Source organism: Nocardia sp. NPDC058176 (genome assembly GCF_042883805.1).
Lineage (GTDB): Bacteria > Actinomycetota > Actinomycetes > Mycobacteriales > Mycobacteriaceae > Nocardia.
This window is the reverse complement of record NZ_JBHVVA010000001.1, coordinates 966,874-1,022,186: the sequence shown is the minus strand read 5'-3', so window position 1 is coordinate 1,022,186 and position 55,313 is coordinate 966,874. Positions and strand designations below refer to the sequence as shown.

Sequence of the window (55,313 nt, the reverse complement as noted above, 5' to 3'; positions counted from 1 at the left end):
GACATCGGTGACGACCAACCGCTGAACGAACGCGGCCTGCCAACTCTCCCGCTGCGTGCGCAGCATGCCGATACCGTGGACGACGTCGACGTCTCCACCACTGGTGAGCTCGTAGCTCATGAACCCACACCTCCCCCTCGGGAGACGAATCGTTTCCCGATCCCCATCGACCGGAACGCGGCCGCTGCGGCCGTCCTACTTCCGTCGATTCGATACCCGTCCGCTGATTGTTACAGACAGTCCGCCGGTCTTCACACCGAAGAGGCCGCGCCACAACGCGTTCCAGAGATTAGCCAAAAGCCCCGGCAATCGCTCGGCAAGCCTGCCGAATCATCATCGACATTCGGCATGAAACCAGGAAGATTCTCTCGCTCGGTGAGTGACATCACCTCGCACCGAGGAACGGTCGCCATCGCCGGGAAGTTGCTTACCACCTCACGACCTGGCCGAACTTCGAAACATACCACGAATTGGTTTCCGCCCCAGTCGTTCGAGGAGGTCTTCTCGACGCCTGCGCTGTAACGTCTGACCGCGCCGGGCCGACGTTCGGCATGACCGGCGCCTGAGCCGTGATGTTTCTGGGAAGTGTGCAAGAAGGTGGGGCCCGCGTGCAGTGTCGACTCTGTGATTCCGATCGACTCACCAGCGTGCTCGACCTGGGGGCGACGCCGCCGTGTGAGAGCTTCCTCTCCGCCGCCGAACTCGACCTGCCGGAGCCGACCTATCCGCTGCACCTGCGCCTGTGCGAGGACTGCCTGCTGTTGCAGATCCCGGCGCTGATCACCCCCGAGGAGACCTTCACCGAGTACGCGTACTTCTCCTCGTACTCGCAGAGTTGGGTGCGTCACGCCGAACAGTTCGTGGCGACCGCCGCCGAGCGGCTCGCCCTCGGCGCCGAGTCGTTCGTCGTCGAGGTGGCCAGCAACGACGGCTACCTGCTGCGCCACGCGGTGGCCCGCGGGATCCCCTGCCTCGGTATCGAGCCGTCGGTCAACGTGGGCGCGGCGGCGCGGGCGGCGGGAGTGCCCACCGAGACGACGTTCCTGGACGAGGAATCGGCCGCGCGGGTGCGCGCCGCACACGGCCCGGCCGATCTGGTGGTGGCCAACAACGTCTACGCCCACATCCCCGATCTGCGCGGTTTCACCCGTGCGCTGCGGACGCTGCTCGCCGACGACGGCTGGCTCAGCATCGAGGTGCACCACGCGCTGAACCTGGTCCGGCTCGGGCAGTTCGACACCATCTACCACGAGCATTTCCAGTACTACACCGTGTATTCGGCGCAGCGTGCGCTCGCGGTGGCGGGGCTGACGGTGGTGGACGTGGAGCTGCTCGACACCCACGGCGGCTCGATCCGCCTGTGGGCGCGCCCCGACCCGGTCGCGGTGCCGACGCCACGAGTGGCCGAGGTGCTCGAGCTCGAACGCGCGGCCGGACTGCACGATCCCGATGGCTACGGCGAGCTGGGTCCGCGCGCGGAGTCGGTACGACAGGAGCTGTTGCGGTTCCTGCTCGACTGCCGCGCGGCGGGCAAGCGGGTGGTCGGCTACGGCGCGCCCGGCAAGGGCAACACCCTGCTCAACTACTGCGGTATCCGGCCCGACCTGCTCGAGTACACCGTGGACCGCAATCCCTACAAGCACGGCCGCTACACCCCCGGCACCCGGATCCCGATCCATCCGCCGGAACGCATCGATCTCGACCGGCCCGATGTGGTGCTGGTGCTGCCGTGGAATCTCGAAGCCGAGCTCACCGCCCAGCTGCGCCACGTCGGCGAGTGGGGCGGCGAATTGATCTATCCACTGCCGGTGCTGCATCGCGGCGCGCCGGTGGGCGAGCCGGTCGCGGCCGGTCTCGCCGAGACGAAGGTGAACCGATGAAGGTCGTGTTGTTCTGCGGCGGGTACGGCATGCGCATGCGCGGCGGGTCCGATGACGTCGTCCCCAAGCCGATGCAGCTGGTGGGCCCGCGCCCGCTGCTGTGGCACGTGATGCGCTATTACGCGCACTACGGCCACAAGGAGTTCGTGCTGTGCCTCGGCTACGGGGCCGAGCACATCAAGAACTTCTTCCTCACCTACCAGGAGTCGGCGTCCAACGACTTCGTGATCCGCAACGGTCAGGTGGAGTTGCTTGGCACCGACATCAGCGACTGGTCGATCACCTTCGTCGACACCGGGGTCGAGTCGGCCATCGGTGAGCGGTTGCGCCGGGTGCGCGAACACCTCGACGGTGACGAGTACTTCCTGGCCAACTACGCCGACGTGCTCACCGACGCGCCCCTGGACACCATGATCGAGCGCTTCCACGAATCGGGCGCGGCCGCCTCGATGATGGTGGTGCCGCCGCAGTCCTCGTTCCACTGCGTGGACCTGACCCCGGCCGGTGAGGTGAAGGAGATCATGCCGGTGGCGCGGATGCCGCTGTGGGAGAACGGCGGCTACTTCGTCCTCAGCCAGGAGATCTTCGATCTGCTGCCACCCGGTGGCGACCTGGTGGCCGACGCGTGCGGCGCGCTCGCCGGGCAGGGCAGGCTCTTCGGGTACCAGCACCTGGGGTTCTGGAAGCCCGCCGACACGTTCAAGGAGCGTGCCGAGCTCGACGACGCCTACCGCAACGGTTCCCGGCCGTGGATGGTGTGGGAGTCGGCGTGATCGGGCTGTTCACCCGGCCGCCGCGCCGGATCGCGGTGCTCGGGGCGCACTGCGACGACATCGCGATCGGGATGGGCGCCACCCTGCTGGCGCTCACCGGCGCCGACCCCGAGGTCCAGGTGCGCGCCCTGGTGCTCTCCGGTGGCGGCACCGCCCGCGAGGACGAGGAACGCGCGGCGCTCACCGCGTTCTGCTCCGGCACGAAGCCGGAGCTCGAGGTGCTCGACATCCCCGACGGCCGGGCGCCGGCGCACTGGGACCGGATCAAGGACGCGCTGGCCGCGTTCCGGCGTGGTGGCGACGACGAGGTGGTCTTCGCCCCGCAGCGCGGTGACGCGCACCAGGATCACCGGCTGCTCGCCGAGCTGGTGCCGACCGAGTTCCGCGACCATCTCACCCTGGGCTACGAGATCCTCAAGTGGGAGACCGACACCCCGACGCCCACGCTCTACCACCCCCTGAGTGCCGAACTCGCACAGCGGAAGTCGCGGCTGCTGCACGAGCACTACCCGTCGCAGACGGGCCGCGACTGGTTCGACGAGCAGGCCTTCCTCGGGCTGGCCCGGCTGCGTGGCGTGCAGTGCCACGCACCGTATGCCGAGGCGTTCGTGCTCGACAAGGCGATCATCAGATGGGAACAGGCGTGAACATGCGGGTATTGGTCACCGGGCATCAGGGGTATCTCGGCACCGTGATGGTGCCGGTGCTCGAGGCGGCGGGCCACACCGTCACCGGGCTGGACATCGGTTACTTCGCCGACTGCCTGCTGGGCGAATTCGCCGGTGACCCCGAAGGATTGGCGGTGGACCTGCGGGAGGTGACCGTCGAGCAGTTGCGCGGGTTCGACGCGGTGATCCACCTGGCGGCGCTGTCGAACGATCCGCTCGGCGCGCTGGCGCCCGAGATCACCTACGACATCAACCATCACGCCTCGGTGCGGCTGGCTCGCCTGGCCAAGGAGGCCGGGGTGCGCCGGTTCCTCTACGCCTCCACCTGCTCGGTCTATGGCGCGGCGGGCGCCGACCTGGTCACCGAGGACGCGCCGCTGCGGCCCATCACGCCCTACGCGCAGAGCAAGGTGCGCGTCGAGGACGATGTCGCCGCCCTCGCCGACGACGACTTCGTGCCCGTGTTCCTGCGCAACGCAACGGCTTTCGGGTTCTCGCCGCGGCTGCGGGCCGACATCGTGCTCAACAATCTCGTCGGCTACGCGGTGCTGACCGGTGAGGTGAAGGTGCTCTCCGACGGCACGCCGTGGCGACCGCTGGTGCACGCCCATGACATCGCGACCGCATTCGCGACATGCCTCACCGCTCCCGCCGCCGACATCTCGTGCCAGGCGTTCAACATCGGCACCGAGGTCAACAATCTGACCGTCGCCGAGATCGCCGCCGCCGTGGTCGACGCGGTACCGGGTTCGCGGCTGCTGATCACCGGGGAGAGCGGCGCCGATCCGCGCTCGTACCGGGTCGATTTCGCCCGTGCGCGTGAGGTTCTCGGCTTCGAAGCGCAGTGGACGGTGCCCGCGGGGGCGGCGGAGTTGTTCACCGAGTACACCGCGCGTGGGCTCACCTCGGAGGCGTTCTTCCGGCGGTTCACCCGGTTGCCGCACCTCGAGGGGCTGCGCGAGGGCGGGGTGCTCGATGCGCAGTTGCGCAGGGTCAGTGCGTCGAGCGCAGCGTAGCGCGCAGCTGCGCCCAGCTGCCCGCGTTCGCGTCGCGCGGGGAGACGATCCCCGCGGGCAGCGGCCAGTCGATGGCCAGGTCGGGGTCGTCGTAGGCGACGCCGAGGTCCTCGGCCGGGTCGTGCGGTCGGTCGATGCGGTAGCAGACGTCGGCGGTCTCGGTGAGCGCCTGGAAGCCGTGCAGGAAACCCGGCGGAACGTAGAGGTGGTGGAAGTGCTCGTCGTCGAGCCGAAAGGCCTGTCGCGCACCGAAGGTCGGCGAATCGGGGCGGATGTCGACGAGCACGTCGTGCACCGCGCCGTGCGCGCAGCGCACCAGCTTGGCTTCGCCACGTCCGCCGCGCCCGTGCATGCCGCGGATCACCCCGCGTACCGACCGCGACTGCGAGTCCTGCACGAAGGCCGCCGACGCGCCCTCGACGCCGAGGTGGGCGTCGAATTCGATGGCGTCGAAGGTCCGGGTGAACAAGCCGCGGTCATCACGGAACGGTTCAGGAACAAGGACAACCACGTCGGCCAGTTCGGTCCGCTCGATACGCACGAGGTCATCCTGCCATGACCCGCCACTGCCGCGGCTGCGGCGAAACCACACTGCACACGGTGCTCGATCTGGGCACGGTGCCCGCGGCCGATCACTTCCCCCCGGGTGAGTCACCGGTCGACCCGGCCGAGTCCGGACACGGCCTGCGGATGGACCGGTGCGGCGCCTGCGGATTGGCCCAGCTCGCCGACGACGACACCGTCACCGCCGAACCGCACGGCGTGGAACCGCAGGCCCTGCGCGATCAGGCGGCCGAGGCGGTGCGCCAAGTCGGCGGGGCCGGACTGCTGGACGGGTCGACGGTGACCGAGTTCGGCAGCCCGCACGGCGGGACCTGGCTACCGCTGCTCACCGAACGCGGCTTCACCGAGCCCACCGACGGTCCGGCCGATGTGGTCCTCGACTGCTTCGGGATCATGCACGAGCCGGACCAGCGGGCGGCCTTCGCGGGACGTGCGGCCGCCACCGCTCCCGGAGGTGTGCTGCTGATCCAGTACCACTCGCTGGCCGCGATCGTGGCGCAGGGGCAGTGGAATGCGTTGCGGCACGGGCACTTCGCGTACTACTCCCTGGCGACGCTGCGCACCCTTTTGCGGGCGGCGGGAATGAGCGTGGTGTCCGCGTGGGAGTTCGACCTCTACGGCGGCACCGTCCTCATCGCCGCGCGCCACGGCACGCATTCGGCCGATCCGAGCGTCGCGCGGGTGCTGGCCACCGAAGAAGCGGCGTTGAGCCCGGCATCGCTCGGCGCGCTGCAGCAGGTCGTCGATCGCCATGTTCGCGGGCTCCGCGACTGGCTGGAACATACTGCCGCACAAGGCAAACGGGTCTTCGCCTACGGCGCCGCCTCGCGCGCCGTCGCCCTCTTGGCCATGGCAGGCGCCCACCGCGGCGTGCTCGCCGGTGTCGCCGACGCCTCCCCCGGCAAACAGGGCTGCCGCATGCCGGGCACCGACGTACCCATCATCTCCCCCGCCACCCTCACCGCCGCCGACCCCGACCTGGTGCTGCTCACCCTGCCCGACCTGTTCACCGAGGTGAGCGCCGCACTCCCCGCCGTCGCCGGCCGCTGGATGATCGACGATCCCACCGGCCCCCGCCTGCCGTCGGCGAATACCCTGGCGTAGCGCACTTTCCGGCGCATTCGTGTTGATGAGAGACTGAATCGTGCCTGACCGACCTGAGATCGTCTGCCTTTGCGGCTCTGTGCGATTCGCCGAGGAGATGCGGAAGGCGAACCGCGACCTGACCTTCGCAGGAGTCATCGTCGTCGCACCGGGTGAAGCGGACGCGGTCGTCTCAGCCGAGCAGAAGACCTTGCTCGATGCGCTCCACCTGCGCAAGATCGACCTGGCCGATCGGGTGCTGGTCGTCAACCCAGGTGGATACATCGGCGAGTCGACGCGCCGAGAAGTCGTGTATGCGCGCGCCGGCGGCAAACCGGTGTCGTTCACGGAACCGTTCGATCAGTAGCCGAACCGCACCGGGTGCGCTTCGCCGACCAGGAGGTTGAGCATGCGGGGCTCGGTGTGGGATCGGTCGTGGTGGGTGGCGACGTGGGTACGGCCCGCCGCCCTCAGCTGGGCTCGCAGGGCGGGATCGTCCGCGAGGCGGCGTAGGGCAGCGCGCAGAGCGCTCGGGTCGTCGGCGGGGACGCACAGTGCGGTGTCGGCGGTGACGTTGCCACCGTGGTCGGTCGCCACCACCGCGACGCCCAGGCTCATCGCCTCGAGCACCACCAGTGGGCCTGCCTCGGGGAGCACGCTCGCCGACACCAGGATGTCCCAGTCGCGCAGGGTCGTCATGGCGTCCACCCGGCCGAGGAAACGGACCCGACCGGCCAGGTTCGTGCGCTGCGATCGCTCGCGTAGCGCGTCCAGGTACGGTTCGTCGCCGGGGTGCGCGGCGCCCGCTATCTCGAGCGCGATCTCGGGCACCTGGGCCACCGCGTCCAACAGCACATGGTGGCCCTTCCACTCGGTGATCACCCCGAGAATGCCGACGACGACCGGTGCGCGCTCGCGGACGGGTACCGGTTCGACCGGCCACGGCACCCCCTGTCGAGCGACCCGCACGTCGAAGCCCAACTGCCGCACCGGGTCCGCGGCCCGCTCGGACACCGCGACAGCGCGACCGACCGCCCGCCGCCCCGCCTTCGCCACCAGTACCTGACGGCGGCTGGCCAGGATGTCGTGCACCAGCCAGACCGTCGAGCCGCGCCGCGGCCGGGCCAGCGCCACCGCGGGCAGGGCCATGGTCGAGTTGACGATGATCTGGGCGCGATCGCGCCGGGACAGCGCCCGGAACACCCGCGCGGCCCGCACCCAGTGCCGGGCCATCGTCGTCGCGGCCAGCAGCCGCCGACCGCCCCGCTGGCCGGTCAGGCCCAGCTCCGGAATCGGAACGCGCTCGACCGCAGCGGGCAGCAGCGCGCTCAACGGCCCGTCAGGGCACGCCACGCGCACCCGATGCCCCCGGCTCAACGCCAGGTCGACGAGACCGAGCATGACCTTCTCCGCACCCGAGGCCTGACCCGAGTGCGCGACGAACACAAGGTCCCGCGCCGGGCTATCGGCCGACACGCAGGGTCTCCGCTCGCGCGCGCAGCACGGTCACCGAGGGCTTCTCGGTGTAGTCGCGGCGCAGGACGCCGAAGTTGTCCTCGAGATCGCCGAGGTCGTCACCCGCGTCGACCAGCGAGTACACGAACACCGGTCCGACATCGTGGATCTCGGTGATCATGGCGAGCCCCTGATCGATGATCTCGGCCTGCCTGGTCTCGCTCACGGCTCGTGCGCCGGTTCCGGTCGGCGCCCCGAACTCGGTGGGCCACAACAGCATCGACTGGTCGCCTCGCTCGTCCATGAGGCGTCGGATCCGGGCCACGTTCTGGAACGCGTTGTACCAGGCCTCGGAATCCGGCAGCTCCGGATAGGAGTACGGGTGCACGGCGATGCCGTCGAAATCGGTGTCGGCGCCCAGGGCGTAGAGCGATTCGATGAACGAGGTGGGCGCGATGTCGCGGCCGTTGTTGGTCGCGGGCGCCAACCCGCCGACGATGACCTGACCGTGCGGCTGCCGGGTCCGCACCGCCAGCGCGGCCTGCCGCAGCAGGTGCGCGTACAGGCCGACATCGGGGGCCGGTGCGAAGAAGGCGCTGACATTGGGTTCGTTCCAGATCTCCCAGTGCGAGATCTGGTCCTCGTAGTGGTCGACGGCGGCGCCGACGAAGTCCCCGAACAGCACCGGGTGCGGGGCGGCCTTGCTGCCGCCGACCCCGCCGTGCGGACCCGCCCAGGCCGGTGCGTAGGTGAGGATCGCCAGCACCGCAAGCGAGTGCGCCCGTGCCGCGCGCACCACGCGGTCGGTGGCGGTCCAATCCTTCTGTCCGCGAACGGGTTCGATCAACGCCCAGTCGATGTCGAGGCGCACCCAGGTGGCGCCGGTGCCCGCCACGATCGCCATCTGCCGATCCAGCTCGGCGGCGTCGAGCCGGAGCCAGGAGTGTCCGCCGGAGATGCCGAGACCGGCGCGGACCGGCGGTTCACTCATCGGAGTCGGGGCCGGTGCGCAGCCGAGCACTGTCGCGGTGGCGATCATCGCGGTGAACACCGCTCGCGCGATTCGCCACAGTCTCATCAGCTTTCGGACCCCGCAAATTTCGTATCGTCAATCCATCGGTTCTTCGCAGGATGCCTCCGGCGAGAAGAAGATATATCAGGCAGGCGGCGATCGAGGTGAGAATCCACGGAGGATCCCACCGGTGCTGAATCCGGGTGGCCGCGACGATCACCGCCGCGGCCAGACCGCCGACCAGCGCCACCGTGGCGACCGGCACCAATCGGCGCATCCGCAGCGTGAGCACCAGCGCCAGCCACACCGCGACCAGCAGCACCACCTGCGCCAGCAGGCCCGCGATGGCGGCCCCCTCATACGACAGCCGGGAGATCAAGGGCCACGACACCCCGAGATTGACCCCGAGCGCCACCAGGGCAATCCAGGGGATCAAGACGTTGCGTCCGATCGCCATCAGCGCCACCAGGCCCAGGTGCGCCAGCGCCCCGAGCAGCCCGCCCACGATCTGGATCCGGCTGGCGTCGGCCGCTTCGCCGAAGCTCGCGCCGAACAGCAGCTCGACGACCTCGGTGGCCACCGGCCAGAAGCCGACCAGCGCCGCGAGCCCCAGCGCGAGCAGCGCGATGGTGGCCTGCCGGAAACAGCGGCGGAACCGATCCGGCTCGGCGGGCCACAGCGCGATCAGCAGGGTCGTCATCGGGGCCACCACGGCGATCGCCGCGGTGTCGACCAGGTCGGAGAACTTCATGCCGACCGCGAAGAGCCCGACGGACTCGAAGCTGTCGAAGTGGCCGAGCAGCAGCAGCCCCACCTTCTGCAGCACGATGATCAGCCCGAGACCGATGCTCAACGGCAGCGCCTCGCGCAGCATCTCGCCCCACCAGCGCAGTTCGAGGTGCCGGGCGGGAATCGGCCCGCCGAGTCCGCGCCCCACCCCGACGATCTTGACCGCGACCGCGACGACCTCGTACAGCAGGGCGGGTACCACGACCACCAGCAGCGTCGGCGCCCAGAGCACCGCCGCCACGGTCAGTGCCAGCTGCACGGTGCGGGCGAGCGCCTCGGCCGCGGCGACCAGGGTCAACCGCATGGTCGACTGGAACAGGACCGTGAGCGCGTGGCTGGGCGTGGCGATGACCACCACCAACCCGGCGATCGCCGTCGCGGCGATGATCTCGGGCGGACAGCGCAGCACGAACACATACGCCATGGCCAGCCCGTAGCCCAGCAGGCCGAGCACCGTGCGCAGGGCGATGAACGAGGTGGCGATCTCGGCCGATTCGGCGGGCTCGCCGTGCACGAGTTTGCCGATGACCGCGCGTCCGACACCCAGGTCGGTGATGATCGCGAGCATCCCGAGCAGACCGAAGACGAAGGAGAAGTAGCCCCATTCGACCGCGGGCAGCGCGCGGGCGATCAGGGTCGTGCCGAGCAGGCCGAGCACCGCCGCGAAGATCCGGCTCGCCAGCATGGCCGCGGTGTTGTTCGCCGCCGCCCGGCCCGACAGCGCGCGCTTGCGCGGATCCGGCGCGCCGGCGAGCTGATCGGTGGTGGCCTCGGCGGTCACGGTAGCAACCCGGCGCCGCGGTAGGCGGCGACCGTCGCCGCCGCGGTCGACTCCCAGCTCAGGGCGGCGGCCGCGACGAGTCCGCGATCGCGCAGTTCCCGATTGGCCTGCTCGTCGTGCAGCAGTGGCCGCATCGCCCGCACCCAGGCCGACACATTCGTCCGCTCCACCAGCACCGCGCCGTCACCGCAGACCTGTGGCAGGGCGCCGACGGCACTCGCGACCACCGCGCCGCCACACGCCATCGCCTCGACCGGCGGCAGCCCGAATCCCTCGTACTCCGAGCAGTAGGCCACCACGGTCGCGGCCGCGTACAGCGCGGGCAGATCGGCGGTGTCGACATAGCCGAGGCCGAGCGCGGCGCTCGGCGCGTCGGGCCCGTCGGACCCGGCACCGGCCAGCACGAGGGGCACGTCGAGCTCTCGGGTCACCTCGTCGAGCAGGGCGACCTGCTTGCGCGGCTCCACGGTGCCGACCTGCAGCACGAACCGGCTCGGCAGCCCGTACCGCGCGCGCACCTTCGCCACGGTCTCCTCCTCGGGCACCCGCGCCCAGGCCGCGGGCGCCAGCGGCACCACCACCGCCGTGCGGCCGAAGCGGTCGGCGATGCGCTGCGCGGTGAACTCCGAAACCGCGATGAGCAGGTCCGCGCGCCGCAGGGCCGTCCGCACGAGCAGTTGCTCGCCGCCCGCCCGGTAGCGGCTGAACGCCCACGGCACGTCGAAGACCGACAGGTCGTGCACCGTCGCGACGGTGGCGCGCGGACCGGTCAGCGGCACATCGACATCGAGCCCGTGGAACAGGTCGACTCCGCGCAGCGGCGCCACCCCGTGCCAAGCCCGGCGAGCACCCGCCACCACCGGCCGAGACAGTGCGGCGATGCCTGCGGGCAGCTCCGGCGCGGCGTCGGCCTGCACCAGTGCCGACAACTCGGCCTCGGGCAGCAGTCCGGCCAGTCGCGCCAGCAGCTCCCGCTGATAGGTGGCGACTCCGGCACCACCGGGCCGATAGGCCAGCGCACCGAAACACACTGTCGCACTGCGCTGTTGGTTGCTCATGCGGTTCACGACACCTGCTCTGGTACGGAGTCTCGGGACTCGGTCTCGGCTGCGGACCTGTGCTGGGTGACAGCGCAACCGAGCACCGCGGCCAACAGCCAGAAGTAGAAATCGCTCGGGAAGATCTCGAAGTAGCTCGAGGCCACCGCCGCCACCGCGCACGCCAGCACCGAGGCCGCGACGCCGAGCGCGAAGGCCGAATCGACGCCGCGCATCGTGCGGGCACCGCGGATGGCCATCAGGTAGATCACCACCAGGATCGCCGCGAACAGCCACACCCCGATCGGGCCCAACTCGATGAGCAGCTTCACGTAGTAGTTGTCGGGCTGATAGGGACGGCCGTAGATCTGGACATCGCCGGTGGCGTACGGGAGTTTCTCGGCCATCGGACCGAGTTCCTCGACGAGCTGACGCGCCTTCGCGGCACCGGTCGAGCCGAGTCCGTCGCCGAAGGGATGGCTCGCGATCGACTGCATGACCGAATTCCAGCCGGTGCCACGATCGGCCAGGCTCGACGAGGAGAACAGCGAACTGCGGGCCTGCGACGACATCGCGGCGAGCCCCACCAGGACCAGCCCGAGGCCGCCGAGCAGGACGTACTTCAACTGCTGCCGATAGCGGACCACCGCCAGCACGAGCACCCCGACCAGCAAGCCGACCAGCGCGGCCCGCACGACACTGGCCGCGAGGCCGACCAGCAGCAGCGGCGTGGCCATCAGGAACATCCGGTTGCGGGGCCGCCGGGGATCGGCCATCGCGACCGAACCACCGACGAGCAGCACCGTCACCAGGTAGAACGCGAACGGGAACGGTTGATTGAATGTGCTGAACGAGCGCAGCAGGCCACCGGCGAAGCGGATCGTCTCGTTGTACTCGTAGCCCATCCGGGCCAGGCCGGCGCCGCCGATCGCCTGCTGCGCCACACCGAAGGCGGCGATCGCGACCGACTCCACCATCATGATCGTCACCAACAGGTCGCGGTCGCGGGCGGTGAACGGGCGCAGATAGATGATCAGGGGCACCACGACGAAATAGAAGAACGTGATCTTGATGGCGAACAGCCCGAGCATTCCGGCGGTGACGAACGCCGAGATCACCCCGAACACGCACAGCACGGCGCCGATCTGCCACCACGGCAGCGCGGGACGCGGATCGGCTTGCCGGTGCGGGACGAACGCGGCGACCGCGAGCGTCAGCACCAGCAGCAGTTCCTTCCACCCGGTGACCTGCAACCAGGCGGGCGCGATCTCGAGCAGTCCGTTGAACGGGACCAGCGCGGCGACCAGCAGCAGCCCACGCTGCGGCCGATCCCGGATCCAGCGCAGGAACAGCCATCCCAGTGGGATCGCGGCCAGGTACAGGGGGGAGCCCATGTCTCAGTCCCTCCGCACCAGGTGCCTGCTGCGCGCGCCCAGACGCACCAGCGCCTGACGCACGACCTTGCCGTCGCCGATCACCAGATCGGTGCGACCGACGAGGTCGCGACGCGCACGCCGATGATGGTGGTTGAAACGCACCACGTCGACGAGTTTGCTCACCGTCGAGGTGGTGGACGAGTGGTTGAACATCGACGCCCGATTGACCGCCAATACCTGGTTGTGGCCGTAGAAGGCGCCGTTCGCGCACAGCCGGGCGACCAGGTCCATGTCCATCGCGTAGAGGAAATCGGTCCGGAACCCGCCGAGCGCCGCGACCTCGCGGCGCCGGAACATCAGGGCGGCCGTGGGGCACACGTCGTCCGGCAGCGCGCGGACAAGGGCACCCAGCGCGGTCCGCGGCGAGCACCGGCCGACCAGCGGGCCGAGGCCGCGGGCCCGGCGCAGGGTCGTGCCGTCGTCGTCGATGATGTCGAATTTCGCCCCGGCCACCGCGATGTCGGGGTCTCCCATGGTGCGAACCTGTTCGGACAGGGCCGCGGGGGTGATCAGGTCGTCGGCGCAGACGAGCTTGATCAGGTCGCCGGTGGCCAGGTCGAGCGCCCGGTTCCAGTTCTGCGCCATGGGCAGGACGTTGGTGTTGGTGTGCAGCCGGATTCGGGCGTCGTCGAAGTTCCGTACCAGGTCACCGGTCCCGTCGGTGCTGGCATTGTCGACCACGACGATGTCGAAGTTCCCGTAGTCCTGCGCGCGGATCGATTCCAGCGTCTCGACGATCGTGCGCGCCGCGTTGAACGCGGGCACACATACCGACACTCGAACCCCCACCAACGCTCAATCCTCCAGCGATCGCCACACCACGGATCAGCGACAAGCGTGCCCGTGTCATACAGAACTCCGTGTCGAGTGGATGACACCACACCGACGTGCTCGAATTGTGCCAGGTTTTCCGACGCGGCGGCGTTTGGTCGGCGTCGTTTTCGGGTAATCGTGTCCGATGCCACGGCGCACCGCCTCGCGGCATACCAGAACCCGAGATAACATCGCCACGGTTCGGGTGTGCGGAGTTTGGGGGAAGTGTGAGTGAGGCCAGCGTGGACTCGAACGACAAGGACGGTCCGGCGGCCGCGTCCGGGGTGAACATCGCCGCGCACGCGCGCCAGCTGCTGCGTGCCCTGCCGATCGCCCTGGTGGTCGCGGTGCTCGTCGGCGCCGGGGTGTGGCTGGTCCGCGACGGCGGCGAGCGCACCTACGAGGCGAGCCTCACCGCGCAGATCTCCCAGCAATCCATCGGCGCGGTCTTCAACGAGTTGACCCAGCCCTACATCGTGATGATCACCCAGGACCGGGTCCTGTCCGACGTGGTGAAGAACGGGCTCGCCCCGTCGGAAGCGGATCTGCGCCCGCGGGTCTCGGCGATGACGGGCCCCGCGCCGTCGCTGCTGATCATCAAAGCGCAGTCCGATTCGCCCGAACACGCCGAGCGCCTGGCGCTCGCGGTCCAGCAGTCGCTGGACCGGACCGCGTCCCAGATGCGGGCCGAGGCCATCGCCCGCTCGACCGCGGATCTCGAGGTGCACCGCCGCGTGGTCGAGGACACCTTCACCGAGCGGCTGGCCGACGATCCACTGCGGCCGGAGCTGAGCTTCGACGCCCGCGATGTCGCGCGCGAGATCGAGTTCCGCCAGGTGCTCGGCATGGCGCGCCTGACCGTGATCGGCAGCCCCAAGGCGCAACTCGTGGCCCCGCATCCGGTCCAGGAAGGCCTGTTCGCCGCGCTCGCCGCGCTCATCATCGTCGCGGAGGCCATCGTGCTCGTCCGCGGGGCGATCGGCCGTCGATCGGGTGGCACACCCGATTCCACCGAACCGACGACGCCCGATGCCGCGACAGAGCGGGCGGCGCAGTCCCCCACCGAGGTCGAGTCCGGTCCACCGGTCGCCTCGGCGGCGGAGACGGTTCCCGCGCCTGCCGCAAAACCACCCGCCGCCGCACCGGCACCACCTGCCCCGAAACGCGTGTCGACCGCGAAGGCCACCACACCGAGGGCCGCTCCGGTTCCCCGCGCGGGCCCCGTGCCGAAAACCGGCGGCGGGGACACCACGGCCGCGGCGAAGCCCTCGGCCGCCTACGATCCCGAGACCACGGTCCTGCCCCGGCAGTCCTGGCCGGTGCGGGCCGACCCGGTGCCGCCCGCCGGCGGATCGCGCAACGGCTGAGTCGTTGCCGCCGCTCACCGAGCCCAGTCAGGGTGAACCGAAAGTGAGAGATCCCCTGATGTCACGCACGACGACATCGCGTGCTCGGTCCACCACCGATCTGTCGCGGATCACGCTGGGCCCGGTCGACACCGGCGCCTACGTCATCCGGCTGCGCGGGCCGCAGTTGTCCGACGCGGCGCTGTGGCGCGAGATCCGGCTGCGTGACCGGCGCTGGATCGAACCGTATTCGATCAGCTCACCCCTGGCGTGGGAACGTCGTCACACGGCCCGGCGGTGGGCGCGCGAATGCATGGTCGCCTGGGCCGACATGCGGGCCGGACGCCGGTACTCGGCGGTGATCGAGGTCGACGGGGAGTTCGCGGGACAGGCGGAGTTCTACGTCGTCGACACCGCGTCGCGGACGGTGGAGTTCAGCGGATGGATCGACTCGCGCTGGGCAGGCCGCCGGGTCATGGTGCAGATCAGCGCGATGGTGGTCCAGTATCTGTTCACCTCGCTCGGAGTCACCCGGATCATCGCCCCGATCGCACCGGACAACGAGGCCGCCGTGCGGTGTGTCCGAAGCCTCGGCTTCCGCCGAGAGGCCACCATGGCGTTGTCGTTCGACGCCGGCGGCGCACCCCGGGACCACGCGCTGTGGGCGCTGACCCCGGCCGACGTCCCAGCCGGGGGGTATCCCGGAATCGAGACGTCCGCCGTCCGGCAATCCGCGACCCCGCCCGCGCCGCCGCGGGCGACGGGAGGCCCGTCCCCGGCGGTGGTCGCCACCGCCGCCACGCGGCTGCTCGCCTGGCGGATCTGGCACCGGCTGCGGTGGCGACCGCGCATCGACCCGGTATCCCTGACGGTGCCCCACCACCCCGCCGTTGTCGTGCACACGCTCACGCCGACGCGCCGCCGTCGGACACCGCGGTCACCAGCGGGACTGATCCTCGTGCTCCGGGTGGACGGCCGCTACGCCGGTGGATTCCGGTTCTACGACCCCGAGCTTCCCGGCCACGCGCTCGGCCTGTATTCCTGGGCGGACCCCGGCCTCGCCACCGTCGACGTGCGCGCGGCCGCCCTTCGCGCGGTTGTCGACTACGGCTTCACCACGCTCGGCCTCCGGCGGATCTCGGCCGAGATCCCCACCGGCGACCCGGTCGCACCGGCCGTCGCCGCCGCCGCGCACTTCACGCGCGAAGGCGTGCTCCGGGATCACTGTGGTCCCACCGGGCTCCGCACCGACCACGCACTGTGGGCGACAACCGCTCCCACGCCCGATGAAGGGGGCAGCTGATGCGCAGCTTCGAACGCAGCACCGCGATCCAGGCCCGCCTGCACGACCTGGTTCCCGGCGGGGCACACACCTATGCCAGGGGCGCCGATCAGTATCCCGACGACATGGCGCCGATTCTGGTGCGCGGCAAGGGCGCTCGGGTCTGGGATGTCGACGGCAACGAGTTCGTCGAGTACGGGATGGGGTTGCGGGCGGTCACCCTCGGCCACGGCTTCGAGCCGGTCCTGCGCGCGGCGATGGAGGCGGCCGCGGACGGGCTGAGTTTCACCCGGCCGACCGAACTCGAACTCTTCGCCGCCGAGGACTTCCTGTCGCTGGTCCCCGGCGCGGACATGGTGAAGTTCGCCAAGAACGGCTCCGACGCCACCACCGCCGCCGTGCGCCTGGCGCGGGCCGTCACCGGCCGCGGCACCATCGCGATCTGTGATCAGCCGTTCTTCTCCGTCGACGACTGGTTCATCGGCACCACCGACATGGCCGGTGGCATTCCGGTGGTCGACACCGTGAAGTTCCCCTACAACGACCTCGACGCGCTCGCGGCGATCCTGGCCGACGGTCGCGTGGCGGCGGTGTTCATGGAAGCGGCCACCGCCATGGCCGAACCGCTGCCCGGATACCTGGAAGGTGTTCGCGCCCTGTGTGATCGGCACGGCACGCTGCTGGTGTTCGACGAGATGATCACCGGGTTCCGCTGGTCGGCGGGCGGCGCCCAGGCCGTGTACGGCGTGACACCGGATCTGTCGTGCTGGGGCAAGGCGATGGGCAACGGCTTCCCGATCTCGGCGCTGGCGGGCAAGCGCGAACACCTCGAACGCGGCGGCCTCCGCACCGATCACGATCGGGTGTTCCTGCTCTCGACCACGCACGGCCCGGAGACCGCCTCGCTGGCCGCGTTCCGGGCGGTGGTGCGGGCCTACCGCACCGAGGACCCGGTGGCGCGGATGGAACAGGCGGGCCGGACGCTGGCCGAGGGCGTGAACGCGATCGCCGCCGACCTCGGACTGACCGAGCACCTGCAGGTCCGCGGGCGACCGTCGTGCCTGATCTTCCGCACACTCGACGCCGAAGGTGAACCGTCGCAAGCCTTTCGGACCCTTTTCCTGCAGGAGCTGCTCGTCCGCGGGGTCCTCGGCCAGTCGTTCGTCACCTCCGCCGCCCACGATGCCGACGCCATCGACGCGACCATCGCGGCCTGCGCCGAAGCCGCCGAAGTCTACCGCCGCGCCATCGACCGCGGCACCGTCGACGGCCTGCTGCGCGGCCGTCCGGTCGCCCCCGCCCTGCGCCGCACCGCGGCGCCCCGACAGATCGAAACGAGCACCCCCCGATGACCCGTGTCGCCCTCGTGCACGAACGCTTCACCGAGTTCGGCGGATCGGAGGCCGTGGTCGGCGAATTCGTCCGCACCTGGCCCGACGCCGAGGTCTTCGCCCCGATCGTCGACCCGGCCGGACTGCGCGAACCCGTCCACACCGTGCACGACACCTGGCTCAGCCGCGCGCACACCTACACCGGTGGCCGCCACGCTCCCCTGCTGCCGCTGGTGCCGCGCGCGCTGCGCCGAATGCCGTTGCGCGACTTCGACATCGTCGTCGTCAGCCATCACGCCTTCGCCACCCAGGCCGCGCTCGCCACCGATGCCCCGGTGGTCGCCTATGTGCACAGCCCCGCCCGCTGGGCCTGGGACCGCGAATTCCGCGCCCAGGAGGCCGGTGGCCGCGCGGGTCAGCTCGCGCTCGGCGCGCTCGGCACGCTGGCCCGTCGCGGTGAACTCCGGGCCGCGCCCCGGCTGACCCATGTGGTCGCCAACTCCCACGCCGTCGCCCAGCGCGTCACCGACTGGTGGGGCCTGCCCGCCTCGGTGATCAATCCGCCGGTCCAGGTCGACCGGTTCACCCCCGATCCCACCGTGGCGCGCGAGGACTTCTTCCTCTGCGCGGGCAGGCTGGTGCCCTACAAGCGCGCCGACCTGGCCATCCGCGCCGCCCAGCGGGCCGGGGTGCGCCTGGTCGTGCTCGGCGAGGGCCGATTCCGCGCCCAGCTCACCGAGCTCGCAGGCCCGGAGACGACCTTCCTCGGCGCCACCTCCGCCGAGGTGCTCCAGGACATGTACCGCCGCTGCCAGGCACTGCTCATGCCCGGCGTGGAGGACTTCGGCATCGTCCCGGTGGAGGCGATGGCGTGTGGCACGCCCGTGCTCGCCGTCGGCGCGGGCGGGGCACTCGACACGGTGCGCCCCGGTGTCACCGGTGAGTACGTCCCGGCCGGTTCCGACGACGCGGTGGTGGCGGCGCTGGCCGAGCGCATGCGGGAATTCCGCTCGGCCGCCTACGATCCCGCGGCCATTCGCGCCCACGCCGACACCTTCGCTCCCGAGGTGTTCCGCGCCAGGATGGCCGAGACCGTCGCGGGGGTCGGCACCGCCGCTGCACGCGGATAGCGACAAGTTGTCCGAAACCAGCAGTTACTGAAATTTCCTGTCACACATACCCTTTGACCTGCGGTGATGCGTGACAATTCCCACACGGTACCGGCCCGCCATCAGCTTGCCCGGCTAGGTTACTGGCGAGTACGGTTGGGTGCAGCCGGGACGACGAAGTGCCCGGTTTCTCTTCCAGCCACTGGCGCTGGACCTCAACCGTTGATGCCCGCATCCACCGCCGCATGCCGGATCACTGTTGCGCGACACCATGTTTCAAAAAATTTCAGGAGGGGCGATGGTTTCCTACATCGTGACAGGCGGTACCGGATTTCTGGGTCGGCGAGTGGTGCGGGGGCTGCTCGCGGCCGATCCCACCGCGATCGTGCACGTGCTGGTGCGCGCCGAATCGCTGACCAAGTTCAACGACCTCACCGCGCGGGACCCCCACAACGATCGCGTGTTCGCCCTGGTCGGAGACCTGACGGCCGAGGGCCTCGGCCTCGGTGACGAGCCGCCGCGCGCCGATCACGTGCTGCACCTGGGCGCGGTCTACGACATGACCGCCGACGAGGCGACCGCGCACGCGGCCAATGTCGCGGGCACCCGCTCGGTGATCGAGCTGGCCCGCCGGCTCGACGCGGTGCTGCACCACGTGTCCTCGGTGGCCGTCGCGGGTGATCACCGTGGCAAGTTCTTCGAGGAGGACTTCGACCTCGGCCAGAACCTGACCTCGCCGTATCACCGCACCAAGTTCGCCGCCGAGAAGCTGGTCCGCGAGGCCACCGACGTGCGCTGGCGGGTCTACCGTCCCGCGGTCGTCGTCGGTGATTCGCGCACCGGCGAGATGGACAAGATCGACGGTCCCTACTACTTCTTCTCCGCCATCTCGGCCCTGGCCTCGCTGCCCGCGGATCTGCCGTTGCCGCTGCCCGATCTCGGCGCGACCAATGTGGTGCCGGTCGACTACGTGGCCGAGGCGATGGTCCGGCTGGTGCGCCGCGACGGTCTCGACGGTCGCACGTTCCACCTGGTCAACCCGCAACCGCAGCCCTTCGGGGAGATCTACCGCGCCCTCGCCCAGGCCGCGGGCGGTCCCGCGGGTATCGGCACCGTGCCCGGCAGCGCTCGCGCGCTGAGCGGGCTTGGCCATGTGCCCGGTGCGCACGCGGTGCGTGACTTCTTCTTCGAGCAGGCGGGGATTCCGGCCGAGGTCGCCCCGCACATCGGGTTCAGCGCGCAGTTCGTCGCCGAATCGACCCAGGCGCAGTTGCCCGGGCTCACCGTGCCCGCCTTCGACACCTATGCCGGACGGCTGTGGGACTTCTGGCGCGCCAATCTGGCCCCGCACCGCGGGCGTCCGGCCGCCGACGCCGACCGCCTGGCGGGCCGGGTCGTGCTGATCACCGGGGCGTCCTCCGGGATCGGTCTGGCCACCGCGCACGCGGTCGGCCGGCGCGGCGCGACCGTGCTGATGGTCGCGCGCGGCGTCGACGACCTCACCGCGGCAGCGGAATCCGTGCGTGCCGCCGGTGGCACGGCGTTCGCCTACCCGTGCGACATCACCGACGCGGTCGGCGTGGAAACCCTGGTGAAGCAGGTGCTCGCCGACCACGGTCATGTCGACTACCTGATCAACAACGCGGGCCGCTCGATCCGGCGCTCGGTCGCCAATTCGGTGGATCGCATGCACGATTTCGAGCGGACCATGGCGGTGAACTACTTCGGGGCGGTCCGGCTGATCCTGGCGCTGCTGCCGTCGATGCGCGAGCGGCAGTTCGGGCACATCGTCAACCTGTCCTCGATCGCCGTGCAGACCAAGGCTCCGCGCTTCGCCGCCTATGCCGCGAGCAAGTCGGCCCTGGACAACTTCAGCGACATCGCCGCCGTCGAGAACCGGGGTGACGGAGTCACTTTCACCTCGATCCGGATGCCGCTGATCCGCACGCCCATGATCGCGCCGACCGATCTCTACCGCGCCCTGCCGCTGCCCGATCCGGATCGCGCCGCCGACGTGGTGGTCCGTGCCCTGCTGGAGCGCCCCGACCGCATCGACACCCCCGTGGGCACCTTCGCCCAGGCGGTCGAGATGTTCCTGCCCTCGGTCAAGCGCACCATCATGCACACCGGTTTCCGCCTCTTCGGCGAATCCACCGCGTCCAAGGGCAAGCCCGCCGCGGTTCCCGGTGAACCCACGCCGACCGAACCGGCCGAACCGGCCGAGCCCACCCGCAACGCCCTCACCGTGCTCGCCCCGGTCCTCACCCCTCTCATGGTGATGCCCGGCTCGGCGGCCCGCATGAGCCGCGTCCTGCCGGGCGTGCACTGGTAGTCACTCGGCGTACGAAATACCGGGCCGGTCACGAACTCTCGTGACCGGCCCGGTTCGTGCTGCGGATGACAAGGCACCGCTGTCGCCCGTCACGGCGAAGCGAACAGGAACCCGGTAGTGGCCTCCGTCGGTGTGTCCGGCCGGTTACCGCGACTCACAGGTGGTCGCGCGCCCACGCGGCCAAGGTGGTCGGAGTTGTGCTCAGCGGGGTGCGCGGGATCTCGGGGACGAAGCCGGGGCCGAGGCCTGCCGACATTCCGGCGATGCCGTCGACCTGGGCGGGGCCCAGACCTGCCGAGTGCAGAGCGGCTCGCAGGTCTTCCTGGGTGATCTGGATCGGAGTCACCTCCTGGCCCAGTTCGCGACTCAGGATCTCGGCAACGCGGGTGAAGGTGAGGTCCTCGGGGCCGTGCACGCCCTGCACCTCGCGACCCGTCCAGGCGTCCGAGAGCAAGCGGGCCGCCGCGATCTCGCCGATGTCACGCGGATCTACCCAGGCCATGGGGTGGTCGAGGGGCCACGGCGTGGACAAGGTCCCGGCCCGGATCTCGTCGAGCTGGGTGAGCAGGTTGCTGAAGAAGTAGCCGCAGCGCAGATGCACGACATTCGCACCGGTCGAGTCCAACAGCTCCTCGGTCTTCGCCAGTCCGTCGATCTCCCCCGCCCCCGATCGGAGTTCGGCGCCCACACTGCTCAGAAACACGGTCCCGCCGATCCCGTTCTCCGCCACCGCCCGAGCCGCGGACTCCCCCATCCGCGCGTACCCGGCCACCGGGTCACCGTCGACCAGTGCGGGCGGGTCCACCCAGAACAACCGATCGGCGCCGCGCGTCGCCCGCACCACCGCCTCCACGTCGCCCTGATCGACCTGCTCCACGTCGACGTACTCCCGGAGTTCGGGCACCAATCGGCCGGGATCACGCATCAACACCGTGGGCCGAACGCCCGCCTGCAGCAGTAGCCGCACCACCCGCGACCCCACGTGCCCGACCGGCGTGGTGACGACGATTCGCTTCGCATCCACTCCATGTCCCATGTCCGCACACTAGATCCGGGCACCGACACGTTTCGGCACGTTCGGGTTCGATCCGCGTCGATCTCGCGCGGCGCCACCGATCCCGATCCTGCCCGAACCTCGCGGTCGGCCTCGAAAAGTGCGGTGCCACAGGTACGGTGACGCATAGGGTGGCGTGCATGGAAGCCGAGCGAGCTGACCTGATCACCGAGCTGCCTGTGAAGCGCATGGGCGCGGGTGCGTTGTTCGTCGACTACGTGGGCCGGGTACTGCTGGTCGAGCCCACCTACACCGACCACTGGGAGCTACCGGGTGGTCTCGTCGAGGCCGGTGAATCGCCCAGGGCCGCGGTGCTCCGCGAGATCGGCGAGGAGCTGGACCTGACCGTGCCGGTCGGTCGGCTGCTGGTGGTGGATTGGGTTCCGCCCGGCCGCTACCCGAACGACGGCGTCATGCTGGTCTACGACGGCGGGTTCCTCGGTGTCGATCGGACGGCGGGCATCACGCTGCGGTCCGAGGAGCTGCGGGGCTGGTTGTGGTGCGATGCCGAGGAGGCCGCACAGCGGCTCCCCGACGTCCTGGCCCGCCGGGTGGCGGCGGCTCGCCGAGCCCGTGCGGAGGGGACGACGGTCTATCTCGAGGACGGCAGACCCGTGCCCTGACGGCGTGCCGGTCAGGGACACGGGTCGACCGCGACGGACAGCCGGTCGTCAGCGGACCCCGACCACCTCTGGCGCTGTCGTGGACCAGGGTTCACCGGCCGCGATGAGGGCGCGAGTGGCGCGCAGTTCTCGCGGTCGGGCCATGGCGACGGCGCCGACGGGGCGTCCGTCGCGCAGGGCGACCGCGAGGAAGTCCCGCGAATCCAGGGTTCCGTCGATCACCAGGTCGTCGTGGGGGTGGATCCACCCGGCGAACTGGAGCGACAGGCCGTGCTGGTCGGTCCAGCCCCAGGGGACTTCCGCGGGACCGGCCGGGTGCCCGAGGATCGCCTTGGCGGCCGCGGCGCCCGCGGTCATGGCGGAGTTCCAGTGTTGGCCGCGGTCGAATTCGCCTCGGAGCGGGTGGAATCCGGTGGTCGCGTCACCCGCCGCGAAGACGCCGGGTGCCGAGGTGCGGTAGTGCTGGTCGATGACGATGCCGTCGTTGACCGCCAACCCCGCCGCCTCGGCCAGCACCGTGTCGGGATCCGACCCGATCGCGACCAGCGCGACGGCCGCCGTCCAGGTGCGCCCGTCCGCGCCGGTCGCCGTGACTCCATCACTGGTGTCGACGAGTTGCGTTGTCACGACGCCGTTCTCGACCTCGACACCGTGTTCGACATGGATGCCACGCACGAGTTCGGACACGCTCTCGGGCACCACCCGATCGAGCAGCACGGGTCCTGCGTTCAACAGCGTCACCTCCGCACCGAGCCCACGCGCGGTGGCCGCGACCTCACAGCCGATGAGACCACCACCGATGATCAGCAGTGACCCACCGACATCGATCGCGCGTTGCAGCGCGGTGACATCGGAGCGCGTCCGCAGGGTGTGCACCCGGGTGGCAGCGGTCTCGAGTGAACGCGCGCGGGCGCCGGTGGCCAGCAGCAGGCTGTCGTAGCCGAGCACCTCACCGGTGCCCAATCGCACTGTCGCACGGTCGGTATTGATCGCCTCGACCCGCATGGCCGGCCGCAGATCGATCCTGTTGTCCGCCCAGAACTTCACCGGCTTGAGCACCGTGCGATCGAACGAGGCGGTCCCGGCGAGCAATTCCTTCGACACGGCGGGCCGACGATAGGGCAGATCCGGTTCGGCTCCGATGAGCACGATCTCGCCCGCGTATCCCTCACGCCGCAGGGTCTGGGCGGCGGTGGCACCGGCGACCCCGGTGCCGACGATGACGACGCGCCCGCTCATCCGCGGCTCACCTCGAGCATCTCGAAATCGGCCTTGGCGGCGCCGCAGTCGGGGCAGGACCAGTCCTCGGGGATGTCGTCCCAGCGGGTGCCGGGCTCGATGCCGTCCTCGGGCCAGCCCAGCGCCTCGTCGTACTCGAAGCCGCACTGCACACAGCGGAACAGTTTGTAGTCGTTCATCGCGATGCTCCTTCGTTCAGCTGGAAATCGACCTTCTCGCGGACGCCGCAGTCCGGGCAGCACCAGTCGTCGGGGATCGACGACCACGCGGTCCCGGCGGCGAAACCCTCACGGGGAGCGCCGATCCGCTCGTCGTAGACGTAGTCGCACACGGGGCAGGTGTAGGCGGCCATCAGTTCGCTCCGTACTTCGCCAGGATCCTGTCCCGCTTGGCGGGCTGGATGTTGACCAGGGTGATGTCGCCGTCGTAGTGCGCGAGCACGCGCGGGTCCATCACCCTGCGCCACAGCGGCGTCAGGTAGGCCAGGCCGATCAGGCTGGCGTAACCGCTGGGCAGTTCGGGCGCGCCGTCCATGTGCCGCAGCGTCTGATAGCGGCGGGTGGGGTTGGCGTGATGGTCGCTGTGGCGCTGCAGGTGGTAGAGGAAGATGTTGGTGACGATGTGGTCGGAGTTCCAGCTGTGCTCGGGGGTGCAGCGCACGTAGCGGCCCGAGGCGGTCTTCTGCCGCAGCAGCCCGTAGTGCTCGAGGTAGTTCACCGTCTCCAGCAGGGAGAAGCCGTACACCGCCTGGATCAGCAGGAACGGCAGGATAACGGGACCGAACACCGCGACCAGCACGGCCCACAGCACCACCGTCATCAACCAGGCGTTGAGCACGTCGTTGTGAATCGTGAACGGGCCCTTACCCAGTCGCTCGAGCCGGGTGCGCTCGAGCTCCCACGCCGAGCGCAGGCTGCCCCACACGCTGCGCGGCAGGAACGTCCAGAACGACTCACCGAAGCGCGCGCTGGCGGGGTCCTCGGGCGTGGACACCCGGACGTGATGACCGCGATTGTGCTCGATGTAGAAGTGGCCGTAGCCGGTCTGGGCCAGGGTGATCTTGGACAGCCAGCGTTCCAGCTCGTCCTTCTTGTGCCCGAGTTCGTGCGCGGTGTTGATGCCGATGCCGCCCATCGCGCCGATGGTGAAGGCGAGGCCGATCTTGGAGACCAGCCCGAGGCCGCCGTCGAGGCCGAGCCAGGACAGGTTGTCGGCGGACCACAGGTAGCAGGCGAAGACCAGGCTCACCAGCTGCAGCGGGATGTAGGCGTAGGTGCAGTACCGGTAGTAGCGGTCGTTCTCCAGCCGCTCCATCATCTCTTCCGGCGGGTTCTTGCCGTCGGGGCCGAAGAACCGGTCGAGGATCGGCAGCAGGACGTAGACCAGCAGCGGCCCCAGCCACCACCACACCGGGGCGACGGCGTGCCAGCCGAGCTGGTTGAAGGTCCAGACGAAGGCCGTGGCCACCAGCGCCGAGCTGGGCGCGACCAGGCCGAACAACCAGAGGTAGCGCTTCGGGTCACGCCAGTGCAGCGCGGCGGGCGCCGACCCTTCGTGGTCGTCGATTCGAGATGTCGTCATTGTCATTCTCCTGATCACCGAGACACCGACTCGGATATTGCTTACTTCGTTTACAACATAGCCGATAGTGTTCTCAGTGAATACACTTTTGGCTATGTTGTCAATGATCGAGCAGAATCGATAGCACATGTACGATGATCGAGTGGCCGAATCGCCGAACTTCCAGACCGAGATGCGTCAGCTGTTGCGCGACCGCATGCTCGACGCCGCCCGCAGCATGGTCGTCACCGAGGGGTGGGGCGCGGTCAACATGTCGCGCGTGGCCAAGGAGGTCGGCATCAGCAGGCCGGTCCTCTACAAGGAGATCGGCACCAAGCAGGCCCTGGCCGACGCGCTGATCGAGCGCGAGACCGGCGTCTACCTCACCGGCATCACCGAGACGCTCGCCGAACACCCCGACGATCCCCTGGCCGGGATGACCGCAGCAGCGGACTACACCTTGCGCAACGCGGGCGACAACCCACTGATCAAGGCGGTGCTGTCGGCCCGCCAGGACGCCGACACCGCGCTGCTGCCCGCCCTGGTCAGCGACCCGGAGCCGGTGCTCGGCCGGGCCGTCGCCGCGCTCACCGGCACCGTCCGCGAGCAGTACCGGATGAGCGAGCTCGACGACGACGAACTCACCTCGATCGTCGAGATCATGGTCCGGCTCACCCTGAGCCACCTGTTCCAGCCCACCGGCAGCACCGACCGCGCCGTGGCGCAGGTCGGTGCCGTCCTGTCCGGGGTGCTGCCCGCCGTCCGCGTGTGACGGCGGCTCACAACCGGCTGTTCACCTGTCCGGCCGCGGCCGCGAACGCCCACTGGTAGCTGCCGTGCGCGGCCGGGAACACCCCGCCCGCGCACACGGGATCGCCTGCGGCGCAATAGTTCGCGGTGCGGTCGGCATACCAGGGCGCGACCGTCCCGCCGACCAGTCGCAGCGGATCACCGAACAGCAGGACCGCGACCACGCGCGAGGACAGTTCCGGCGGCAGCACCCACATCCCCGGCACCGCGGTCGTCGCCGGGGAGGCGAGCACACCGTGGGTGACCAGCGCGCCCTGCGAGTAGCCGACCAGCACGAAGCGCTGACCGGGGCAGGCCGCGGCCTGGGCGAGCAGATGCCCGGTCATGGCCCGCGTTCCGTCGCTGATCGAGGTGGGAACCAGTAGGTCGGCCGGGTACTCGACGCGGTGGGCGGTGGTGTCGACCGGTAGTTGCGCGCTCAACACCGCGTACAGCGGGTCGCCGATCGCGGCGCCGAGATGCCCGGGTTCCGCTGTGCCACGGGCGATCACGACGTCGAGCGTGGCGCAACTCTGCGCCCACGCCGTCAGTCCCGGGGACATCGCCGTCCCGATCCCCGCGGCCAGTAGCAACACCGACAGCGCACGCGCCGCCCGCCTCGCGCCGATTCGAATCACCTTCCGGTTGGTCATCGTGCCCACCCACTCACGCCGTTGTGAGAAATAGAGAACGAGCGATCACCGCCTGCCGCAACGACATTCGGTGCGCCCACCCTCGGAATACCCGCTGACCTGCACCGATACGGCATGTAGTCGGCATCCCTCCAGCCACGGTTACGTCTCGAATCGTCCCGGTCGACGGCGCGCGAATGCTACGTTCCTGGCATGTCGAGTACAGCGCCAGCGCCCGCCGATGACTTCACCCCCGACGCGATCGTCGTCGGCGCCGGATTGGCGGGGCTGGTGGCCACGCACGAGCTCGTCCTGGCCGGGCGCAAGGTGCTCGTCCTCGATCAGGAGAACCGCGCCAATCTCGGCGGTCAGGCGTTCTGGTCGCTGGGCGGGCTGTTCCTGGTCGACAGCCCGGAACAGCGCCGTCTCGGCGTCAAGGACTCCTACGAGCTCGCGCTCCAGGATTGGCTGGGTTCGGCCGGTTTCGATCGCGCGGACGAGGACCGGATGGCCCGCGAGTGGGCGCGCGCCTACGTCCGGTTCGCGACCGAGGAGAAGCGGGACTACCTGCACGCCTTGGGATTGCGTTTCACGCCGGTGGTCGGCTGGGCCGAGCGCGGTGGCGGCCTGGCCGACGGGCACGGCAACTCGGTCCCCCGGTTCCACCTCACCTGGGGCACCGGTCCCGAGGTGGTCCGGGTCTTCCTCGAGCCCGTACTGGCCGGTGAGGCGCGCGGCCTGGTGCGCTTCGCGTTCCGGCACCGGGTCGACGAGCTGATCGTCGAGGACGGCGCCGTCACCGGGGTCACCGGTGGTGTGCTCGCGCCCAGCGACACCGAGCGCGGCGTGGCCTCCAACCGGGATGTGGTGGGCGAGTTCAGCTTCCACGCCCCGTCGGTGCTGGTGAGTTCGGGCGGGATCGGGCACGCGCACGACCTGATCCGGCGCAACTGGCCCACCGAACGCCTGGGCCCGTGCCCGGAGACGATGATCTCGGGCGTGCCCGCCTATGTGGACGGCCGGATGCTCGGCATCTCCGAGCAGGCCGGTGCGGCGCTGGTGAACCGGGACCGGATGTGGCACTACACCGAGGGGATCAACAACTGGGATCCGATCTGGCCCGATCACGCCATCCGGATCATTCCCGGCCCGTCGTCACTGTGGTTCGACGCCAACGGTATTCGGATGCCCGCACCGTGTTTCCCGGGCTACGACACCAATGCCACGATGCGCCAGATCCTGGCGACCGGCTACGACTACTCGTGGTTCGTGCTGGATCAGACGATCATCGAGAAGGAGTTCGCGCTCTCGGGGTCGGAGCAGAATCCCGACATCACCGGCAAGGACCTGAAACTCACGCTGCGCAGCAGGCTGGCCAAGGGCGCTCCCGGGCCGGTGGAGGCGTTCAAGCAGCACGGGGTGGACTTCGTCGTCGCCGATTCGCTGACCGAGCTCGTCGACGGCATGAACGCCATCGCGCGCGGGCCGCAACTCGACGCCGCCGAGCTCGAGCGCCAGATCGTGGCCAGGGACCGCGAGGTGAACAGCGCCTACACCAAGGACGCGCAGCTGGCCGCGATCGGCAACGCGCGCAGGTACATCGGTGACAAGGCGGGCCGGGTCGTGAAGCCGCACCGCATCCTCGATCCCGCGCACGGCCCGCTCATCGCGGTGCGCTTGAACATCCTGACCCGAAAGACCCTCGGCGGCTTGCAGACCGACCTGGATTCCCAGGTGCTGCGCCCCGACGGGGCGGCCTTCCCCGGCCTGTACGCGGCAGGCGAGGTCGCCGGTTTCGGTGGCGGCGGCGTGCACGGCTACAACGCGCTGGAGGGCACGTTCCTCGGCGGCTGCATCTTCTCCGGCCGCGCGGCCGGACGCGCGATGGCCCGCCGCGACCGCTAGTGGGGGCGGCCGTGCCGGGGCGCCAGGGCGCGTGACGCCTCCTTGGCGACCTCGGCCAGGGCGCGGGCGAGGCGGGCGGTGTCCAGGGCGCTGCGTTCGCCGTTGACGGTGCCCGACAACGAGATCGCCGCCATCGCGACCCCGCGGCCCCGGATCGGCACGGCCACGCAGGCGACGCCGGGCAGCGATTCCTCGGTGTCCACGGCCACACCCTGCCGGTTGCGGATGCGGGCCAGTTCGCGGTGCAGTTCGGCGCGGTCGACAATGGTGCGGGCCGTGCGCGCGGTGCTCCCGCGCAGCGAGGCCTCGGCGATGCCCGGTTCCAGGGTCGCCAGCAGCGCCTTGCCGACCGCCGTACAGTGCGCGGGCAGGCGGCCGCCGATCCGGGTCGGGATGGCAACGCGGCTGCGGGCACCCGCCCGGTCGAGGATCAGCACCTCGCGTCCGTCCAGCACGGCAAGGTGCCCGATCAGGCCGGTGCGCTGGCTGAGCTCGTAGAGCAGGGGGCCGACCACCTCGCGGAGTTCGTTGTGCTCGGCGGCGAGACCGCCCAGTTCCAGGACCCGCAGGCCGAGCCGGTAGCCGCCGGGGGTGTGCGCGAGCCAGCGCAGCCGGATCATCTGATCGAGGATGCGGTGCACGGTCGAGCGCGGGAGCCCGGTGCGTTCGGCCAGGCCGAGCAGGGTGAGGGTGGGGGTGGTCGAGTCGAAGGCGTCGAGGATGAGCGTCATCCGCTCGATCATCGATGTCGGCGGCGTGGCGGTCGCCCGGCCCGGTCCGCTCCACAGCTCGTCCGGCTCGGTCACGATCTCGACCGTCATTGATCCAACCTCCACAGTGCGTAGCGGATACAGACTAGAGCCGCGCGGACCGCTTACGCACCATTTCGCTGGACCGAGCGGTTCACCAGGGTCTCGGTCGGGGTCGGGGCGGCGCGATCACCCGGGTTCTCCATCACCGTCGGCCACGGCGACCCGAGTCGATTCGGTGGCGGGAACGGTCCGCGGGGCGGACGAGCGCGCGAGTTCCAGGCGTGCGGCCCGGTCGACGAGCAGTTCGCCGGGGCCCGATGGCGGGGTGTTGCGACGCCAGATCGCCCGGAACTTGCGGGTCAGCCGGGCGGCCTCGACCGTGGGGACCGCGACGAGGGCGCCGCTGGCCAGATCCGGCGCGGCGATCAATCCGCTCAGGACCGCGGGTGCCATGCCGGTCCTGGCCGCGGCCACGATCGCGGCCGCCGATCCCAGTTCGGCGGCCGGGCCGGTCGGGGCGCCCTCGCTGCTGAGCAGGTCCCACACGGTGTCGCGGGTGCCCGAACCCGGTTCACGCCACAGCAGGGCGGTGGCGGCGAGTTCGCGCAGTGTCACCGGCTTCGCGCGGCGCGCCCAGGGATGGTCCGGGGCCACGACCACGACCAGGTCGTCGGTGCCCAGTACCCGGCTGCCGAGTCCGGCGGGCGGGTGCGGTCCCTCCACGAAGCCGAGGTCGGCCACGCCGTCGCGCACGAGGGCGGCGACCTGGGTCGAGTTCTCCACTTCCAGGGCGATGACGACCTCGGGGTGATCCTGGCGCAGGGCGGCGAGCCAGTGCGGAATTCGATGGTCGGCAATGGTTTTCGAGGCCGCGATGCGCAGGCGCGGGGCCTGGGCGGCACGGAGCCGGTCCACCTCGTCGACGAGCTCGCGCACGGCGGCGAGCACGGTGCGCGCGTGGTCGACCACCCCGCGGCCCGCGTCGGTCAGTTCCGAGCCGGTGGGGCCGCGGTCGAGCAGCTTGACCCGCAGCCGGCGTTCCATGGCGCTGATCCGCATGCTCGCGGCGGGCTGGCTGATCCCGTGCCTGCGAGCGGCGGCGCCGAGGCTGCCCAGTTCGGCCACCGAGACGAGCAGGTCGAGGACCTCCAGGTCGGGGGTTCCGGGTGGCAGCGTCATGGGCTGATTATGGGGCACAGCCGGTGCCGGGATGTGTCAGGCGTCGTCGCGCCGGGTTCGGCGGCGAACGCCCTTCACCACGCCGTAGAGCGCGACCAGTGGTTTGAGCGGCATCCATTCACCGAAGCGGTAGTCCTTGCCCCGGGCGAGCCGCTCGGCCAGCTCCGGGCTCTGCTCGGCGAGGTAGTGGCGCGCGGTCTCGGCGTGGGTCGGCAGCGAGACGATCTTGATCCGGTCGACGTCTTTCAGATAGGGAATCGCGAAAGCGACGTTCTCCCAGGTGGATCGGCTCGACTCCTCGAGCACGAGTTCGCCGTCGTAGCCACGGGAGTCCTGCGCGTAGCGCGCCATCAGCACGGCCTCGGACCGCGGCCCCGCGCAGGCACCGCCGCACAGGACCAGCCGGGTCTCGGCTGCGGGATCGATGGAGCGAAGTCCCGCCCTGACCCGCCACCTGTTCATCGCGTTGGCGTCGGGTCCGGCATTGCGATAGCCGAGCACGACGACCGCCTCCGATCTCGCGGGCACATTCCCGACGCGCCTGCGTGAGGCGCGCCAGTTCGCCCATTCACCCCACAGCATCACGCCGATACCGGCGGCGAGTGTCAGCCGGGTCCGTGTCCGCACATCTCCAGCAAACCACAGCCGTCGGGGCTACCGCTCTCCGAACAGTCATAAGTCCGGCTTATGCCTACCTCGCAACTCGGCATCTACCTGGGCTTTCGGTTGGCGATGAAGGTAGAGGAGTGAATCGCGCACGTACCCTCGCTCCCGGTCTCGCCCTCGCCGCACTGCTGGCCACCGTGTCCACGCCGGTCGGGACGGCGCTGCCGATGGTCGGGGCGCCGGTGCTGGCATTGGCCGGGGGCGCGGTGGCCGGAATGCTGTTGCGGCGCAAGGCCGTCACGGGTGTGCTGTTCGATCCCGGTCTCGATCTCGCCCGGCAGCGGTTGCTGGGGGTGGCGATCGTGCTGCTCGGACTCGGGTTGCCGATGGGGTCGGTGGTGAGTGTGGGGCGCGAGACCGCGATCGTGCTGATCGGCACGCTCGTCGTGGGCGCGGTCGCCGCGTTCGTGGTCGGGCGGATGCTGGCGGTCGATCGGGAATCGGCGACCCTGGTGGCGGTCGGCACCACCATCTGCGGTGCCTCCGCCATCGCGGCGGCCACCGCCGTGCTGCGCCCGGACCGGCAGCGGGTGGCGTACGCCCTCGGCACCATCTTCGTCTTCAATGTCGCCGCGGTCCTGGTGTATCCGCCGCTGGGCCGGGCCCTCGGTATGTCCGAGGAGGCGTTCGGCCTGTGGGCGGGCACCGCGATCAACGACACGTCCTCCGTGCTGGCCGCGGGTGTCGTCTTCGGCGCGGGCGCCGCGCATTTCGCGGTCATCGTGAAGTTGGTGCGCAGCCTGGCCATCGTCCCGTTGTGTATCGGGCTGCACCTGGGCCGTCGTCGCATCGCGGCGGAGTCCGGCGCCCCGGCGGGCTCACTGCGGCAGGCTTTCCCGCTGTTCGTCGTCCTGTTCGTCGCCGCTTCGGTCATCGCGGGTCTCGACGTCCTGCCCGCTGCCCTCACCCATCCTCTCGCCACCACGAGCAGTTGGCTGATCGCCGTCGTCCTCGCCGCCATCGGCACCTCGCTGAGCATCGATCGGCTGCGCAGTGCGGGCGTCCGCCCCCTGGTCCTCGGCGGCGCCCTCGGCCTGATCCTCGGCATCAGCAGCCTCGGCTTGATGTACGTCACGGGCTGGTGCTGATCACGACAGCGTTGTGCGCGATGCGGCCGAGGTCCGGCCGCATCGCGCCCACTGCTAGGCGGTCCTGTTCACCGCGTTGAGCACCGCCGCGAGTGACGCGGCCATCACCGAGGCGTCGCGGCCGTAGGACCAGCGAGTCTCGCCGCCTGCCCGGTATTCCAGGTAGCACGCCGCTTCACTGTCGGCGCCCGCGTCCACAGAATGCTGGGTCAGGCCCAGGATTTCGATCGGGTGTCCCGCGGCGGCGAGGGCTGCGGTCAGGGCATCCACCGGGCCGATTCCATGGTGGGTCGAGCGGTACTCGCGACCGTCCACGTCGAGGACGATGTCGGTCGTGTCGTCGCCGATCCGCCACTGCGTCAACATGATGCGTGAATCGGGGACGGTGTAGGCCTGTTCGAACAGGGTGAGCAGTTCCTTGGCGGTGATCTCGGCGCCGGTGTCGTCGGCGTGCGCCTGGACTCGGCCGGCGAGGTCGATCTGCAGGCGACGCGGCAGGTCGAGGCCGTACTCGGTGTGCAGCAGGTAGGCGATGCCGCCCTTGCCCGACTGGGAGTTGACCCGGATGACCGCCTCGTAGGAGCGGCCGATGTCGGCGGGATCGATCGGCAGATACGGAACCTGCCAGTCCAGTTCCCCTGCGGGAACGCCGGTTTCGGCCGCCCGCGCGCGATGGTGTGCCATACCCTTGCGGATCGCGTCCTGGTGGGTGCCGGAGAACGCGGTGTGCACGAGATCGCCGACGTACGGGTGCCGTTCGTGCACGGGCATCCGGGTGCAGTACTCGACGGTGCGGCGGATCTCGTCGATATCGGAGAAGTCGATCATCGGGTCGACGCCCTGGGCGTGCAGGTTCAGCGCCAGGGTCGCGATGTCGACATTGCCGGTGCGTTCGCCGTTGCCGAACACGCAGCCCTCCACCCGTTGCGCGCCGGCCAGCACCGCCAGTTCGGCGCAGGCGATGCCGGTCCCCCGGTCGTTGTGCGGGTGCACCGAGAGGATCACGCCGTCGCGGCGGGCCAGGTTGCGGTGCATGTACTCGATCTGGTCGGCATAGATGTTCGGGGTCGCGACCTCCACTGTCGCAGGCAGATTCAGCGTCACCGGCCGCTGCGGGCTCGCCTGCCACAGCTCGGTGACGGCGTCGCAGATCTCGAGCGCGAAGTCGGGTTCGGTCAGGTTGAACACCTCCGGCGAGAACTGGAAGCGCACGTTCGGCAGGTCACCGGCCGCGGTCAGGACATCGCGCGCCCCGGCCAGGATGAGCTCGCGCAGTTGCGCGCGGTCCTTGCCGAGCACGACGTCACGCCAGACCGGTGCGGTGGCGGTGTAGAGGTGGACGACCACCTCGTTGGTGATGCCGCGCACCGACTCGACGGTCCGCTCGATCAGATCGCGGCGGGCCGGGGTGAACACGACGATGGTGACATCCGGTGGGGCGATGGATGTCTCGGCCAGCAGCCGCACGAAATCGAAATCGGTCTGCGAGGCGGAGGGGTAGCCCACCTCGATCTCCTTGTACCCCATGGCGACCAGCAGTTCGAAGAACCGGCGTTTACGCGCGGGGTCCATCGGCTCGGCCAGCGCCTGATTGCCGTCGCGCAGGTCGACAGGCACCCACAGTGGGGCGGTGGTGATCCGCGCGTTCGGCCAGTCCCGCTGTCCGACAGGGACTTCCACGCGCTCGTGGATCTCGCGATAGCGGTGCGACGGCATCGCCGAGTGGCGTTGCCGGTTCCATGCGGGAGCGTCGACGGGAACGGCGCCGGAGGGGGTCACCACGGTGGGGAATTCACTCATGACATGTTCTGCTTCCTGGCCGCGACGGGCCACGAGACGACATCGACCGGCCACGACACAGCCCCACGGCGGGGCGGCCGATCGATCAGGCCCCGCCGTGGCGGCCGAGGAGAAGCGCGGTGTAGGTCATGATGGCTATACTTCTACCACAACTCCTCAGACAAGTAGAGAGGTGCTCCGGTGGTTTCGCAGGTACGGCGTCAGCCGCTGGCCGCCCAGGCGGCCGAACTCCTGCTCGCGCGGATCCGCGCGGGCGAGTGGCCGCTGGGTCACCGATTGCCCGGTGAGACCCTGCTGGCCGCCCAGCTCGGGGTCGGCCGCTCGACGCTGCGCGAGGCGATCAGGGAGCTCGCGGGCAAGGGCGTGCTCGACAGCAGGCAGGGGGCGGGAGTGTTCGTCACCGCGCTCGATGTCAGCGAGGACTGGGATGTCGTGCTGCGCGGGGCGACCATCGCGGCCGTGATCGAGGCGCGCATCGCCATCGAAGCCGAGGCCGCCGCCCTGGCCGCCCGGCGACGCACCCCGGCCGATCTGCGGTCCATCCGGCGGGCACTGGCCGGTCGCGTCGCCGAGGGACAGACCGTCGCCGAGCATGTCGACGCCGACATGGCCTTCCATCGCGCGGTGATCGTCGCCGCGCACAACGACGTACTCACCCAGCTGTTCGACACCTTCCTGCCGCGACTGCGCCTGGCCATGATCGACATGCTCGCGCTGCGCCCCGTCCCCTCCGAGCAGGCCGACCACGCCGCGCACGAACAGCTCGCTCAGGCCGTCGTCGACCGGAACTCCACGGCGGCAGCCGAATTCAGCCGCAGCCATCTGTCCGCCTTGAAGGAGGCCTTCACATGACCGGCACCCCGGTGATCGAACTCGACGACGTGACCTTCCGCCGCGACGGCAAGAAGATCATCAACGGCATCTCGCTGACCGTGCGCTCCGGCGAACACTGGGCGCTGCTCGGCCCCAACGGCGCGGGCAAGAGCACACTGCTCGGCTTCTGCGGCGCGGTCACCTTCCCCACCACCGGAACGGTGCGGGTGCTGGGCGAACAATTCGGCCGGGTGGAACTGGCGCGGCTGCGCCGCTCGATCGGGCACGTCAACCCACGTCATCCGCTGCGCTACGCCCTCACCGTCCGCGAGGTGGTGCTCACCGGTATCACCGGCACGATAGACACCCCGATGCGCTGGTCACCGACCGCTGAAGACCTCGCCCGCGCCGACGCGATCATCGCCACCCTCGGCCTGTCCGCCAAGGCCGCCGACATCTGGCCCACCCTGTCCCAGGGTGAGCGCGGCCGCACGCTGATCGCCCGCGCCCTGATCAGCGGCCCCGACGTCCTCCTGCTCGACGAACCGTCCACCGGCCTCGACCTCGCCGCCCGCGAACAGCTGCTCACCACCATCGACACCCTCGACCAGACCCATCCCGAAGTGGCATCGGTCCTGGTCACCCACCATCTCGAAGAATTGCCAAGCAGCACGACCCACGCGCTGCTCATCGCCGACGGTCACACCGTCGCGTCCGGTCCCGCCACCGAGGTGATCACCACCGAGCACGTCTCGACGGCCTTCGCCCACCCGATCGAGGTGCGCTACGACGGCCGCTGGAGCGCCAGGGCTCGCTGAGCCGGACGTAGGATCGCAGGACATCGCATGTCGGCACGGACGAGAGGATGTCATGGGAATCGTTCACCGGATCATCGTCACAGCGGGTGCCACCGCCGCGTTGACCCTGGCGACCGCGGGCCTCGCGGTCGCCGAGGAAGCCGAAGAACCGTCGTCACCACTGGTGCAGTACATCGAATCGTGGCCACCGGCCCCGGCGGGGTGCGCCGACGCCTGGGACCCGATCGAGGATGCCGTCGAGGATTCGGTGCCCGACTACGCCGAGGCCGAGTTCGACGCCTTCGACGACTGGTGCGAGGGCGACGAGGACTGATCCTCACGCCCCGTCGGCGAGCCCGGCCACGTATTGCCCGCCCCATCGGTCGAGTTCGCCGACGAAGCCGCGCAGTCCCTCCCCGGTGGCGGTGAGGCGGTACTCCACCCGGGGCGGGACCTCGGGGTAGGCGTGGCGGGTGAGGATGCCGTCCTGTTCGAGTTCGCGCAGCTGCCGGGTCAGCACGCGAGGCGTCACGTCGCCGACGCGGCGGCGGAGTTCGCCGTAGCGGATCGGCCCGGCCAGCAGGTGTTTGACGATCGTCATCTTCCACGAGCCGCCGAGCACCGCGATGCTCACCTCGACGGGGCAGACCCGCATGGCCCGCCGGACCGAGGGCCGCACGCCCTGGGCGTCCACGGACGAGAGTTCGGCTGTCTCTTCCATACCTCCGATGGTATCCATACGGTCCATATGGACGAGAATGTACATACTGTCGAATCGGATCGGAACGTGTTAGAACGGCGGTAGCAAGGCCGGACTACCGAAGGAACTCCGTGACGATCTCCGACGCCTCTCCCGCCGACCTGGACCGCCGCCCCCGTCGACATCCCGCCTGGACGATGGTCGCCGTCGCCGCCCTGGCCCTGATCGCGGCCGGATCGTTCACCACGATCGCCGGGCTGATCACCGAACCGCTGGTGACGACGCGGGAGTGGAGTCGCGGCGGGATCGGTGTGGCGGTGGCGGTCAACATGGTGCTCTACGGGGCGGTCGCGCCGTTCTCGGCGGCGCTGATGGACCGCTACGGCATCCGGCGGGTCACCGCGGGTGCCCTCGCGATCCTCGTCGCCGCCTCGACGCTCATGGTGACGGCGGCGCCGAGCGTGGTCTGGTTCGTGCTGTGGTGGGGCCTGGCCGTCGGCATCGGTACGGGGTCGATCACGATGGTCTTCGGCGCGACAGTGGCGAACCGGTGGTTCCGGCGCAGGATCGGTCTGGCCACCGGAATCCTCACCGCCGCCAGCGTCTTCGGCCAGTTCGCGCTGCTACCGGTGCTGTCGGTGCTGCTCGCGCACCACCACTGGCAGCGGCCGATCATCGCCTGCGGCGCCTTCGCCGCCCTCGCGCTGGTCGTCGTGCTCGTGTTCCTGCGCGAGCGCCCCGAGTCGGTCGGTGTCGGCCGATACGGCGCCGCGCCGGACGACGATCCGGTCGGCACCCGCACGGTGAATCCGGTCGCGCGCACCGTCGGTGCCCTCACCACCGCCCTGCGTGATCGCCGATTCTGGTTGCTGGCCACCATGTTCGCGCTCTGCGGCGCGACGACCAACGGCCTGATGTGGAGCCACTTCACCCCCGCCGCCCACGACCACGGCATGGCCGCCACGGCGGCGTCGAGCCTGCTCGCGGTGATCGGCCTGGCCAATATCCTCGGCACCGTCACCGCCGGATGGCTCACCGACCGGGTCGAGCCCCGCCACCTGCTCGCGGTGTTCTTCGCGGCCCGTGGCGTCTCCCTGGCGGTGCTGCCGCTGCTGTTCAGCAGTGGCCTGTCCCCCGACCTCGTCGCGTTCGCGGTGGTGTTCGGCATCCTCGACGTGGCGACCGTCCCGCCCACACTTGCGCTGTGCCGCAGCGTCTTCGGCGAGGACAGCGCGCTGGTGTTCGGCTGGATCTCGGTGTTCCACCAGGTCGGTGCCGGGGCAATGGCTTTGGCCGGCAGTCTGGTTCGTGAGCTGGACGGCACCTACACCCTGGTGTGGCTCGCTGCCGCGGTCGCGTGCGGGCTGGCGGCCATCCTCGGCGCGGTCTCGCCGCGCCAAGCCGATGCACCCGCGGGCGGCAACTATCGCGGGCGCGGCTCCAGCGACGAGGAGCGCTGAACCAGCCATCGGCCCGTGGACCCGCTGACCGTCAAACCCAGGATCACCCCGAACACCAGGATGGCGAGGACGGCCATGCCCATGACCTCGGCACCGGCCGTCAGGGCGATCGCGGTCGAGGCGGCGATTCCCAGCCCGGCGAACACCGCGACGATCCATCGCCCCACCCGGCGACCACGGATCAGCTGGACGGCTCCGAACAGCCAGATCAGGATGGGTGCGCCCGGAATCATCGCCCCCACGAAGGCCCAGCCGACGTCGTCGTCGGGGTTCAGCTCGTGCGCGAAATCCACGACTATCCATAAGAGCCACACCAGCATCGCCGCGCACGCGAGCGCGGCGACGATCGACAGCACCGCCGCGGTTCTGGCCTCGGCACCGGACTCCCGCTCCCCCTGTGACGTCATGCCTCATCTCAGCACACCCCACCGACGCGCTCGCCGGGCCGCGGCGACAACGCTATTCGTCGAGGTCGAAACCGCCGAGCAGTTCGTCGGCTCGGGCCAGGGCGCTGTCGAGTTCGTCGGTGACCGAATCGAGGACCGACATCCCGTCGAGCATCCCGGACAGTTCGGCGTGCAGGGCGTGGAGTTCGGCGAGCTCGGGGTCGACGGTGGTCCAGGCGACGGTGTCGGACCACCAGCTGTCCCGCTGGATCCAGGACCAGACGATGTCGCGGACCAGCAGCGCGTCGCTGGTGTAGAGCTGACGGTTCTGCGCACCGGCGGTGTGTTCGACCTCGTAGGTTCCGTCGTCGAGGTAGCGGGCCTGGATTCGCTCCGCCGAGTCGCGGGTGAGCAGCAGGAACGGGTGGTCGGGTGCCGGATCCGTCGGGGCGCGGCCCGGTCGGGCGGGGTCGACCGCGCGTGGCGCGTCGGAGCCGTCGCCGACATGGACAACGACCTCGGGCGAGTCATCGTAGGGGGCACCCATCGGGTCAGTGTGCCGGATCGAAGGGCGGATCGGCCACCGCGCACGCCCGGCGAAAATCGACCTGCGTCGCCGCGGATCGGCAGGTACCGTCGGCGCGATGACATGGACAGCACCCGATGTCGTGCCGACGGGAACGCTGGTCGGCGCCGACGAACGGCCGATGTTGCAGTCCTGGTTGGACTTTCATCGACAGACCCTGCTCGCCAAGTGCGGTGGCCTCGACGCCGAGCAGCTGGCCACCCGGCCCGTGCCACCATCGACGCTGTCGCTGCTCGGGCTGGTCCGCCACCTCACCGAGGTTGAACGCGGCTGGTTCCGGGTGTCCGCGGCAGGTGAGGACATTCCGCCCGTCTACGCCTCGGAGGCCGAACCGGACGCCGATTTCGACGACCTCGACTCGCTGCCCGCCGAGCAGGTGTTCGCCGCCTTCCACGCCGAGCTCGCCGCCGCCGATGCTGCCGTCGCCGAGCTGTCCCTCGACCACGTCTTCCACGTCCCGTGGCGACCCGACGACTACACCCTGCGCTGGGTGTATCTGCACATGATCGAGGAGTACGCCCGCCACAACGGACACGCCGACCTGGTACGCGAGCGCATCGACGGCCGCACGGGCTGACGGCTCAGCCGACAGCGCGCAGGAACGCCGCGCCCCGCGGTGAGATCTCGTAGCCGATCTCCAGGCTCCGGGTCAGACCCAGGTTCTTGAGTTTGCGGACGTCGAGTTTCAGCGAGTCCTTGTCCCGGTCGAGCAGCACCGCCACCTCGGCGGCGCGCAGTCCGGGATGGGCCGCGACGGCGGCGAGCACCACCGCGGTCCACGGCCCGCGCCGGCTGGCCCGGTCCAAGCGCGCCAGTGCGGCGGTGATCTCGTCGATCTCGTGCGCCGACAGGTCGGCCCGGCTGCTCAATTCCACCCGCTCGTCGGGGCCCGCGTAGCGCACCCTGATCCGGTAGACCTGATCGTCGGGCGAACCGCGGAAGCTCGCCGTCACCGTCGCGGCATCGCGCTCCCCCGCCGCGTGCGCGTCCGCGTCGGTGATGTCGTGCGCGGCGATCGGGTCGACGGCGACGATCTCGACGACACCGGCGCTGGTGTGCAGGCGGGTACCGGCCCGCACCCCGGGTCTCGCCCAGCGCCGGAAGACGTGGACAACATCCCCGGCCGCGACACCACGCGCGATGCGGTCGGTGAGAATCACGAGGTCAGCCGGTGACGACTTCGGCGGTGAGCTGGTCGACACCGTCGATGACCACATCCGCCAGTGCGAGCGCCTCGCGGGACGGCGGGAAGTCCGGCCGGGGCGCGGCGATCAATCGCATGCCCGCCGCGTGCGCCGAGCGCAATCCGTTGGTCGAATCCTCCACGGCGGTACAGTTTTTCGGATCGACGCCGAGGCGCTGCGCGACGGTCAGGTACACGTCGGGCGCCGGTTTGCCGCGACCGACCTCCTCGGTGGACAGGACCGCGGTGAAGGCATCGATCAGGCCGGACTTCGCGAGGACCAGGTCGATCAACGTGGCCGGTGACGAGCTGGCCAGGCCGAGCTGCCAGGATTCGGCGCACCGGCGCACCGCCTCGACGGCGCCGGGCAGCAGCGGGACGTGATGGGCGTACTTGTCGGCCATCAGGTCGATGACATCGGCGGCCACCCGGTCGGCCGGTTCGGCGACACCGAGATCGTCGGCCAGATAGGCCGACCACTCGACGGTGCTCATCCCCATCATCTTCACCTGCGAATCCGGTTGCCACCGGCCACCTTTGAGGTCGACGTACTCGTGCCTGACCTGTTCCCACACGGATTCGGAATCGATCAGCACACCGTCCATGTCGAACACCACCGCCGCGATACCCATGCGCCCAGCCTTTCGCCGCTCACCCGGAGGGGCACCATCCGGGTGCGCCGACTCTCCGGTACGTCCAGACCTGCTCGAAGATCGAGTTCCACAGTAATCGACCGGCCGGGCCGTCGTGAGCCCCGTCACGGCCGCGCGCCGTAGGTGATACCCGACGTGAACATCCAGCTCGGCAGCGATAACGTGTTGCATATGGACGATACACAGGTCGGCGATTCGCTCCCGGACGAAGCGCACCACGAAGGCGGGTTCCGGCCGGTGGCCGAGCTGATCCAGGCGCGTAAGGACGCGGGCAAGGACATGACGGTGGGCGGCCCGCACTACGGCGAGCTCGTCGAGCAGGTGCGCGAGCTGATGGACAAGGCGCGCCTGGTCAATCCGTCCGATGAGCTGGCCAAAGAGGCCATCTCGACGCTCGAGCAGCTCAATGCCCGCCTCGGCGAGGCCGTGGTCGACGAATGGTCCTCGCCCAGCTGGACCCGCACCGACCTGCCCTCGCGCGGCAACATCACGCTGCCGCCGTACACGGTGGTCAGCGGCAGCAGTGAGGGTGTCACCGCCGAGGTCGTCTTCCGCACCTTCCACCTCGGCGGCAACAGCGCCGCGCACGGCGGGCAGATCGCCGTCGCCTTCGACGACATCCTCGGCATGACCGCGGCCCTGCACACCAAGGCGGTGACCCGCACGGCGTCGCTGACGGTCGACTACCGCTCGATCACCCCGCTCAACCGCACGCTCACCGTCCGCGCGCACGCCGAACGCCGCGACGGGCGCAAGGTGTATCTGCGCGCGACGCTGCACGACGGCGAGCGCCTGTGCGCCGAGGCGAACGGGCTCTTCATCGTGCTCAACCCCGGCCAGCCCTGAATCACCCCGCCCGTCCCGACATTCCGATCCACGTGATCGGAATGTCGGCCGGGTCACCCGGGGTGGCGTAATAGCGGTTCCCGACCCGATTCGCGCAGGTCGTGTGACGGGCCACCCGGCGTAGAAACATGGCATGAATTCCGGCCGGATTCGCCCCTCGAGGTAGGCCGCGTAATCGCCGCTATCGTCGCTGTTCATGCAGGTCAGCGAGAAAACAGGCGGCACGGAACCCACCCCGATCCGGGGCCAGCGGGCCGATCGGGCGCGCCGGGTCGCCGACATCCTGCGCCACCAGATCCTGGCCGGCGCGGTCGAGGGCACCCTGCCCGGTGAGCAGGAGCTCGCCGCCGAACACGACACCTCCCGCAACACCGTGCGCGAGGCCCTGGCGCTGCTGCGCGACGAAGGGCTCATCGATCGCGCGCCCAAGGTCGGTACCCGTGTCGCCGCCCGCAAGTACGACCACGGCCTCGACGCCCTGCTCGGTCTGCAGGAGACCCTCAAGGAGCACGGCACCGTGCGCAACGAGGTGCGGGCCGCGACCACGATCACCGCGCCTCCGGCCGTCGCGCGCAGGCTCGAGCTGGCGCCGGGCGACAAGGTCGTCTACATCGAGCGCCTGCGTTTCCTCGCCGATCTGCCGCTGAGCCTCGATCTGACCTATCTCGCACCCGATATCGGTGTCGAGGTGCTCACCCACGATCTCGAGACCACCGATGTGTTCGTCCTGCTCGAGCAGGTCACCGGGCAGTCGCTCGGCGCGGCGGATCTCGCGCTCGAGGCGGTGGCGGCCGATCCGCACACCGCCACCACCCTCGACGCACCGACGGGCGCACCGCTGCTCATGCTCGAACGCCTCACCCACCTCGACGACGGCCGTCCCGTCGATCTCGAATACATCCGCATGCGCGGTGACCGCATCACGATGCGCGGCAGCCTCACCCGCAGCGCTCCCGAATGGAAGGTTCTCTAGATGGCTCTGGTCCCCCAGCGCGCCGACGTCCCGGTGACGATCGACGAATCGCTGTGCATCACCGGTTGCACCCTGTGCGTCGACATGTGTCCGCTCGATTCCCTTGCCATCAAAGAGGATTCGGGCAAGGCCTACATGCACGTGGACGAGTGCTGGTACTGCGGGCCCTGTGCGGCCCGCTGCCCCACCGGCGCCGTCACCGTCAACATGCCCTATCTGCTCCGCTGAACCACCCGGGAATTCACGCATGAAGCTCACACGTCTCGTCCCCGCCGTCCTCGCTGTGGCCCTGACCGCGGCGGGCTGCTCGCTCGAGAGCACCGACGCCGCGCCCGCGGGCACCGTCAAGGTCGTCATCGGCTACCAGTCCAAGACCATCAACACCGTCACCGCGGGCACGCTGCTCAAGGCACAGGGTTACCTGGAGCAGCGGTTGCAGCAGCTCACCGACGCGGGCGGTGCGAAGTACCAGGTGGAGTGGCAGGACTACGACACCGGCGCCCCGATCACCGCGCAGATGGTGGCGGAGAAGATCGACATCGGCTCGATGGGCGACTACCCGTTGCTGATCAACGGTTCCCGCACCCAGGCCAATGAACGCGCGCGCACCGAGTTGGTGTCGATCACCGGCTACAACCCCAAGGGTGCGCTGAACATGGTTGTCGTGCCGAATGATTCACCCGCGCGCTCGCTCACCGATCTGGCCGGGCAGAAGATCTCGGCCAGTGTGGGTTCGGCCGGACACGGCACGCTGGTGCAGGCACTGAGCCGGGCGGGCATCGACCCGGCCAAGGGTGTGGAGGTGCTCAACCAGCAGCCACAGGTCGGCGCCACCGCGCTGGAATCGCATCAGGTGAGCGCGCTGTCGCAGTTCGTGGCGTGGCCGGGACTGCTGGTCCATCAGGACAAGGCCAAGCTGCTCTACGACGGCGCCGAACTGGATGTGCCGACCTTCCACGGTGTGGTCGCCCGGCGCGCCTACGCCAGTGAGCATCCCGAAGTGCTGCAGGCGTTCCTGGCCGCCCAGCTCGACGCGACCGACTTCCTCAACGAGAACCCGTTCGAGGCAGCCGATCTCGTCGCGAAGGGTTCGGGCCTGCCGCAGGAAGTGGTGTATCTGTACAACGGTCCGGGCGGTACCAGTTTCGACACCACGATCAAGGCGAGCCTGATCGCGGCGTTCAAGGACGATGTCAACTACCTGAAGTCGATCGGTGACTTCGCCGAACTCGACATCGACGCCTTCGTCCAGGACGGTCCGCTGCGCGAGGCCTACGCCGGGCGCGGTGACTACGACACCGACCTCGCCTCGGTGGCCAACCCGAGCAAGGTCACCGGCACCGATCCGATCTGCGCTGTGCCCGTGAGTGATCCGGCGCTGGCCGGGGAGGTCTGGATCGAGGGCGCCGACAAGCCGCAGCCCGCGGCGAACCCCGGCTGCCTGCTGCGGGCCGTGCAGGCGGCGAAGGCCGAGGGCAAGACGATCCGCGCCGTGTACACCCCCGACGCCGAGCTGGGCACCCGCTGGTTCGCCGACAAGGCGATCTGGCTGCGCGACGGCGACCGGTACCTGCCCTTCACCACCCAGGCCGCCGCCGACCGGCATCGCGCGGCCAACCCTGGCGCCACGCCGGTGTCCTACGACCAGGCCGTGTCGGAAGTCCGCGGATGAGCACGGCTTCCGGGTCTCGCACCCCGACCGGACCGGTCGAGACCGCGGCCGACGACCTCGACGCGGCGGCACCGCGCACCGCTGCCGCCGAACAGGACACCGAGCTCGCTCCGGCCGCCGACTCGGCCGGAGCGCACCTCGGGCAGGCCACTGCCGCACCCGCGAGCGGCTCCCTCGCCCGGGACGCGGCTGAGATCGACCACACAGACGGCACCGCGGCCACCGAGCGGCCGGGGGCACCCGGGGCTGGCTTGCCCGCACCACTCAGCCCGGCAGGCAAGGAGCTCGAGCGAAGGGCTCGACCTGCCATCGCCAACGAACCGGTCGGCGCCACCCGTGCGGATGACGAACCCGTCAGCGGCACAGGCCACTCCGTATGGGTGTCGCGCGCCGTCCGGGTGAGTTCGGTCCTCGCCGCGATCGGCCTGTGGCAGTTGCTCACCGCGGGTGATGTGCGCTTGTGGCTGCGGTTCGACACGCTGCCGACGGTGACCGAGATCGTCGCCGAGTTCGGTGAGCATCTCGGCACCGGGCAGTACTACCTCGATGTGGCGCAATCGCTGGTGCGGATCGTCACCGGGTTCGGGCTGGCGGCCGTGGTGGGCGTGCTGGCCGGGATCGGGTTGGCCAGGTCCCGGCTGCTGGCCGATGTGTTCGGGCCGCTGGCCGAGCTGGTCCGGCCGATTCCGGCGATCGCGCTGGTGCCGGTAGCGATCCTGCTGTTTCCCAGCGACGAGTCCGGCATCGTGTTCATCACCTTCACCGCCTCGCTGTTCCCGGTGCTGGTGAGCACCCGGCACGCCACCCGGGCGTTGCCGACCATCTGGGAGGACGCCGTGCGAACCCTGGGCGCGTCGCGGCGCGAGGTGCTCACCAGGGTGGTGGTGCCCGGGATCCTGCCCGGCGTGTTCAGCGGGCTGTCGGTGGGGATGGGCGTGGCCTGGATCTGCCTCATCTCCGCGGAGATGATCTCCGGGCGCCTCGGTATCGGCTACCGCACCTGGCAGTCCTACACCATCGTCGACTACCCGGCCGTGTTCGTCGGCATGATCACCATCGGCGTGCTCGGCTTCCTCACCTCCGGAATCGTCGAACTGGCAGGCCGCCGGGTCACCCGCTGGCTGCCGAGAGAGGCTGCGTCATGACCACGACCACCGCCGCGCCCGTGTCCGTCGGCATGCGGTTGAGTTTGGAATCGGTGCGGATCAGCTACGGCGCCAAGACCGTCGTGCACGATCTCGACCTGGCGATCGCCCCCGGGGAGATCCTGGTACTGGTCGGCAAGTCCGGCTGCGGCAAGTCGACGCTGCTGCGCGCGATCGCCGGGCTGCGCCTGCCCAGCGCGGGCACCATCCGCGCCGACGAGCACACCGTCACCGGTCCGTCCGCCGATCGGGCCCTGGTGTTCCAGGACGACGCGCTGCTGCCGTGGCGTACCGCGCGCGCCAATGTCGAACTGGCACTGCGGCTTCGTGGTGTTCCGCGCGGTGAGCGCGCCGCTCGTGCACAGCGGTGGCTCGACGAGGTCGGGCTCACCGGCTACGCCGACTACCTCCCGCGCGACCTCTCCGGCGGCATGCGCCAGCGTGTCCAGCTCGCCCGCAGTCTCGCCGGTTCACCGCGCGCGGTCCTGATGGACGAGCCGTTCGGCGCGCTCGACAGCCAGACCCGCGCGGAGATGCAGCGGCTGCTGGTCGACACCTGGCGCGCGCATCCCACCACGATCGTCTTCGTCACCCACGATCTCGACGAGGCCCTGCTGCTCGGCGACCGGATCGCCGTGCTCGGCGCCGGTTCGCTGCGCGCGGTCGTCGAGGTACCCGACCCGCGCGAACCGGTGGACCGGAGCGCCCTGCGGGACCGAATCCTGGAGTCGCTGTGAACATTCCCGACCTGACCGAGCGTGTGCGGATCGATTGCGATGTGCTCGTCATCGGCGGCGGCACCGCGGGCACCATGGCCGCGCTGACCGCCGCGGAATCCGGTGCGAACGTGCTGCTGATGGAGAAGGCGCATGTGCGCCACTCCGGGGCACTCGCCATGGGTATGGACGGTGTCAACAATGCCGTCATTCCCGGTAAGGCCGAGCCGGAGGACTACGTCGCCGAGATCACCCGCGCCAATGACGGCATTGTCGACCAGCGCACCGTGTATCAAACCGCGACAAGGGGTTTCGCGATGGTGCAGCGGCTCGAGCGTTATGGCGTGAAGTTCGAGAAGGACGAGTACGGCGAGTACGCGGTGCGGCGCGTGCACCGGTCGGGGTCGTATGTGCTGCCGATGCCCGAGGGCAAGGACGTCAAGAAGGCGCTGTATCGCGTACTGCGCCAGCGGAAGATGCGGGAGAAGATCCGGATCGAGAACCGGTTGATGCCGGTGCGGGTGCTCACCGCCGACGGTCGCGCGGTCGGTGCGGCCGCATTGAACACGCGCACAGGTGAATTCGTCGAGGTCGGCGCGAAGGCGGTCATCCTGGCGACCGGCCCGTGTGGTCGGCTCGGGCTGCCCGCTTCCGGGTACCTCTACGGCACCTACGAGAATCCGACCAATGCCGGGGACGGCTACTCGATGGCCTATCACGCGGGCGCGGAACTGTCGGGCATCGAGTGCTTCCAGATCAATCCGCTGATCAAGGACTACAATGGCCCAGCGTGCGCCTATGTGGCCAATCCGTTCGGCGGGTATCAGGTCAATGCCGAGGGTGAGCGGTTCGTCGACTCCGATTACTGGTCGGGGCAGATGATGGCCGAGGTGAAGCAGGAGATCGAATCCGCGCGCGGGCCCATCTATCTCAAGGTCTCGCATCTGCCGGACGAGACGCTGTCCACGCTCGAATCGATCCTGCACACCACCGAGCGGCCCACCCGCGGCACCTTCCACGCCAATCGCGGACACGACTACCGCACCCACGACATCGAGATGCACATCTCCGAGATCGGTTTGTGCAGTGGGCATTCCGCGTCGGGGGTGTGGGTGGACGAGAACGCGCGGACCACGGTGCCCGGCCTGTACGCGGCCGGAGATCTGGCGTGCGTGCCGCACAACTACATGATCGGCGCGTTCGTCTACGGCGATCTGGCGGGGGCGCATGCGGCGTCCACGCTCGACAAGGTGGATGCACCGAGTGAGTTGCCTATCGACCAGCTCGCCGCCGCCCATGAACTGATCTACCGCCCGCTGCGACAACCGGAGGGGCCGCCGCAGACGCAGGTGGAATACAAGCTGCGCCGCTTCGTGAACGACTATGTGGCGCCGCCGAAGACCGCCGCCAAGCTCTCCATCGCGGTGGAGACCTTCGAGCGGATGCGCGCCGAGGTCGACGGGATCGGCGCGCACACACCCCACGAGCTCATGCGTGCCGTCGAAGTGCAGTTCATCCGCGACTGCGCCGAAATGGCCTCGCGCAGTTCGCTGACCCGCACCGAATCCCGGTGGGGGCTCTACCACGATCGCGCGGACATCCCCGACCGTGATGACGAGAGCTGGAATTTCCACCTCAACCTGCGCAAGACCGTCGACGGGGAAATGGAGTTCGTCAAGCGGTCGGTGGCGCCGTACCTGGTGCCGGTGCCCGGTCTCGACGACGTGCCCTCGGCCGAGTCGATTGTCGAGGTGATCGCGCAGCCCGAGCTGGTCGGAACGCGCGCACCCCAGCACGATGCCCCGGCCCGCGTCGCGGCCGCGCCGGTGTCGCCGTCCTCACCTCGGCTGGTCACGCTGCTCGCGCTGGATTCTCCTGCCGTCGAGGATCTTTCGAGCTATCTCATCGATCCCGATCCGGTGGTGCGGGTGGCGGCGCTGTCGGTGCTCACCGAGAACACCCCCGAGGGCTTCGCCGCGGAACTGGTGCGAGCGCTCGGCGACGAGGCCGCCTCGGTCCGGCGCGCGGCGACCGAGAGCCTGCGGGAACTCGTGGAAGTGCTGCCCGGGGCCGGTGCGCTGGCCGAGCACCTCGACTCCCCCGATCCCCTGGTCCGCGCGACCGTGATCGATCTACTGCGAGCGCTGCGTGCCGGATCCGCCACGGATTACCGTGCGGCGCTGCTCGATCCCGATCATCGGGTCCGGATCGAAGCGGTGCGCGCGCTGGTCTCCCTCGACGACGCCGACGCGGTGTCCTCGATCGCCGGTGACGTCAATCGCGAGGTCCGCATCGCCGTCGCCCACGGCCTGGCTTCGATCGGCGCCGGTGGGGTCGAGGTGATCCGCATACTGGCCGGTGACCCGGACCCACTGGTGCGCGCCGCGGCCCTCACGGCCTACGCCGCACTCGGCACCGAAGGCGAAGACGTCACCGAACTCACTGCGGCGCTCCGTCATTCGGCATGGCAGGTTCGAGTGGGCGCCGCCCGTGGATTGGCAGGCTCGGCACCGGACACGGCGGTGTCACCGCTGAGCGAGGCACTGACCGACCGTCATCTCGACGTCCGCAAAGCCGCCGTCCTCGCCCTGTCCACCTGGCCCACCAGCGAGCCCGCCGTGGACGCGCTCGAATCGGCCGTCACCGACCCCGACGCCGACGTCCGCGCCTACGCCCGCCGCGCCGTCCTCGCCGCAGGCCGCACCCCCGGCGACACCGTCCGGGCCGAGGTGGCGCTCACCGAGGCGAGCGTATGAGCGCACCGAAGATCGGTCGATGCGACAGCGCCGCGGCCGCCTTGGAGTCGGCCGTCACCGACCCGGACACCGACGTCCGCGCCTACGCCCGCCGCACCGTCCTCGCCGCAGGCCGCACGCCGACCGACCCCGGACGCGCCGAGTCCGCCCTGCCCGAGGCCCGCACGTGAACGGCTCCGCACCCGTCCGGTGCCACAGCCGCACCGCCGCGAGATCACCCCAGCGCCGCACCACCGCGACTTCCTCGCCGCACCACCCTCTCGGCGAGGACACGGAATCCGCTCACCGTTCCGGTACCGAGCAGACCACGCCCCGATCCACTCGATCCGGCTCCGCGCGCGGCCCGGCGATACGCGGCTGCGGTAGCGAGATCGGATCACCGAACGGGCGCTAGACACCACGCGAGATGTTGGACGGTTGATCACCACGCTCTCAGGTGAGTATCGGCCGAGTAGCAGCGCCACCAGAGCGTGGTGATCAACCGTCCAGGCTCGGCGGAGCGACTCCGGTCGAGGTGACGGGGACTGGGGTGGTCGACTACAACGACGCAGCTCAGGTGGGGTGCGGTGGTGGAGTCATCGCGATGGCGGGGCGGTGTTGAGGATGGTTCGGCGGGCCGGGGGTGGGTGGGGGCGTGGTTAGGGTGGTGGGATGAGCGCAGTTGGTGGGACGTTGGTGGCGGTCCTCGAGGATCTCGATGCGGTGACGACCGTCGGGCACGAGGACGATCCGCGGGAGGCGGGCTCATCGGCGCGCGAGGTCGAGGCGGTGTGGGACTCGGTGCGGGGGTGGTACCGGTTGGGGACGACGCCCGCGATTCAGGTGTGTGTTCGGCGCAATGGCAAGGTCGTGCTGAATCGGGCGATCGGGCACGGGTGGGGTAACGCGCCCAAGGACGGGCCGGATGCCGAGAAGATCTTGGTGACGCCGGAGACCCCGTTCTGCGGGTTCTCCACCGCCAAGGGTGTCGCCGCCACGGTGATGTCGATGCTCGTCGAACAGGGCGCGTTCGCACTCGATGATGCTGTGGCCGAGTACGTTCCGGAGTTCGCGGCCCATCGCAAGGGAGTGATCACCATCGGTGAAGTGCTCTCGCATTCGGCGGGTGTCCCGTTCATCACCCCGCCGTACAAGGGCGCGGAGGTCGTGTTGGACGAAGAGCTCGCCCTGGCGGCGCTCACCGATCTGGTGCCGAGCTGGCCGCCGGGCCGATTCCGCGTCTACCACGCGTTGACCAGCGGTTTGATCCAGCGGCTGCTCGTGCAACGGGCCACCGGCAAGCGAATGCGTGAACACCTGGCCGAGCAGGTGCTGACACCGTTGGGCTTCCGGTGGACCAACTTCGGCGTGGATCCCGTCGATGTCGGCAAGGTCGTACCGAGCGTGAAGACCGGGCCACCGACCTCGCGGCTGTCGATGTTCCTGGCGCGCAAGGCGCTCGGCGGCGGCATGGACAAGGTGTCCAAACGCGACAACGACGCCTTCCTCACCGCCGAACTCCCCTCCGGCAATCTCGTCACCACCGCCGAGGAACTGTCCCGCTTCTACGAGATCCTTTCTCGCGGTGGCGAACTCGACGGTGTCCGCATCATCGCCCCCGACACCCTGCGCGCCGCGATCGCTCCAGCCGACCGCATGCCCGGCTTGGCGGGCCGCGTCAGCCGCGCCGGCTTCGAACTGGGCGCCCGCCGCTCGAAGTTCGGCCGCGACACCACCACCCACTTCGGCCGCAGCGGCCTGACCACCCAGTACGGCTGGGCCGACCCCGCCCGCAACCTCGCCGGCGCCATCCTCACCAGCGGCAAGGCCACCACCGACACCGACCGCCCCACGAAACTGGTCGCCCAGATCTCGGCCACCTTCCCACCCCTGTCCCCCGCCGCCCAGACGTTCCGCGTCTGAATACGAAGTCGGACAGTCGATCACCAGGCTCCCAGGGCGGCATCGGCCGAGAAGCCCACTCCACCAGCGCCTGGTGATCAGCAGTCCAGGTCCAGGGACGCGGCGGTAGGAGGCTATTCGCCCCGGGCGTAACGGATCGATGCCGCCACGGCTTCGCGGTCGATGACCAGGCCCGGATCCTGCGCGAACACCTCGTCGAACTCGAGGAGGGCGTCTTCGACCGTGCCGCGCCGCGCCGAGGTGATCAGTTCCTGGCGCACGTAGTCGGCCAGTGGGAGCGGTGCCGCCGCGGCCCGATCGGCGAGGACGCTCCACACGTGGGCGGGGAGGTCGTAGGCGTGGATCACGGCCGTGGCCTCGGCGTCGAGTTCGGGACGCGGATGGCCGGGGCGCTCCGCCGCGAGGAACTCGACCACACCGTCCAGCGGCACCCGGCGCCGCGCCAGCGCGAACAATTCGCGACGCAGGTATTCGCGCTCCGGCAGTCCGGCGGCGCGAGCGCGGCGCCGCATGACCTCCGTGGTCGGCGCGGGCAGGGCATCGATCTCGCTCGGCGTCATACCCGCCACCGTAGGCAGGCCGAAAGAACTCGGCAACAGGCGGATCGGGCCGGGTGCGCGCGGAAGCGACCTGGCCCGTCGAGGCCTTCTCCGGTGGTGTGGATGGTCCGTGGCGTGCGGGCCACGGGGTGGGTTGTCAGGCGCCGATGACGGCGTTCATGATCGTGCCCGCGCTGGTGGCGACCGCGCCGCCCGCCATCGCGCTGGCGATCATCTTCGGCGACTGCAGGCCGCCGCCGTTCCACTTCTCCCAGGCGAAACGGCCGCCGCCGTAGGTGATGGCGGTGACGCCGGAGAGCAGGATTCCCCAGGTGAAGTACCGGCTGAGCTGCATAACCTTGTCGGCCATCGGCGGTGCCTCCGGCGTCGGGTTGCCCACCTGGGCGACGACGATGCCGTAGGTGTCGTGCAGAGCGGCCAGGATCATGCTCACGATCGTGCTCCTTCGTCGGTTGTTCGTGGTGAAGCCGATGTCGAGAACTCGTGACGCGGTAGAACCCCAGATCTATTGAATATTCAACCTCAGGCCACTTCGGTGGCGTGGGCGACACTCCGCACGGAACATGACCGCCATCACACCCGCCGGGTCGTGCCGTGGTCGCGCCGTGGCCCTACCATCGATAGCGCGGGGCATGTCCAGAAATCGGCGCGACGAGGCGCTGACCACCACCTTCATCGCACACCTACCGTACCGCGAGGAGGGCACATGGCTTTCCTGATTCCCTTGATCGTCGCGTTTCTTCTGGTGACAGCAGCAGTGGTAGTGGCGTCCTACGCCACGGTTTCGCTGACCTATTGGTTTGAATCCCGCCGGAACAGTCCGGACCAGTCCGACCCGCATCCAGCACGCTGAATCCCGCCCCGACAAGGCGATGCCCCGGTACCGATCTCGGTGCCGGGGCATCGTCGTCAGTGCGGGTCGAGACCGGCCTGGGTCGCGATGATCGCGGCCTGCACGCGGGACTGGACACCGAGTTTGGTCAGCACCCGGGAGACGTGGGTCTTCACGGTGGTCTCGCCGATGCGCAGGCGGGTGCCGATCTGCTGGTTCGACAGCCCGGCGCCCAGGCCCGCGAGCACCTGCCGCTCGCGGTCGGTGAGCGCGGACAGATCGGGCGGGGCGAGGGCCGCGGTGCGGGGCAGGGCGGCGATCACCGCGCGGGTGACCTTCGGGTCGAGGACCGCGTCGCCCTCGGCCACGGCCAGCACCGCGCGCACCAGTTCGTCGCCGCCGACCGACTTGAGCAGGAAGCCGCTCGCCCCCGCCGAGAGCGCGCCGAGGACGTACTCGTCGATGGCGAAGGTGGTGAGGACCAGTACCTTCGCGGTCGTCTCGGCGACCACCGCGGCGGTGGCGGCCAGCCCGTCGACGCGCGGCATCCGCACGTCCATCAGCACCACGTCCGGGCCGAGCGCGCGGGCCTGGCGGAGCGCGGCGACGCCGTCGGCCGCCTCACCGACCACCCGGACCTGGCCGGAGGACTCGAGCAGCATGGTCAGGCCCGCGCGGATGGTGGCGTGGTCGTCGGCCACCAGCACCGTCACCGTCACGCGGCCCCCAGTGGGATCCGCGCGCGGACGCGCCAGGTGCCGTCCTCGGCGTTCGCGGTGAGCGAGCCGTCCACGGATTCGGCGCGGAACATCATGTTGCGCAACCCGTTTCCCTCTCCGGACCGGACACCCGGCGTGATCGGATTCGAGGCGGTGACCACCAGGCGGGTGGCGTCACGACGCAGGTCGATGTCCAGGGGCGCGCCGGGCGCGTGCTTGGTGGCGTTGGCGATGGCCTCGCCCAGGATACGGGTGACCACCGCTTCGACCGCGGTGGGCAACTCCAGATCCTCGGCCCGGCGCAGGGTCACCGCGCCGCCTGCCGCTGTCGCCGCGTCGATCAACCCGTCCAGCGACGACAGCCGGGTGGTGACGGCGGTGTCGTCGGGCGAGGTCAGCAGGTCGATCGTCGCGCGCATCTCCTCGAGCGCGGCCAGGCTGCCCGCGCGGATCGAGTGCAGGACGGTGGTGTTGCCCGGGTCCTTCTGCGCGACCTCGGACAGGATCGCGACAGCGGACAGGTGACCGGCCACCGTGTCGTGCAGGTCGCGGGCCAGTCGACGGCGCTCGTCGCCGAGGGCGGCCGAACGCTCGGCGTCGAGGACCGCGAGCTGGGCGCGCGCGGCCTCGCGTTCCATTCGCGCCATACGACGTGAGGCCCGCACCGCCCGCGCGTAGCCGAGCGGCGACCAGGTGAGCGCGACGCCCGCCAGCGCGGCGTAGAGCCCGACACGGACATCGATCAGGGCCGCTGCCAGGAGCGCCCCGCCCACGGTCACGATCAGCGAGAACCAGACGACCACCGCGCCGAGCCGGTCCGATCCCTTGCTGACGGCGAGGAAGATGACGTCGGTCAGCGCGATCCACAGTGGTAGCGACGGACTCACCGCGAGGTCTCCGGCCAGCAGGGCGACCATCAGGCCGAAGGCCAGCGCGGGCCGATGCTGCGCGGTCAGCTGGATCGCGAATGCCGCGGACAGCAGCGCCACCTTCGCCACCGGCGGATAGACGTCGTGATTCGCCACGACCGCCCAGCCTCCGGCGGCCCACAGCAGCAGCCCGACCAGGAAGATGCTGACCGCGGCCGTGGTCGAACTGTCGAACACGTGCGCGAGCCGGCTCATGGGCGTGCGCGACGGTGACATGTCCCCCATTCCAACACACGCGCACCGAGCCCCGGGTCCTCCGAAAGTCGGACCCGAGACGAGCGGAAAGCGGGACGACCGCACACCGGTGTGCCTGCCACAGTCGAGGAATGGACGAGATGACGAACCCGGTACTGCTGACCATCCTCGGTTGCGAGATCGGCTTCTGGGTGCTGGTCGTCGGCGGTCTGCTCCTGCGCTACGCGGTGCGGCTGCCGCGTGCGGGCATGGTGACGCTGGCCCTGGTACCGGTGCTCGATGTCGTGCTCGTCATCGCGGTGGCCATCGATCTGCATCGCGGCGGGGAGGTCGGCTTCGCGCACCGGTTGGCCGGGATCTACCTGGGCTGCACGGTGATGTTCGGGCACCGGATCATCCAGTGGCTCGACGAGCGTTTCGCCTACCGGTTCGCGGGCGGACCGGCGCCGGTGAAGGTGCCGAAGTACGGCCCCGAGCGTTCGCGCAAGGAATGGGCCGATTTCGCTCGCTGGCTGGGCGCCGCCGCCATCGCCGCCGTACTGACCGTGGCACTGAGCTACACGGTGGCCGATGCCGCGCAGCGCGAGCAGCTGATGAGTGTGTTCGGGACGCTCGGGGTGATCACGGTGATCTGGTTGCTCACCGGTCCGGTGTGGGTGGCGGGGTCGAAGGCCCGCTGAGCGCGTGGTGGCGGCCGTTCGACGTGGGCGCGCCGAGCCGGGTGCGGCGGTGCTCGTCGACGTGACGATGCTCCGGTGACCGACTTCGTCACCGGAGCATCGTTGTCGCCGGGCAGCGTTGCGGATCGACAGCGCCGGCGAACCGGTCGCCGAGGACCGGCAGGCGTCGAGATCAGACGGCCGCGGCCGCCTTCTCCGTGACGACCTCGCCGATCCACGGCAGGACCGCGGCCCGCACGTCGACCGTGCGCGGGAGCAGCCCGTTGGCGGCCAGCAGGTCGGCGGCGCGCTGCTGCTCGTCCAGGAACTCCGGGCTCACCGGGTGGATCCCGAACGGGCGGCCGCGCAGGGCGGCTTCCCAGGCGTCCAGGTCGGCGGGCAGGCCGCGCGAGAGCGCGTCGTCGACGAAGTACTGGGCCGCCGCGCGCGGGTTGGCGATGATCCAGGCGTCGGACTCTTGCAGAGCCGCGAGGACGGCCTCGATCACCGGGCGGTTGTTCTCGGCCAGGTCGCGGCGGGTGAACCACAGCGAGGGGTGGCTGAACACCGACGCGGTGTCGACCAGCGTGGTCAGCTCGGTCGCGGCCTCGATTTCCTGGAGGCCGGGGTAGGTACCGACCCACGCATCGAGGTCACCGGTGAGCAGCGCGCCGCCGCCGCGGACATCCACGTCGACCGGTTCCACATCGGCCCAGGTCAACCCGACCTGGTCGAGGGCGAACAACAGCAGCGTGGTCTGCCACGAGCCGTGCGCGATGCCGACCCGCTTGCCCTTCAGATCGGCCGCGGAGGTGATGCCGCTGGCGGCGGTCGCGA

59 protein-coding genes (2 of these 59 only partly in view) are annotated in these 55,313 nt (G+C 69.9%); 31 read left to right on the top strand and 28 right to left on the bottom strand.

The window, feature by feature from the left end; all coding sequences use genetic code 11:
• On the bottom strand, positions 1–120 hold the start of the coding sequence (locus tag ACFVVM_RS04890) for a sugar transferase (protein WP_387613003.1). 1,377 nt of this gene lie to the left of the window's left edge; the window shows 120 of its 1,497 coding nt (coding positions 1–120); the start codon lies at positions 118–120; the stop codon falls past the left edge of the window.
• 488 nt (positions 121–608) lie between these two features.
• On the opposite strand from ACFVVM_RS04890, the gene ACFVVM_RS04885 reads away from it, so the two are divergent.
• From ACFVVM_RS04885 to ACFVVM_RS04870, 4 genes are read left to right on the top strand one after another with little or no spacing between them, the layout of a single operon-like run.
• Complete coding sequence (locus ACFVVM_RS04885) at positions 609–1,880, top strand: class I SAM-dependent methyltransferase (protein ID WP_387613002.1); 1,272 nt, start codon at positions 609–611, stop codon at positions 1,878–1,880.
• The gene (locus ACFVVM_RS04880; RefSeq protein ID WP_387613000.1) at positions 1,877–2,653 is read left to right on the top strand and encodes a glucose-1-phosphate cytidylyltransferase; all 777 of its coding nucleotides are present in this window, start codon (positions 1,877–1,879) and stop codon (positions 2,651–2,653) included. Before ACFVVM_RS04885 ends, ACFVVM_RS04880 begins: the two co-directional genes overlap by 4 nt.
• A complete protein-coding gene (locus tag ACFVVM_RS04875; protein WP_387616759.1) occupies positions 2,638–3,300 on the top strand; it encodes a PIG-L deacetylase family protein in 663 nt (220 codons plus the stop codon). The genes ACFVVM_RS04880 and ACFVVM_RS04875 overlap by 16 nt, the downstream gene beginning before the upstream one ends.
• Positions 3,301–3,302: 2 nt before the next feature.
• Positions 3,303–4,337, top strand: coding sequence for an NAD-dependent epimerase/dehydratase family protein (locus ACFVVM_RS04870; protein WP_387616758.1), 1,035 nt, complete (start codon positions 3,303–3,305; stop codon positions 4,335–4,337).
• On the opposite strand, the gene rfbC is transcribed toward ACFVVM_RS04870, so the two are convergent.
• Positions 4,315–4,878 (bottom strand): dTDP-4-dehydrorhamnose 3,5-epimerase, encoded by a 564-nt coding sequence (gene rfbC / locus ACFVVM_RS04865; RefSeq protein ID WP_387612999.1) that lies wholly within the window; start codon positions 4,876–4,878, stop codon positions 4,315–4,317. The genes ACFVVM_RS04870 and rfbC overlap by 23 nt on opposite strands.
• 14 nt (positions 4,879–4,892) lie before the next feature.
• On the opposite strand from rfbC, the gene ACFVVM_RS04860 reads away from it, so the two are divergent.
• Together ACFVVM_RS04860 and ACFVVM_RS04855 are read left to right on the top strand one after the other, a co-directional pair.
• Positions 4,893–6,005 (top strand): class I SAM-dependent methyltransferase, encoded by a 1,113-nt coding sequence (locus tag ACFVVM_RS04860; protein ID WP_387612998.1) that lies wholly within the window; start codon positions 4,893–4,895, stop codon positions 6,003–6,005.
• Positions 6,006–6,084: 79 nt separating this feature from the next.
• A complete protein-coding gene (locus tag ACFVVM_RS04855; protein ID WP_387612997.1) occupies positions 6,085–6,351 on the top strand; it encodes a hypothetical protein in 267 nt (88 codons plus the stop codon).
• On the opposite strand, the gene ACFVVM_RS04850 is transcribed toward ACFVVM_RS04855, so the two are convergent.
• From ACFVVM_RS04850 to ACFVVM_RS04825, 6 genes are read right to left on the bottom strand one after another with little or no spacing between them, the layout of a single operon-like run.
• Positions 6,345–7,460, bottom strand: coding sequence for a glycosyltransferase family 4 protein (locus ACFVVM_RS04850; RefSeq protein ID WP_387612995.1), 1,116 nt, complete (start codon positions 7,458–7,460; stop codon positions 6,345–6,347). The genes ACFVVM_RS04855 and ACFVVM_RS04850 overlap by 7 nt on opposite strands.
• Positions 7,447–8,430: a beta-xylosidase gene (locus ACFVVM_RS04845; RefSeq protein ID WP_387612993.1), complete on the bottom strand. Its 984-nt coding sequence runs from the start codon at positions 8,428–8,430 to the stop codon at positions 7,447–7,449. Before ACFVVM_RS04845 ends, ACFVVM_RS04850 begins: the two co-directional genes overlap by 14 nt.
• Positions 8,423–10,021: an oligosaccharide flippase family protein gene (locus ACFVVM_RS04840; RefSeq protein ID WP_387612991.1), complete on the bottom strand. Its 1,599-nt coding sequence runs from the start codon at positions 10,019–10,021 to the stop codon at positions 8,423–8,425. The genes ACFVVM_RS04845 and ACFVVM_RS04840 overlap by 8 nt, the downstream gene beginning before the upstream one ends.
• Complete coding sequence (locus tag ACFVVM_RS04835; RefSeq protein ID WP_387612990.1) at positions 10,018–11,079, bottom strand: glycosyltransferase family 4 protein; 1,062 nt, start codon at positions 11,077–11,079, stop codon at positions 10,018–10,020. Before ACFVVM_RS04835 ends, ACFVVM_RS04840 begins: the two co-directional genes overlap by 4 nt.
• 5 nt (positions 11,080–11,084) lie before the next feature.
• Positions 11,085–12,452 carry an O-antigen ligase family protein gene (locus tag ACFVVM_RS04830; protein ID WP_387612988.1) on the bottom strand — a complete coding sequence of 456 codons (1,368 nt, stop codon included), beginning with the start codon at positions 12,450–12,452 and terminating at the stop codon, positions 11,085–11,087.
• Between the two features lie 3 nt (positions 12,453–12,455).
• The gene (locus ACFVVM_RS04825) at positions 12,456–13,283 is read right to left on the bottom strand and encodes a glycosyltransferase family 2 protein (protein WP_387612987.1); all 828 of its coding nucleotides are present in this window, start codon (positions 13,281–13,283) and stop codon (positions 12,456–12,458) included.
• Between the two features lie 266 nt (positions 13,284–13,549).
• Here ACFVVM_RS04825 and ACFVVM_RS04820 point away from each other — a divergent pair, with 266 nt between their 5' ends.
• The 5 genes from ACFVVM_RS04820 to ACFVVM_RS04800 all read left to right on the top strand — a co-directional run bounded on the left by ACFVVM_RS04820 (position 13,550) and on the right by ACFVVM_RS04800 (position 20,707).
• Positions 13,550–14,674, top strand: a complete 1,125-nt coding sequence (locus ACFVVM_RS04820; protein WP_387612985.1) for a hypothetical protein — start codon at positions 13,550–13,552, stop codon at positions 14,672–14,674.
• 43 nt (positions 14,675–14,717) lie between these two features.
• Positions 14,718–15,956 (top strand): GNAT family N-acetyltransferase, encoded by a 1,239-nt coding sequence (locus ACFVVM_RS04815; RefSeq protein ID WP_387612983.1) that lies wholly within the window; start codon positions 14,718–14,720, stop codon positions 15,954–15,956.
• Positions 15,956–17,287, top strand: coding sequence for a glutamate-1-semialdehyde 2,1-aminomutase (locus ACFVVM_RS04810; protein WP_387612982.1), 1,332 nt, complete (start codon positions 15,956–15,958; stop codon positions 17,285–17,287). The genes ACFVVM_RS04815 and ACFVVM_RS04810 overlap by 1 nt, the downstream gene beginning before the upstream one ends.
• The gene (locus ACFVVM_RS04805) at positions 17,284–18,396 is read left to right on the top strand and encodes a glycosyltransferase (protein ID WP_387612980.1); all 1,113 of its coding nucleotides are present in this window, start codon (positions 17,284–17,286) and stop codon (positions 18,394–18,396) included. Before ACFVVM_RS04810 ends, ACFVVM_RS04805 begins: the two co-directional genes overlap by 4 nt.
• Before the next feature lie 277 nt (positions 18,397–18,673).
• Positions 18,674–20,707 carry an SDR family oxidoreductase gene (locus ACFVVM_RS04800; protein ID WP_387612978.1) on the top strand — a complete coding sequence of 678 codons (2,034 nt, stop codon included), beginning with the start codon at positions 18,674–18,676 and terminating at the stop codon, positions 20,705–20,707.
• 154 nt (positions 20,708–20,861) lie between these two features.
• Here ACFVVM_RS04800 and ACFVVM_RS04795 read toward each other — a convergent pair whose 3' ends face one another.
• A complete protein-coding gene (locus tag ACFVVM_RS04795) occupies positions 20,862–21,743 on the bottom strand; it encodes an NmrA family NAD(P)-binding protein (RefSeq protein ID WP_387612976.1) in 882 nt (293 codons plus the stop codon).
• Positions 21,744–21,901: 158 nt separating this feature from the next.
• On the opposite strand from ACFVVM_RS04795, the gene ACFVVM_RS04790 reads away from it, so the two are divergent.
• Positions 21,902–22,384: an NUDIX domain-containing protein gene (locus ACFVVM_RS04790; RefSeq protein ID WP_387612974.1), complete on the top strand. Its 483-nt coding sequence runs from the start codon at positions 21,902–21,904 to the stop codon at positions 22,382–22,384.
• 48 nt (positions 22,385–22,432) lie between these two features.
• On the opposite strand, the gene ACFVVM_RS04785 is transcribed toward ACFVVM_RS04790, so the two are convergent.
• The 4 genes from ACFVVM_RS04785 to ACFVVM_RS04770 are packed head-to-tail and all read right to left on the bottom strand — an operon-like array spanning position 22,433 to position 25,204.
• Positions 22,433–23,623 (bottom strand): NAD(P)/FAD-dependent oxidoreductase, encoded by a 1,191-nt coding sequence (locus ACFVVM_RS04785; protein ID WP_387612972.1) that lies wholly within the window; start codon positions 23,621–23,623, stop codon positions 22,433–22,435.
• Positions 23,620–23,802: a rubredoxin gene (locus tag ACFVVM_RS04780; RefSeq protein WP_387612970.1), complete on the bottom strand. Its 183-nt coding sequence runs from the start codon at positions 23,800–23,802 to the stop codon at positions 23,620–23,622. Before ACFVVM_RS04780 ends, ACFVVM_RS04785 begins: the two co-directional genes overlap by 4 nt.
• The gene (locus ACFVVM_RS04775; RefSeq protein WP_387612968.1) at positions 23,799–23,975 is read right to left on the bottom strand and encodes a rubredoxin; all 177 of its coding nucleotides are present in this window, start codon (positions 23,973–23,975) and stop codon (positions 23,799–23,801) included. The genes ACFVVM_RS04780 and ACFVVM_RS04775 overlap by 4 nt, the downstream gene beginning before the upstream one ends.
• Entirely contained in the window at positions 23,975–25,204 is a 1,230-nt protein-coding gene (locus ACFVVM_RS04770; protein ID WP_387612966.1) for an alkane 1-monooxygenase, read from the bottom strand. The genes ACFVVM_RS04775 and ACFVVM_RS04770 overlap by 1 nt, the downstream gene beginning before the upstream one ends.
• Positions 25,205–25,346: 142 nt before the next feature.
• On the opposite strand from ACFVVM_RS04770, the gene ACFVVM_RS04765 reads away from it, so the two are divergent.
• On the top strand, positions 25,347–25,955 hold the full coding sequence (locus tag ACFVVM_RS04765) for a TetR family transcriptional regulator (RefSeq protein WP_387612965.1): 609 nt from the start codon (positions 25,347–25,349) through the stop codon (positions 25,953–25,955).
• Positions 25,956–25,962: 7 nt separating this feature from the next.
• Here the strand turns inward: ACFVVM_RS04765 and ACFVVM_RS04760 are convergent, their stop codons facing one another.
• Positions 25,963–26,625: a cutinase family protein gene (locus ACFVVM_RS04760; protein WP_387612963.1), complete on the bottom strand. Its 663-nt coding sequence runs from the start codon at positions 26,623–26,625 to the stop codon at positions 25,963–25,965.
• 192 nt (positions 26,626–26,817) lie between these two features.
• Here ACFVVM_RS04760 and ACFVVM_RS04755 point away from each other — a divergent pair, with 192 nt between their 5' ends.
• Positions 26,818–28,509 carry an FAD-binding dehydrogenase gene (locus ACFVVM_RS04755; RefSeq protein ID WP_387612962.1) on the top strand — a complete coding sequence of 564 codons (1,692 nt, stop codon included), beginning with the start codon at positions 26,818–26,820 and terminating at the stop codon, positions 28,507–28,509.
• Here the strand turns inward: ACFVVM_RS04755 and ACFVVM_RS04750 are convergent.
• The 3 genes from ACFVVM_RS04750 to ACFVVM_RS04740 form a co-directional block, all read right to left on the bottom strand.
• The gene (locus tag ACFVVM_RS04750; protein ID WP_387612960.1) at positions 28,506–29,330 is read right to left on the bottom strand and encodes an IclR family transcriptional regulator; all 825 of its coding nucleotides are present in this window, start codon (positions 29,328–29,330) and stop codon (positions 28,506–28,508) included. The two genes, ACFVVM_RS04755 and ACFVVM_RS04750, sit on opposite strands and share 4 nt — an antisense overlap.
• A gap of 117 nt (positions 29,331–29,447) precedes the next feature.
• Positions 29,448–30,440, bottom strand: coding sequence for a LysR family transcriptional regulator (locus ACFVVM_RS04745; protein ID WP_387612958.1), 993 nt, complete (start codon positions 30,438–30,440; stop codon positions 29,448–29,450).
• Positions 30,441–30,476: 36 nt separating this feature from the next.
• A complete protein-coding gene (locus tag ACFVVM_RS04740; protein WP_387612956.1) occupies positions 30,477–31,067 on the bottom strand; it encodes a YdcF family protein in 591 nt (196 codons plus the stop codon).
• A 119-nt stretch (positions 31,068–31,186) separates the two neighbouring features.
• On the opposite strand from ACFVVM_RS04740, the gene ACFVVM_RS04735 reads away from it, so the two are divergent.
• Positions 31,187–32,194 carry a YeiH family protein gene (locus tag ACFVVM_RS04735; protein WP_387612955.1) on the top strand — a complete coding sequence of 336 codons (1,008 nt, stop codon included), beginning with the start codon at positions 31,187–31,189 and terminating at the stop codon, positions 32,192–32,194.
• 54 nt (positions 32,195–32,248) lie between these two features.
• Here the strand turns inward: ACFVVM_RS04735 and ACFVVM_RS04730 are convergent, their stop codons facing one another.
• Positions 32,249–33,910, bottom strand: coding sequence for a 2-isopropylmalate synthase (locus tag ACFVVM_RS04730; RefSeq protein ID WP_387616756.1), 1,662 nt, complete (start codon positions 33,908–33,910; stop codon positions 32,249–32,251).
• Between the two features lie 264 nt (positions 33,911–34,174).
• Here ACFVVM_RS04730 and ACFVVM_RS04725 point away from each other — a divergent pair, with 264 nt between their 5' ends.
• From ACFVVM_RS04725 to ACFVVM_RS04715, 3 genes are read left to right on the top strand one after another with little or no spacing between them, the layout of a single operon-like run.
• Positions 34,175–34,846, top strand: a complete 672-nt coding sequence (locus ACFVVM_RS04725; protein ID WP_387612954.1) for a FadR/GntR family transcriptional regulator — start codon at positions 34,175–34,177, stop codon at positions 34,844–34,846.
• A complete protein-coding gene (locus ACFVVM_RS04720; protein WP_387612952.1) occupies positions 34,843–35,625 on the top strand; it encodes an ABC transporter ATP-binding protein in 783 nt (260 codons plus the stop codon). The genes ACFVVM_RS04725 and ACFVVM_RS04720 overlap by 4 nt, the downstream gene beginning before the upstream one ends.
• Positions 35,626–35,677: 52 nt before the next feature.
• Positions 35,678–35,938, top strand: coding sequence for a hypothetical protein (locus ACFVVM_RS04715; RefSeq protein ID WP_387612950.1), 261 nt, complete (start codon positions 35,678–35,680; stop codon positions 35,936–35,938).
• A gap of 3 nt (positions 35,939–35,941) precedes the next feature.
• Here the strand turns inward: ACFVVM_RS04715 and ACFVVM_RS04710 are convergent, their stop codons facing one another.
• Complete coding sequence (locus ACFVVM_RS04710) at positions 35,942–36,325, bottom strand: winged helix-turn-helix transcriptional regulator (RefSeq protein WP_387612948.1); 384 nt, start codon at positions 36,323–36,325, stop codon at positions 35,942–35,944.
• 110 nt (positions 36,326–36,435) lie between these two features.
• Between ACFVVM_RS04710 and ACFVVM_RS04705 the strand changes: the two genes are divergently transcribed.
• Positions 36,436–37,764: an MFS transporter gene (locus tag ACFVVM_RS04705; RefSeq protein ID WP_387612947.1), complete on the top strand. Its 1,329-nt coding sequence runs from the start codon at positions 36,436–36,438 to the stop codon at positions 37,762–37,764.
• Here the strand turns inward: ACFVVM_RS04705 and ACFVVM_RS04700 are convergent.
• Positions 37,728–38,171 (bottom strand): hypothetical protein, encoded by a 444-nt coding sequence (locus ACFVVM_RS04700; RefSeq protein WP_387612945.1) that lies wholly within the window; start codon positions 38,169–38,171, stop codon positions 37,728–37,730. The two genes, ACFVVM_RS04705 and ACFVVM_RS04700, sit on opposite strands and share 37 nt — an antisense overlap.
• A gap of 52 nt (positions 38,172–38,223) precedes the next feature.
• Positions 38,224–38,697, bottom strand: a complete 474-nt coding sequence (locus ACFVVM_RS04695) for a hypothetical protein (RefSeq protein WP_387612943.1) — start codon at positions 38,695–38,697, stop codon at positions 38,224–38,226.
• A gap of 97 nt (positions 38,698–38,794) precedes the next feature.
• Between ACFVVM_RS04695 and ACFVVM_RS04690 the strand changes: the two genes are divergently transcribed.
• Entirely contained in the window at positions 38,795–39,313 is a 519-nt protein-coding gene (locus ACFVVM_RS04690; protein ID WP_387612942.1) for a DinB family protein, read from the top strand.
• 4 nt (positions 39,314–39,317) lie between these two features.
• Here ACFVVM_RS04690 and ACFVVM_RS04685 read toward each other — a convergent pair whose 3' ends face one another.
• Both ACFVVM_RS04685 and ACFVVM_RS04680 read right to left on the bottom strand, forming a co-directional pair.
• Entirely contained in the window at positions 39,318–39,896 is a 579-nt protein-coding gene (locus tag ACFVVM_RS04685; RefSeq protein WP_387612940.1) for a hypothetical protein, read from the bottom strand.
• Between the two features lie 4 nt (positions 39,897–39,900).
• Positions 39,901–40,551, bottom strand: a complete 651-nt coding sequence (locus ACFVVM_RS04680; RefSeq protein WP_387612939.1) for an HAD family hydrolase — start codon at positions 40,549–40,551, stop codon at positions 39,901–39,903.
• Between the two features lie 192 nt (positions 40,552–40,743).
• Here ACFVVM_RS04680 and ACFVVM_RS04675 point away from each other — a divergent pair, with 192 nt between their 5' ends.
• The 9 genes from ACFVVM_RS04675 (at position 40,744) to ACFVVM_RS04635 (ending at position 50,582) form a co-directional block, all read left to right on the top strand.
• Positions 40,744–41,418, top strand: coding sequence for a PaaI family thioesterase (locus tag ACFVVM_RS04675; RefSeq protein ID WP_387612937.1), 675 nt, complete (start codon positions 40,744–40,746; stop codon positions 41,416–41,418).
• A gap of 196 nt (positions 41,419–41,614) precedes the next feature.
• Positions 41,615–42,391, top strand: a complete 777-nt coding sequence (locus tag ACFVVM_RS04670) for a GntR family transcriptional regulator (protein WP_387612935.1) — start codon at positions 41,615–41,617, stop codon at positions 42,389–42,391.
• Positions 42,392–42,619 carry a ferredoxin family protein gene (locus ACFVVM_RS04665; RefSeq protein WP_188826745.1) on the top strand — a complete coding sequence of 76 codons (228 nt, stop codon included), beginning with the start codon at positions 42,392–42,394 and terminating at the stop codon, positions 42,617–42,619.
• Between the two features lie 19 nt (positions 42,620–42,638).
• Complete coding sequence (locus ACFVVM_RS04660; protein ID WP_387612933.1) at positions 42,639–44,063, top strand: ABC transporter substrate-binding protein; 1,425 nt, start codon at positions 42,639–42,641, stop codon at positions 44,061–44,063.
• A 308-nt stretch (positions 44,064–44,371) separates the two neighbouring features.
• Positions 44,372–45,208 (top strand): ABC transporter permease, encoded by an 837-nt coding sequence (locus tag ACFVVM_RS04655; RefSeq protein WP_387616754.1) that lies wholly within the window; start codon positions 44,372–44,374, stop codon positions 45,206–45,208.
• Positions 45,205–45,945: an ABC transporter ATP-binding protein gene (locus ACFVVM_RS04650; protein WP_387612932.1), complete on the top strand. Its 741-nt coding sequence runs from the start codon at positions 45,205–45,207 to the stop codon at positions 45,943–45,945. Before ACFVVM_RS04655 ends, ACFVVM_RS04650 begins: the two co-directional genes overlap by 4 nt.
• The gene (locus tag ACFVVM_RS04645) at positions 45,942–48,680 is read left to right on the top strand and encodes a fumarate reductase/succinate dehydrogenase flavoprotein subunit (protein WP_387612930.1); all 2,739 of its coding nucleotides are present in this window, start codon (positions 45,942–45,944) and stop codon (positions 48,678–48,680) included. The genes ACFVVM_RS04650 and ACFVVM_RS04645 overlap by 4 nt, the downstream gene beginning before the upstream one ends.
• The gene (locus ACFVVM_RS04640) at positions 48,677–48,850 is read left to right on the top strand and encodes a hypothetical protein (RefSeq protein ID WP_387612929.1); all 174 of its coding nucleotides are present in this window, start codon (positions 48,677–48,679) and stop codon (positions 48,848–48,850) included. The genes ACFVVM_RS04645 and ACFVVM_RS04640 overlap by 4 nt, the downstream gene beginning before the upstream one ends.
• Positions 48,851–49,331: 481 nt before the next feature.
• Positions 49,332–50,582, top strand: a complete 1,251-nt coding sequence (locus tag ACFVVM_RS04635) for a serine hydrolase (RefSeq protein ID WP_387612927.1) — start codon at positions 49,332–49,334, stop codon at positions 50,580–50,582.
• 113 nt (positions 50,583–50,695) lie between these two features.
• On the opposite strand, the gene ACFVVM_RS04630 is transcribed toward ACFVVM_RS04635, so the two are convergent.
• Positions 50,696–51,142, bottom strand: coding sequence for a hypothetical protein (locus ACFVVM_RS04630; protein WP_387612925.1), 447 nt, complete (start codon positions 51,140–51,142; stop codon positions 50,696–50,698).
• Between the two features lie 136 nt (positions 51,143–51,278).
• Positions 51,279–51,569 carry a hypothetical protein gene (locus ACFVVM_RS04625; protein WP_302876394.1) on the bottom strand — a complete coding sequence of 97 codons (291 nt, stop codon included), beginning with the start codon at positions 51,567–51,569 and terminating at the stop codon, positions 51,279–51,281.
• 279 nt (positions 51,570–51,848) lie between these two features.
• On the opposite strand from ACFVVM_RS04625, the gene ACFVVM_RS04620 reads away from it, so the two are divergent.
• Positions 51,849–51,995 (top strand): hypothetical protein, encoded by a 147-nt coding sequence (locus tag ACFVVM_RS04620; RefSeq protein ID WP_156910418.1) that lies wholly within the window; start codon positions 51,849–51,851, stop codon positions 51,993–51,995.
• Positions 51,996–52,051: 56 nt separating this feature from the next.
• On the opposite strand, the gene ACFVVM_RS04615 is transcribed toward ACFVVM_RS04620, so the two are convergent.
• A complete protein-coding gene (locus ACFVVM_RS04615; RefSeq protein ID WP_387612923.1) occupies positions 52,052–52,693 on the bottom strand; it encodes a response regulator in 642 nt (213 codons plus the stop codon).
• The gene (locus ACFVVM_RS04610; RefSeq protein ID WP_387612922.1) at positions 52,690–53,838 is read right to left on the bottom strand and encodes a sensor histidine kinase; all 1,149 of its coding nucleotides are present in this window, start codon (positions 53,836–53,838) and stop codon (positions 52,690–52,692) included. Before ACFVVM_RS04610 ends, ACFVVM_RS04615 begins: the two co-directional genes overlap by 4 nt.
• 110 nt (positions 53,839–53,948) lie before the next feature.
• Between ACFVVM_RS04610 and ACFVVM_RS04605 the strand changes: the two genes are divergently transcribed.
• A complete protein-coding gene (locus tag ACFVVM_RS04605; RefSeq protein ID WP_387612920.1) occupies positions 53,949–54,497 on the top strand; it encodes a hypothetical protein in 549 nt (182 codons plus the stop codon).
• Positions 54,498–54,669: 172 nt separating this feature from the next.
• Here ACFVVM_RS04605 and ACFVVM_RS04600 read toward each other — a convergent pair whose 3' ends face one another.
• Positions 54,670–55,313, bottom strand: partial view of an ABC transporter substrate-binding protein gene (locus ACFVVM_RS04600; protein WP_387612918.1) — the 3' portion only. It continues 298 nt past the right edge of the window; the window shows 644 of its 942 coding nt (coding positions 299–942); its start codon lies off the right edge, out of view; it ends in the stop codon at positions 54,670–54,672.

Coding starts and splice junctions, on each gene's coding strand:
- ACFVVM_RS04880 (WP_387613000.1), top strand. CDS start 1,877: ATGAAGGTCGTGTTGTTCTGCGGCGGGTACGGCATGCGCATGCGCGGC.
- ACFVVM_RS04870 (WP_387616758.1), top strand. CDS start 3,303: ATGCGGGTATTGGTCACCGGGCATCAGGGGTATCTCGGCACCGTGATG.
- ACFVVM_RS04860 (WP_387612998.1), top strand. CDS start 4,893: ATGACCCGCCACTGCCGCGGCTGCGGCGAAACCACACTGCACACGGTG.
- ACFVVM_RS04845 (WP_387612993.1), bottom strand. CDS start 8,430: ATGAGTGAACCGCCGGTCCGCGCCGGTCTCGGCATCTCCGGCGGACAC.
- ACFVVM_RS04835 (WP_387612990.1), bottom strand. CDS start 11,079: ATGAGCAACCAACAGCGCAGTGCGACAGTGTGTTTCGGTGCGCTGGCC.
- ACFVVM_RS04830 (WP_387612988.1), bottom strand. CDS start 12,452: ATGGGCTCCCCCCTGTACCTGGCCGCGATCCCACTGGGATGGCTGTTC.
- ACFVVM_RS04810 (WP_387612982.1), top strand. CDS start 15,956: ATGCGCAGCTTCGAACGCAGCACCGCGATCCAGGCCCGCCTGCACGAC.
- ACFVVM_RS04805 (WP_387612980.1), top strand. CDS start 17,284: ATGACCCGTGTCGCCCTCGTGCACGAACGCTTCACCGAGTTCGGCGGA.
- ACFVVM_RS04800 (WP_387612978.1), top strand. CDS start 18,674: ATGGTTTCCTACATCGTGACAGGCGGTACCGGATTTCTGGGTCGGCGA.
- ACFVVM_RS04795 (WP_387612976.1), bottom strand. CDS start 21,743: ATGGGACATGGAGTGGATGCGAAGCGAATCGTCGTCACCACGCCGGTC.
- ACFVVM_RS04790 (WP_387612974.1), top strand. CDS start 21,902: ATGGAAGCCGAGCGAGCTGACCTGATCACCGAGCTGCCTGTGAAGCGC.
- ACFVVM_RS04785 (WP_387612972.1), bottom strand. CDS start 23,623: ATGAGCGGGCGCGTCGTCATCGTCGGCACCGGGGTCGCCGGTGCCACC.
- ACFVVM_RS04780 (WP_387612970.1), bottom strand. CDS start 23,802: ATGAACGACTACAAACTGTTCCGCTGTGTGCAGTGCGGCTTCGAGTAC.
- ACFVVM_RS04775 (WP_387612968.1), bottom strand. CDS start 23,975: ATGGCCGCCTACACCTGCCCCGTGTGCGACTACGTCTACGACGAGCGG.
- ACFVVM_RS04770 (WP_387612966.1), bottom strand. CDS start 25,204: ATGACGACATCTCGAATCGACGACCACGAAGGGTCGGCGCCCGCCGCG.
- ACFVVM_RS04760 (WP_387612963.1), bottom strand. CDS start 26,625: ATGACCAACCGGAAGGTGATTCGAATCGGCGCGAGGCGGGCGGCGCGT.
- ACFVVM_RS04755 (WP_387612962.1), top strand. CDS start 26,818: ATGTCGAGTACAGCGCCAGCGCCCGCCGATGACTTCACCCCCGACGCG.
- ACFVVM_RS04750 (WP_387612960.1), bottom strand. CDS start 29,330: ATGACGGTCGAGATCGTGACCGAGCCGGACGAGCTGTGGAGCGGACCG.
- ACFVVM_RS04745 (WP_387612958.1), bottom strand. CDS start 30,440: ATGACGCTGCCACCCGGAACCCCCGACCTGGAGGTCCTCGACCTGCTC.
- ACFVVM_RS04730 (WP_387616756.1), bottom strand. CDS start 33,910: ATGCCGTCGCACCGCTATCGCGAGATCCACGAGCGCGTGGAAGTCCCT.
- ACFVVM_RS04720 (WP_387612952.1), top strand. CDS start 34,843: ATGACCGGCACCCCGGTGATCGAACTCGACGACGTGACCTTCCGCCGC.
- ACFVVM_RS04715 (WP_387612950.1), top strand. CDS start 35,678: ATGGGAATCGTTCACCGGATCATCGTCACAGCGGGTGCCACCGCCGCG.
- ACFVVM_RS04710 (WP_387612948.1), bottom strand. CDS start 36,325: ATGGAAGAGACAGCCGAACTCTCGTCCGTGGACGCCCAGGGCGTGCGG.
- ACFVVM_RS04700 (WP_387612945.1), bottom strand. CDS start 38,171: ATGACGTCACAGGGGGAGCGGGAGTCCGGTGCCGAGGCCAGAACCGCG.
- ACFVVM_RS04695 (WP_387612943.1), bottom strand. CDS start 38,697: ATGGGTGCCCCCTACGATGACTCGCCCGAGGTCGTTGTCCATGTCGGC.
- ACFVVM_RS04690 (WP_387612942.1), top strand. CDS start 38,795: ATGACATGGACAGCACCCGATGTCGTGCCGACGGGAACGCTGGTCGGC.
- ACFVVM_RS04680 (WP_387612939.1), bottom strand. CDS start 40,551: ATGGGTATCGCGGCGGTGGTGTTCGACATGGACGGTGTGCTGATCGAT.
- ACFVVM_RS04675 (WP_387612937.1), top strand. CDS start 40,744: ATGGACGATACACAGGTCGGCGATTCGCTCCCGGACGAAGCGCACCAC.
- ACFVVM_RS04670 (WP_387612935.1), top strand. CDS start 41,615: ATGCAGGTCAGCGAGAAAACAGGCGGCACGGAACCCACCCCGATCCGG.
- ACFVVM_RS04665 (WP_188826745.1), top strand. CDS start 42,392: ATGGCTCTGGTCCCCCAGCGCGCCGACGTCCCGGTGACGATCGACGAA.
- ACFVVM_RS04660 (WP_387612933.1), top strand. CDS start 42,639: ATGAAGCTCACACGTCTCGTCCCCGCCGTCCTCGCTGTGGCCCTGACC.
- ACFVVM_RS04650 (WP_387612932.1), top strand. CDS start 45,205: ATGACCACGACCACCGCCGCGCCCGTGTCCGTCGGCATGCGGTTGAGT.
- ACFVVM_RS04640 (WP_387612929.1), top strand. CDS start 48,677: ATGAGCGCACCGAAGATCGGTCGATGCGACAGCGCCGCGGCCGCCTTG.
- ACFVVM_RS04635 (WP_387612927.1), top strand. CDS start 49,332: ATGAGCGCAGTTGGTGGGACGTTGGTGGCGGTCCTCGAGGATCTCGAT.
- ACFVVM_RS04630 (WP_387612925.1), bottom strand. CDS start 51,142: ATGACGCCGAGCGAGATCGATGCCCTGCCCGCGCCGACCACGGAGGTC.
- ACFVVM_RS04625 (WP_302876394.1), bottom strand. CDS start 51,569: ATGATCCTGGCCGCTCTGCACGACACCTACGGCATCGTCGTCGCCCAG.
- ACFVVM_RS04620 (WP_156910418.1), top strand. CDS start 51,849: ATGGCTTTCCTGATTCCCTTGATCGTCGCGTTTCTTCTGGTGACAGCA.
- ACFVVM_RS04610 (WP_387612922.1), bottom strand. CDS start 53,838: ATGTCACCGTCGCGCACGCCCATGAGCCGGCTCGCGCACGTGTTCGAC.
- ACFVVM_RS04605 (WP_387612920.1), top strand. CDS start 53,949: ATGGACGAGATGACGAACCCGGTACTGCTGACCATCCTCGGTTGCGAG.